The sequence below is a fragment of the Roseateles sp. FW301-B2 genome, from assembly GCF_058788955.1.
Genome location: NZ_JBYTBE010000029.1, coordinates 1 through 54,774, shown reverse-complemented (window position 1 = coordinate 54,774; position 54,774 = coordinate 1). Strand labels below are relative to the sequence as shown.

At 68.3% G+C, this 54,774-nt stretch carries 57 protein-coding genes and 1 tRNA gene (1 of these 58 only partly in view); 32 read left to right on the top strand and 26 right to left on the bottom strand.

Annotated features, from left to right (window positions below):
• From AC3WQY_RS18545 to AC3WQY_RS18525, 5 genes are all read left to right on the top strand, one after another.
• Positions 1-168: the 3' portion of a hypothetical protein gene (locus AC3WQY_RS18545; RefSeq protein WP_492709968.1), read on the top strand. Its footprint begins 198 nt before the window's first position; only the last 168 of its 366 coding nucleotides appear in the window; its start codon lies off the left edge, out of view; it ends in the stop codon at positions 166-168.
• Positions 169-211: 43 nt separating this feature from the next.
• Positions 212-1,183 carry a homoserine kinase gene (locus AC3WQY_RS18540; RefSeq protein ID WP_285231301.1) on the top strand — a complete coding sequence of 324 codons (972 nt, stop codon included), beginning with the start codon at positions 212-214 and terminating at the stop codon, positions 1,181-1,183.
• A 5-nt stretch (positions 1,184-1,188) separates the two neighbouring features.
• Positions 1,189-2,031: a BPSS1780 family membrane protein gene (locus tag AC3WQY_RS18535; protein ID WP_285231300.1), complete on the top strand. Its 843-nt coding sequence runs from the start codon at positions 1,189-1,191 to the stop codon at positions 2,029-2,031.
• A 175-nt stretch (positions 2,032-2,206) separates the two neighbouring features.
• On the top strand, positions 2,207-4,177 hold the full coding sequence (locus tag AC3WQY_RS18530) for a PhoX family protein (protein ID WP_492709966.1): 1,971 nt from the start codon (positions 2,207-2,209) through the stop codon (positions 4,175-4,177).
• Between the two features lie 66 nt (positions 4,178-4,243).
• Positions 4,244-4,453, top strand: coding sequence for a hypothetical protein (locus AC3WQY_RS18525; RefSeq protein WP_285231298.1), 210 nt, complete (start codon positions 4,244-4,246; stop codon positions 4,451-4,453).
• Positions 4,454-4,464: 11 nt separating this feature from the next.
• Here the strand turns inward: AC3WQY_RS18525 and AC3WQY_RS18520 are convergent, their stop codons facing one another.
• Positions 4,465-6,879, bottom strand: a complete 2,415-nt coding sequence (locus tag AC3WQY_RS18520) for a UvrD-helicase domain-containing protein (protein WP_492709964.1) — start codon at positions 6,877-6,879, stop codon at positions 4,465-4,467.
• Positions 6,880-6,911: 32 nt separating this feature from the next.
• Here AC3WQY_RS18520 and AC3WQY_RS18515 point away from each other — a divergent pair, with 32 nt between their 5' ends.
• The gene (locus AC3WQY_RS18515; RefSeq protein WP_492709963.1) at positions 6,912-7,310 is read left to right on the top strand and encodes a YchJ family protein; all 399 of its coding nucleotides are present in this window, start codon (positions 6,912-6,914) and stop codon (positions 7,308-7,310) included.
• Here AC3WQY_RS18515 and AC3WQY_RS18510 read toward each other — a convergent pair.
• Entirely contained in the window at positions 7,307-7,699 is a 393-nt protein-coding gene (locus tag AC3WQY_RS18510; protein ID WP_285231295.1) for a hypothetical protein, read from the bottom strand. The genes AC3WQY_RS18515 and AC3WQY_RS18510 overlap by 4 nt on opposite strands.
• Before the next feature lie 159 nt (positions 7,700-7,858).
• Between AC3WQY_RS18510 and AC3WQY_RS18505 the strand changes: the two genes are divergently transcribed.
• On the top strand, positions 7,859-8,569 hold the full coding sequence (locus AC3WQY_RS18505) for a pseudouridine synthase (protein WP_492709961.1): 711 nt from the start codon (positions 7,859-7,861) through the stop codon (positions 8,567-8,569).
• On the opposite strand, the gene AC3WQY_RS18500 is transcribed toward AC3WQY_RS18505, so the two are convergent.
• Entirely contained in the window at positions 8,548-9,642 is a 1,095-nt protein-coding gene (locus AC3WQY_RS18500) for a WD40/YVTN/BNR-like repeat-containing protein (RefSeq protein ID WP_492709959.1), read from the bottom strand. The genes AC3WQY_RS18505 and AC3WQY_RS18500 overlap by 22 nt on opposite strands.
• Before the next feature lie 4 nt (positions 9,643-9,646).
• Positions 9,647-9,919 (bottom strand): MoaD/ThiS family protein, encoded by a 273-nt coding sequence (locus AC3WQY_RS18495; RefSeq protein WP_492709957.1) that lies wholly within the window; start codon positions 9,917-9,919, stop codon positions 9,647-9,649.
• A 102-nt stretch (positions 9,920-10,021) separates the two neighbouring features.
• Between AC3WQY_RS18495 and rarD the strand changes: the two genes are divergently transcribed.
• Positions 10,022-10,903, top strand: coding sequence for an EamA family transporter RarD (gene rarD, locus AC3WQY_RS18490; protein ID WP_285231291.1), 882 nt, complete (start codon positions 10,022-10,024; stop codon positions 10,901-10,903).
• 10 nt (positions 10,904-10,913) lie between these two features.
• Here rarD and ahpF read toward each other — a convergent pair whose 3' ends face one another.
• The 3 genes from ahpF to lysA all read right to left on the bottom strand — a co-directional run bounded on the left by ahpF (position 10,914) and on the right by lysA (position 14,512).
• Positions 10,914-12,467 (bottom strand): alkyl hydroperoxide reductase subunit F, encoded by a 1,554-nt coding sequence (gene ahpF, locus AC3WQY_RS18485; RefSeq protein WP_492709955.1) that lies wholly within the window; start codon positions 12,465-12,467, stop codon positions 10,914-10,916.
• Positions 12,468-12,610: 143 nt separating this feature from the next.
• Positions 12,611-13,174, bottom strand: a complete 564-nt coding sequence (gene ahpC / locus AC3WQY_RS18480; protein WP_285231289.1) for an alkyl hydroperoxide reductase subunit C — start codon at positions 13,172-13,174, stop codon at positions 12,611-12,613.
• A 102-nt stretch (positions 13,175-13,276) separates the two neighbouring features.
• Positions 13,277-14,512: a diaminopimelate decarboxylase gene (gene lysA, locus AC3WQY_RS18475; protein WP_492709996.1), complete on the bottom strand. Its 1,236-nt coding sequence runs from the start codon at positions 14,510-14,512 to the stop codon at positions 13,277-13,279.
• Between the two features lie 80 nt (positions 14,513-14,592).
• Here lysA and AC3WQY_RS18470 point away from each other — a divergent pair, with 80 nt between their 5' ends.
• Positions 14,593-15,501: a LysR family transcriptional regulator gene (locus tag AC3WQY_RS18470; RefSeq protein ID WP_492709953.1), complete on the top strand. Its 909-nt coding sequence runs from the start codon at positions 14,593-14,595 to the stop codon at positions 15,499-15,501.
• Here the strand turns inward: AC3WQY_RS18470 and folE2 are convergent, their stop codons facing one another.
• Genes folE2 through AC3WQY_RS18450 form a run of 4 tightly spaced genes read right to left on the bottom strand, consistent with a single transcriptional unit; the run spans position 15,502 to position 19,408 of the window.
• Positions 15,502-16,296 (bottom strand): GTP cyclohydrolase FolE2, encoded by a 795-nt coding sequence (folE2, locus tag AC3WQY_RS18465; RefSeq protein ID WP_492709951.1) that lies wholly within the window; start codon positions 16,294-16,296, stop codon positions 15,502-15,504.
• A 45-nt stretch (positions 16,297-16,341) separates the two neighbouring features.
• Positions 16,342-18,258, bottom strand: coding sequence for a 1-deoxy-D-xylulose-5-phosphate synthase (gene dxs / locus AC3WQY_RS18460; protein ID WP_492709950.1), 1,917 nt, complete (start codon positions 18,256-18,258; stop codon positions 16,342-16,344).
• Positions 18,259-18,278: 20 nt separating this feature from the next.
• Positions 18,279-19,139 (bottom strand): polyprenyl synthetase family protein, encoded by an 861-nt coding sequence (locus AC3WQY_RS18455; RefSeq protein WP_492709948.1) that lies wholly within the window; start codon positions 19,137-19,139, stop codon positions 18,279-18,281.
• A 29-nt stretch (positions 19,140-19,168) separates the two neighbouring features.
• A complete protein-coding gene (locus AC3WQY_RS18450; RefSeq protein WP_425334609.1) occupies positions 19,169-19,408 on the bottom strand; it encodes an exodeoxyribonuclease VII small subunit in 240 nt (79 codons plus the stop codon).
• A gap of 354 nt (positions 19,409-19,762) precedes the next feature.
• Here AC3WQY_RS18450 and AC3WQY_RS18445 point away from each other — a divergent pair, with 354 nt between their 5' ends.
• From AC3WQY_RS18445 to AC3WQY_RS18430, 4 genes are all read left to right on the top strand, one after another.
• The gene (locus tag AC3WQY_RS18445) at positions 19,763-20,869 is read left to right on the top strand and encodes an aromatic ring-hydroxylating oxygenase subunit alpha (protein ID WP_492709947.1); all 1,107 of its coding nucleotides are present in this window, start codon (positions 19,763-19,765) and stop codon (positions 20,867-20,869) included.
• An 82-nt stretch (positions 20,870-20,951) separates the two neighbouring features.
• Positions 20,952-21,860, top strand: coding sequence for a DMT family transporter (locus AC3WQY_RS18440; RefSeq protein ID WP_492709946.1), 909 nt, complete (start codon positions 20,952-20,954; stop codon positions 21,858-21,860).
• Positions 21,861-21,862: 2 nt separating this feature from the next.
• Positions 21,863-22,711 carry a sulfurtransferase gene (locus tag AC3WQY_RS18435; protein ID WP_492709944.1) on the top strand — a complete coding sequence of 283 codons (849 nt, stop codon included), beginning with the start codon at positions 21,863-21,865 and terminating at the stop codon, positions 22,709-22,711.
• Between the two features lie 83 nt (positions 22,712-22,794).
• A complete protein-coding gene (locus AC3WQY_RS18430; protein ID WP_285231281.1) occupies positions 22,795-23,229 on the top strand; it encodes a universal stress protein in 435 nt (144 codons plus the stop codon).
• 58 nt (positions 23,230-23,287) lie between these two features.
• Here the strand turns inward: AC3WQY_RS18430 and AC3WQY_RS18425 are convergent, their stop codons facing one another.
• Positions 23,288-24,058, bottom strand: a complete 771-nt coding sequence (locus AC3WQY_RS18425; protein ID WP_285231280.1) for a ZIP family metal transporter — start codon at positions 24,056-24,058, stop codon at positions 23,288-23,290.
• Between the two features lie 142 nt (positions 24,059-24,200).
• On the opposite strand from AC3WQY_RS18425, the gene AC3WQY_RS18420 reads away from it, so the two are divergent.
• The gene (locus tag AC3WQY_RS18420) at positions 24,201-25,715 is read left to right on the top strand and encodes a Ppx/GppA phosphatase family protein (protein ID WP_285231279.1); all 1,515 of its coding nucleotides are present in this window, start codon (positions 24,201-24,203) and stop codon (positions 25,713-25,715) included.
• 27 nt (positions 25,716-25,742) lie between these two features.
• Here the strand turns inward: AC3WQY_RS18420 and ppk1 are convergent, their stop codons facing one another.
• Together ppk1 and AC3WQY_RS18410 are read right to left on the bottom strand one after the other, a co-directional pair.
• Entirely contained in the window at positions 25,743-27,803 is a 2,061-nt protein-coding gene (ppk1, locus tag AC3WQY_RS18415) for a polyphosphate kinase 1 (protein WP_492709942.1), read from the bottom strand.
• The gene (locus AC3WQY_RS18410; protein WP_492709941.1) at positions 27,800-28,657 is read right to left on the bottom strand and encodes a UDP-2,3-diacylglucosamine diphosphatase; all 858 of its coding nucleotides are present in this window, start codon (positions 28,655-28,657) and stop codon (positions 27,800-27,802) included. Before AC3WQY_RS18410 ends, ppk1 begins: the two co-directional genes overlap by 4 nt.
• 58 nt (positions 28,658-28,715) lie before the next feature.
• Here AC3WQY_RS18410 and AC3WQY_RS18405 point away from each other — a divergent pair, with 58 nt between their 5' ends.
• The 7 genes from AC3WQY_RS18405 (at position 28,716) to AC3WQY_RS18375 (ending at position 35,914) form a co-directional block, all read left to right on the top strand.
• Entirely contained in the window at positions 28,716-29,642 is a 927-nt protein-coding gene (locus AC3WQY_RS18405) for a hypothetical protein (RefSeq protein ID WP_492709939.1), read from the top strand.
• Positions 29,639-31,360 carry a single-stranded-DNA-specific exonuclease RecJ gene (gene recJ / locus AC3WQY_RS18400; RefSeq protein WP_492709938.1) on the top strand — a complete coding sequence of 574 codons (1,722 nt, stop codon included), beginning with the start codon at positions 29,639-29,641 and terminating at the stop codon, positions 31,358-31,360. Before AC3WQY_RS18405 ends, recJ begins: the two co-directional genes overlap by 4 nt.
• A 23-nt stretch (positions 31,361-31,383) precedes the next feature.
• Positions 31,384-32,259 carry a 3',5'-nucleoside bisphosphate phosphatase gene (locus AC3WQY_RS18395; RefSeq protein ID WP_285231275.1) on the top strand — a complete coding sequence of 292 codons (876 nt, stop codon included), beginning with the start codon at positions 31,384-31,386 and terminating at the stop codon, positions 32,257-32,259.
• Entirely contained in the window at positions 32,256-33,188 is a 933-nt protein-coding gene (locus AC3WQY_RS18390) for a DMT family transporter (protein WP_285231274.1), read from the top strand. The genes AC3WQY_RS18395 and AC3WQY_RS18390 overlap by 4 nt, the downstream gene beginning before the upstream one ends.
• A gap of 34 nt (positions 33,189-33,222) precedes the next feature.
• Positions 33,223-33,855, top strand: a complete 633-nt coding sequence (locus tag AC3WQY_RS18385; RefSeq protein ID WP_285231273.1) for an L-threonylcarbamoyladenylate synthase — start codon at positions 33,223-33,225, stop codon at positions 33,853-33,855.
• 126 nt (positions 33,856-33,981) lie between these two features.
• Positions 33,982-35,529 (top strand): methyl-accepting chemotaxis protein, encoded by a 1,548-nt coding sequence (locus AC3WQY_RS18380; protein WP_285231272.1) that lies wholly within the window; start codon positions 33,982-33,984, stop codon positions 35,527-35,529.
• Between the two features lie 52 nt (positions 35,530-35,581).
• A complete protein-coding gene (locus AC3WQY_RS18375; protein ID WP_492709937.1) occupies positions 35,582-35,914 on the top strand; it encodes an energy transducer TonB in 333 nt (110 codons plus the stop codon).
• 42 nt (positions 35,915-35,956) lie between these two features.
• On the opposite strand, the gene AC3WQY_RS18370 is transcribed toward AC3WQY_RS18375, so the two are convergent.
• From AC3WQY_RS18370 to AC3WQY_RS18345, 6 genes are all read right to left on the bottom strand, one after another.
• Positions 35,957-36,322 (bottom strand): glutaredoxin family protein, encoded by a 366-nt coding sequence (locus AC3WQY_RS18370; protein WP_492709935.1) that lies wholly within the window; start codon positions 36,320-36,322, stop codon positions 35,957-35,959.
• A gap of 9 nt (positions 36,323-36,331) precedes the next feature.
• Positions 36,332-37,126: an oxygen-binding di-iron domain-containing protein gene (locus AC3WQY_RS18365; protein WP_492709933.1), complete on the bottom strand. Its 795-nt coding sequence runs from the start codon at positions 37,124-37,126 to the stop codon at positions 36,332-36,334.
• Positions 37,127-37,212: 86 nt separating this feature from the next.
• Entirely contained in the window at positions 37,213-37,557 is a 345-nt protein-coding gene (locus AC3WQY_RS18360) for a RidA family protein (RefSeq protein WP_492709932.1), read from the bottom strand.
• The gene (plsY, locus tag AC3WQY_RS18355; protein ID WP_285231268.1) at positions 37,554-38,297 is read right to left on the bottom strand and encodes a glycerol-3-phosphate 1-O-acyltransferase PlsY; all 744 of its coding nucleotides are present in this window, start codon (positions 38,295-38,297) and stop codon (positions 37,554-37,556) included. The genes AC3WQY_RS18360 and plsY overlap by 4 nt, the downstream gene beginning before the upstream one ends.
• Positions 38,298-38,303: 6 nt before the next feature.
• Entirely contained in the window at positions 38,304-38,819 is a 516-nt protein-coding gene (locus AC3WQY_RS18350; RefSeq protein WP_492709931.1) for an aminoacyl-tRNA deacylase, read from the bottom strand.
• 31 nt (positions 38,820-38,850) lie between these two features.
• Positions 38,851-39,912, bottom strand: a complete 1,062-nt coding sequence (locus tag AC3WQY_RS18345) for an aldo/keto reductase (RefSeq protein WP_492709994.1) — start codon at positions 39,910-39,912, stop codon at positions 38,851-38,853.
• A gap of 162 nt (positions 39,913-40,074) precedes the next feature.
• On the opposite strand from AC3WQY_RS18345, the gene AC3WQY_RS18340 reads away from it, so the two are divergent.
• From AC3WQY_RS18340 to AC3WQY_RS18325, 4 genes are all read left to right on the top strand, one after another.
• Positions 40,075-40,632: a DUF2975 domain-containing protein gene (locus AC3WQY_RS18340; protein ID WP_285231266.1), complete on the top strand. Its 558-nt coding sequence runs from the start codon at positions 40,075-40,077 to the stop codon at positions 40,630-40,632.
• Positions 40,632-40,868, top strand: a complete 237-nt coding sequence (locus AC3WQY_RS18335; protein WP_492709930.1) for a helix-turn-helix domain-containing protein — start codon at positions 40,632-40,634, stop codon at positions 40,866-40,868. Before AC3WQY_RS18340 ends, AC3WQY_RS18335 begins: the two co-directional genes overlap by 1 nt.
• A 12-nt stretch (positions 40,869-40,880) precedes the next feature.
• Positions 40,881-41,648 (top strand): hypothetical protein, encoded by a 768-nt coding sequence (locus AC3WQY_RS18330; protein ID WP_492709929.1) that lies wholly within the window; start codon positions 40,881-40,883, stop codon positions 41,646-41,648.
• Between the two features lie 280 nt (positions 41,649-41,928).
• Entirely contained in the window at positions 41,929-42,258 is a 330-nt protein-coding gene (locus AC3WQY_RS18325) for a hypothetical protein (RefSeq protein ID WP_492709928.1), read from the top strand.
• On the opposite strand, the gene AC3WQY_RS18320 is transcribed toward AC3WQY_RS18325, so the two are convergent.
• On the bottom strand, positions 42,259-43,989 hold the full coding sequence (locus AC3WQY_RS18320) for an acetate--CoA ligase (protein WP_492709927.1): 1,731 nt from the start codon (positions 43,987-43,989) through the stop codon (positions 42,259-42,261). It lies immediately after the preceding gene.
• A gap of 132 nt (positions 43,990-44,121) precedes the next feature.
• Here AC3WQY_RS18320 and arsC point away from each other — a divergent pair, with 132 nt between their 5' ends.
• Positions 44,122-44,463, top strand: coding sequence for an arsenate reductase (glutaredoxin) (arsC, locus tag AC3WQY_RS18315; RefSeq protein ID WP_492709992.1), 342 nt, complete (start codon positions 44,122-44,124; stop codon positions 44,461-44,463).
• On the opposite strand, the gene AC3WQY_RS18310 is transcribed toward arsC, so the two are convergent.
• The gene (locus AC3WQY_RS18310; RefSeq protein WP_285231261.1) at positions 44,460-44,942 is read right to left on the bottom strand and encodes a GNAT family N-acetyltransferase; all 483 of its coding nucleotides are present in this window, start codon (positions 44,940-44,942) and stop codon (positions 44,460-44,462) included. The two genes, arsC and AC3WQY_RS18310, sit on opposite strands and share 4 nt — an antisense overlap.
• Before the next feature lie 74 nt (positions 44,943-45,016).
• On the opposite strand from AC3WQY_RS18310, the gene AC3WQY_RS18305 reads away from it, so the two are divergent.
• Positions 45,017-45,916, top strand: coding sequence for an alpha/beta fold hydrolase (locus AC3WQY_RS18305; RefSeq protein WP_492709926.1), 900 nt, complete (start codon positions 45,017-45,019; stop codon positions 45,914-45,916).
• Between the two features lie 96 nt (positions 45,917-46,012).
• On the opposite strand, the gene AC3WQY_RS18300 is transcribed toward AC3WQY_RS18305, so the two are convergent.
• Positions 46,013-46,294, bottom strand: coding sequence for a DUF4212 domain-containing protein (locus tag AC3WQY_RS18300; RefSeq protein ID WP_285231259.1), 282 nt, complete (start codon positions 46,292-46,294; stop codon positions 46,013-46,015).
• A gap of 105 nt (positions 46,295-46,399) precedes the next feature.
• Between AC3WQY_RS18300 and prfB the strand changes: the two genes are divergently transcribed.
• The 4 genes from prfB (at position 46,400) to AC3WQY_RS18280 (ending at position 51,369) form a co-directional block, all read left to right on the top strand.
• A protein-coding gene (gene prfB, locus AC3WQY_RS18295) for a peptide chain release factor 2 (protein ID WP_285231258.1) occupies positions 46,400-47,504 on the top strand; the annotation gives its coding sequence in 2 pieces (ribosomal slippage) (positions 46,400-46,480 and positions 46,482-47,504; 1,104 coding nt in all).
• 60 nt (positions 47,505-47,564) lie between these two features.
• Entirely contained in the window at positions 47,565-50,258 is a 2,694-nt protein-coding gene (pepN, locus tag AC3WQY_RS18290; protein ID WP_492709925.1) for an aminopeptidase N, read from the top strand.
• Positions 50,255-51,268 carry a class 1 fructose-bisphosphatase gene (locus AC3WQY_RS18285; RefSeq protein WP_492709924.1) on the top strand — a complete coding sequence of 338 codons (1,014 nt, stop codon included), beginning with the start codon at positions 50,255-50,257 and terminating at the stop codon, positions 51,266-51,268. Before pepN ends, AC3WQY_RS18285 begins: the two co-directional genes overlap by 4 nt.
• A gap of 25 nt (positions 51,269-51,293) precedes the next feature.
• Positions 51,294-51,369 (top strand) — tRNA-Thr (locus AC3WQY_RS18280).
• A 55-nt stretch (positions 51,370-51,424) separates the two neighbouring features.
• Here AC3WQY_RS18280 and AC3WQY_RS18275 read toward each other — a convergent pair.
• Positions 51,425-52,204: a transporter gene (locus tag AC3WQY_RS18275; RefSeq protein WP_492709923.1), complete on the bottom strand. Its 780-nt coding sequence runs from the start codon at positions 52,202-52,204 to the stop codon at positions 51,425-51,427.
• Between AC3WQY_RS18275 and AC3WQY_RS18270 the strand changes: the two genes are divergently transcribed.
• Positions 52,203-52,658: a VanZ family protein gene (locus tag AC3WQY_RS18270; protein WP_492709922.1), complete on the top strand. Its 456-nt coding sequence runs from the start codon at positions 52,203-52,205 to the stop codon at positions 52,656-52,658. The two genes, AC3WQY_RS18275 and AC3WQY_RS18270, sit on opposite strands and share 2 nt — an antisense overlap.
• Here the strand turns inward: AC3WQY_RS18270 and AC3WQY_RS18265 are convergent.
• Together AC3WQY_RS18265 and AC3WQY_RS18260 are read right to left on the bottom strand one after the other, a co-directional pair.
• Positions 52,648-53,406, bottom strand: a complete 759-nt coding sequence (locus AC3WQY_RS18265; RefSeq protein ID WP_492709921.1) for a LuxR C-terminal-related transcriptional regulator — start codon at positions 53,404-53,406, stop codon at positions 52,648-52,650. The genes AC3WQY_RS18270 and AC3WQY_RS18265 overlap by 11 nt on opposite strands.
• 65 nt (positions 53,407-53,471) lie before the next feature.
• Positions 53,472-54,774 (bottom strand): TRAP transporter large permease (locus tag AC3WQY_RS18260; protein ID WP_492709920.1); only part of this gene is annotated, 1,303 nt, incomplete at its 5' end.

The window sequence follows — 54,774 nt, the reverse complement described above, 5'->3', positions numbered from 1 at the left end:
GAGCTGCGCGAGCGCGGCCAGACCCGCCAGGTAACGGTGCACAACAAGGGCAGCAAGGCCCCCGCCTACGAGATCCTGATGGGCGATGGCAGCCGCGATCTGTCGCAAGGCCCGGGCTCGACGCGCGGCGCCGCCGGGCAGCGCGTCTGGCGCCTGCTGGATTTCTGAGCCCCCGCGCGCCGCGCGGCTCACACCTATTTCTTTCTCCTTCATGGCTGTATTCACCGAAGTCACGCAGGCCGAGGCGCAAGCCCTGCTGAGCCGTCTGGACCTGGGCACCCTCAGCTCGCTGCGCGGCATCACCGCCGGCATCGAGAACACCAATTACTTCGTCAGCAGCGAGCGCGGCGACTATGTGCTGACGGTGTTCGAGCGCCTGTCCTTCGAGCAACTGCCCTTCTATCTGCGCCTGATGCAGCATCTGGCGCGCAAGGGCGTGGCCGTGCCCGACCCGCAGGCCGACGCCACGGGCGAGATCCTGCACAGCATCCAGGGCAAGCCGGCCGCGGTGGTGAACCGCCTGCGCGGCGGCCACCAGCTGGCGCCCGACCTGTTCCATTGCGAGCAGGTGGGCGCGGGTCTGGCGCGCATGCATCTGGCGGGTCAGGACTTCCCGCTGCAACAGGCCAATCTGCGCGGCCTGGCCTGGTGGCGCGAGACCGTGCCGGTGGTACTGCCCTATCTGGACGCGCCCCAAGCCGAGCTGATAGGCGCCGAGCTGAGCTTCCAGAACGCGCTGGCCGCCTCCGCCGAAGTTGCCGAGCTGCCGCGCGGCCCCATCCATGCCGACCTGTTCCGCGACAACGTCATGTTCGACGGCCTGCCCGGCCGCGAGCGCCTGAGCGGCTTCTTCGATTTCTACTTCGCCGGCGTCGACAGCTTCCTGTTCGACCTCTCGGTCTGCATCAACGACTGGTGCATCGATCTGGCCAGCGGCCGCCTCGACGAGCAGCGCGCCCAGGCCTTCGTGAACGCCTACGAGAGCGTGCGGCCGCTGAGCGGCGCCGAGCACCGCCTGTTGCCGGGCATGCTGCGTGCCGCGGCGCTGCGCTTCTGGATCTCGCGCCTGTGGGACTTTCACCTGCCGCGCGACGCCGCCCTGCTCAAGCCCCATGACCCGACGCATTTCGAGCGGGTACTGCGCGCGCGCATTGCCGAGCCCTGGCACGCCTTGAAGGATTGATAACCTTGAGTGCTTCTTCGTCTTCGATGATCCTGCATCTGCAAACCGTGCCGGCGCGCAACGGCGCGCTGTGGGTGCGGCATGGCCTGAAGGTGTTCCAGCGCAAGCCGCTGGCGCTCACCGGCCTGTTCGGCATCTTCATGTTCCTGGGCTTTGCGCTGATGCTGGTCCCGGCGCTGGGCCCGCTGCTGCTGCTGGCCACGCTGCCGCTGGTGTCGCTGGGCTTCATGCTGGCCACCCACCAGGTGCTGCAGGCGCAGACCCCCACCGTGGCGGTGTTCGTCGCGCCGCTGCAGCTGACGCCGGAACGCCGCCGCACCCAGCTCACGCTGGGCGCCGCCTATGCGCTGGCCACCGTGGCCATCATGTTCTTCAGCGACTGGGTCGACGGCGGCAGCTTTGCCGCCCTGCAGGAGCTGCTGGGCAAGGGCGGCGATGTGGACGAGGCCGCGCTGGAGGCCGCGCTGGCCGAGCCGCGCCTGCTGTGGGGCGCGGTGACGCGCCTGGGCCTGGCCACCCTGCTCTCGATTCCCTTCTGGCACGCGCCGGCCCTGGTGCACTGGGGCGGCCAGGGCGCGCTGCAGGCGCTGTTCTCCAGCACCCTGGGCGTGTGGCGCAACAAGACCGCCTTCGCGCTCAGCGCGGCATGCTGGGGCGGCCTGGCGCTGGGTTTCAGCTCGCTGCTGACCCTGGTGCTGTCGCTGCTGGGCCTGGGCAAGCTGCTGCCGATGCTGATGCTGCCGGCCGGCCTGATGCTCTCGACCATGTTCTACAGCTCGCTGTACTTCACCTTCGTCGACTGCTTCATGTTCGGCGCACCGCGCGATCTGCTCAGCGAGAAGCGCTGAGCCTCCCCCTGCGCCTCGCGCTGCTTCCCACTTCCGACGGCCCCGGCAACCCCGGGGCCGTTTTTCTTGGCGGGCGCATTCATCGTCCTGACATACCGAGTTCCTACAGTCGCGCCGCGGCCGGGGCCCTGTGCTCCGGCATTCAGTTGACGACCTTAGAACCGGAAGCCAGACCATGTCCAAGCCTACCCATCCCACCCGCCGCCAGGCCCTGAAGTTCCTGGGCACTCCGCTGATGCTGCCCCTGGGCGGCCTTGCTGCCGCCAGCCTGAGCGCCTGCGGTGGTGGCGATGACGACGCGCCGGTGCCCACGCCCGCGCCGGTGATCTTCAGCTCGGCCAGCTTCGCCGCCATGGCCGCCCCCAGCCTGGCGGTCCCGGCCGACATGGCCAAGACCCTGGTGGCCTCCAGCCTGGACGTGACCCTCAGCGACGGCAGCAAGCAGAGCTTCAAGCTGGCCTACCAGGCCTTCTTCCTGACCGGCGACCTGGTGCCGGACGGCAAGGGCGGTACCGTGCAGGCCGGCGCCTACTTCGACATCAACAACAAGCCCATCATCGACACCACGGTGGCCGGCAAGGAACGCCAGTTCTTCTCCGACTCGCCCGACGGCACCTCGCTCTTGAGCCTGCCTAACGCCTCGGTGACGGGCATCAAGGGCAAGCCGGTGTTCGCCGTGGTGCAGTTCGAATACACCACCTGGGCGCAGGACGGCAAGACCGATATGTATGGCAAGCTGCCCTCGCCCATCGCCGTGCTGACGCTGGACCAGGACCAGGCCACCGGCAAGCTGAGCCTGGTGAAGTACCACAACGTCGACACCTCCTCGGCCCATGGCCTGTGGATCACCTGCGGCTCCAGCCTCTCGCCCTGGGGCACCCATCTCTCCAGCGAAGAGTACGAGCCCGACGCCTTCACGATCGCCGCCAACACCATGTTCAAGGCCTTCAGCAAGAACACCTTCGGCGACGAGAGCAAGGCCAACCCCTACCACTACGGCCACCTGCCCGAGGTCAGCGTCAATCCCGACGGCACCGGCACGATCAAGAAGCACTACTGCCTGGGCCGCATCTCGCACGAGTTGATCCAGGTGATGCCCGACAACCGCACGGCCATCATGGGCGACGACGCCACCAACGGCGGCTTCTTCATGTTCGTGGCCGACAAGGAGAAGGACCTCGCCGCTGGCAGCCTCTACGTGGCCAAGTTCGGCGCCGGCTTCTCCCTCGACCCGGCCGCCGCCGGTGCGCCGCTGAACTGGATCAAGCTCGGTGCCGCCACCAGCGCCGAGATCGAAAAGCTGGCCGACACGCTCAAGCCCACCGACATCATGGAGGTCTCGACCACCGACCCCAAGGATGCCTCCTTCACCAAGATCTATCTGGGCGGCAAGCAGCAATGGGTCAAGCTCAAGCCCGGCATGGAAAAGGCCGCCGCCTTCCTTGAGACGCACCGCTACGCGGCCCTGATGGGCGGCACCATGGCCTTCACCAAGATGGAAGGCACGACGGTCAACATCAAGGACAAGATCGCCTACTCGGCGCTGCAGAACATGCAGAGCTCCATGGTCAAGGGCAACGCCGCCTGGAACGAGGCCTATGGCATCACGCTGGACAAGGCGCTCAACGCCGGCGGCGTGCTGGCCCACACCCTGAGCGCGGGCCAGAAGGATACGGCCGGCGCCGCCATCGCGAGCGACTGGGTGCCCTCGCTGACCAAGACCCTGCTGGTGGGCGAGGACATCGCTGCCGACGCACTGGGCAATCTGGCCAACCCCGACAAGATCGGCGCGCCCGACAACCTCAAGTTCTCGGAAAAACTGCGCACCCTCTTCATCGGCGAGGACAGTAGCTACCACGTCAACAACTTCGTGTGGGCCTACAACGTCGACACCAAGACGCTGAGCCGCCTGGCCTCCATGCCCTCGGGCGCCGAGGCCACCGGCCTGGGCGTGGTGGACGATCTGAATGGCTGGACCTATATCACCAGCAACTTCCAGCATCCCGGCGACTGGAGCGCCACCCTGCACGCCAAGGTGCAGGCCACGCTGGACCCGCTGGTGCGCGCCAACTACAAGGACCGCTTCGGCGCCGCCGTCGGCTACCTGACGGCGGAAGCCACCAGCGTGAAGCTCAACAAGCTGTAAAGCTGCACCCGCGACATGCGACGGGCGCCCATAATGGGCGCCCGTTTGTCATTCGCTGCACCGACCATGAAAGCCCCGCTCGCCATTGCCGCCACAGGCCTCGCCGCATGCCTGGCATTGAGCGGCTGCGCCGTCGTCAGCGTGGCCGGCACGGTGGTGAGCACCACGGTCTCGGTGGCCTCCACCGTGGTCACCACCGGGGTCAAGGTCACCGGCAAGGTGGTTGAAAAGACCGTGGACGTGGTGACAGGCGGCGAGCCGGCGCCCGCCAAGTAGCGATCGATCGATCAATCGATCGGTGTCAGCTTGGCCACCGCCAGCGCCAGCCACTTCATGCCGTGGCGGCCGAAGTTGACTTGCGCGCGCGCATCCTGGCCGCTGCCTTCCAGCGTCACCAGCACGCCCTCGCCGAACTTGTTGTGGAACACGCCCTTGCCGACGCGCAGGCCGCCGTACTCGTTGCCGACCTTCTGCGCCGCCGCCTGCTTCATGGTCTGCGGCACCGGCGGCACATAGGGCGCCCTGGCTGCTGTTGATGTCTCGACACGGCCCGCGCCCACCATGGACTTGAGGCCGGAGCCGCGCTCCCAGGCGCTCTGGTACTCGCGTGCAAAGCCCGAGCCGAAGCCCTGGTTGCGCGGCGTCAGCCATTTCAGCGCGGCCTCGGGCAGTTCCTCGAGGAAGCGGCTCTTCACGTTGTAGCGCGTCTGCCCGTGCAGCATACGGGTCTGGCTGAAGCTCAGGTAGAGGCGCTGGCGCGCGCGCGTGATCGCCACATACATCAGGCGCCGCTCTTCCTCCAGGCCGTCGCCGTCGGCGAGCGAGTTCTCGTGCGGGAACAGGCCCTCTTCCAGGCCGGTGATGAAGACGGCGTCGAACTCCAGGCCCTTGGCCGAATGCACCGTCATCAACTGGATCGCGTCCTGGCCCGCCTGGGCCTGGTTGTCGCCGGCCTCCAGCGAGGCATGCGTCAGGAAGGCCGCCAGCGGCGACATGATCTCGCCGGTCTCGGCATCCGGCGTCACCGCCGCGGCGGCCACCGCATTGGGCAGGCCCTCGGCGATGGCGCCCGGCGCGAGTTCGTCGACGGGCAAAGCCACGGCGTCCTTGCCGAAGCCCTCCTGGGTGACGAAGGCCTCGGCGGCGTTGATCAACTCGTCCAGGTTCTCCAGGCGCTCGGCGCCGTCCTTGTCGTTGCGGTAGAACTCGGCCAGGCCCGAGCTCTCGAGCATCTGCGAGATGATCTCGCGCAGGGTCAGGCCTTGCGTGAGGTTGCGCATGGACTCGACCAGGTTCACGAAGCCGGCCAGATTGCTGCCGCCCTTGCCGGCCACCGCGCCCACGCTCTGGTAGAGGCTGCGGCCGCTGACGCGCGCGGCGTCCTGCAGCAACTCGATGGTGCGCGCGCCGATGCCGCGCGCCGGGAAGTTCACCACGCGCAGAAAGCTGGTGTCGTCGTTGGCGTTCTCGATCAGACGCAGATAGGCCAGCGCATGCTTGACCTCGGCACGCTCGAAGAAGCGCAGGCCGCCATAGACGCGATACGGGATGCCGGCATTGAAGAGCGCCGACTCCAGCACGCGCGACTGTGCATTGCTGCGGTAGAGGATGGCGATCTCCTGGCGCGGCATGCCCTGGCGATGCAGGGCCTGGGCCTCCTCCAGCAGCCATTGCGCCTCGGCGAAATCGCTGGCCGATTCGTTCACCCGCACCGGCTCGCCGGGGCCCATCTCGGTGCGCAGGTTCTTGCCCAGGCGGTGGCTATTGCGGCTGATGAGCTCGTTGGCGGCGTCCAGGATGTTGCCGAAGCTGCGGTAGTTCTGCTCCAGCTTGACCACCTTTCTGACGCGGTACTCGCGCTCGAAATCGGCCATATTGCCGACACGCGCGCCGCGGAAGGCGTAGATGCTCTGGTCGTCGTCGCCCACCGCGAACACGCCCTGGCCCGCGCCCGGCGGCGCGAACATCTTCAGCCAGGCGTATTGCAGCTTGTTGGTGTCCTGGAACTCGTCCACCAGGATGTACTTGAAGCGCTGCTGGTAATGCGCGCGCAGCTCGGCGTGGTCGCGCAGCAGCTCGTAGGTGCGCAGCATCAGCTCGGCGAAGTCCACCACGCCCTCGCGCTCGCATTGGTCCTGGTAGGCCTGGTAGATCGCCACCATGGTGCGCGACTGCTCATCGCGCTGCTCGATGTCCTTGGCGCGCAGGCCGTCTTCCTTCGCACCGGCAATGAACCAGCTGACCTGCTTGGGCACGAAGCGCTCTTCGTCCAGCTTCATGGCCTTGATGACGCGCTTGACGGCCGAGACCGAATCGCTCGCGTCCAGGATCTGGAAGCCCTGCGGCAGGCCAGCCAGCTTCCAATGCGCGCGCAGGAAGCGGTTGCACAGGCCGTGGAAGGTGCCTATCCACATGCCCCGTACATTCACCGGCAGCATCGCGGTGAGGCGGGTCACCATCTCCTTGGCCGCCTTGTTGGTGAAGGTCACGGCCATCACCCCGCCCGGCGCCACCAGGCCCTGGCTCATCAGCCAGGCGATGCGCGTGGTCAGCACCCGGGTCTTGCCCGAGCCGGCGCCGGCCAGGATCAGCGCAGGCTCCTGGCCCAGGGTGACGGCGGCGTATTGCTCGGGGTTGAGGTTCTTCAGCAAACCCGTGGTGGGGGGCGTGAACAGATCGTCTTCGAAGGGGGGCTGACTCATCTGCGCATTTTAGGGACTGGCATCATGTCGCCATGAAGAACGACCTTTCTTGCCCCTGCGGCAGCGGCAAGCCCTACGACGCCTGCTGCGGCGCCATCCACCAGCGTTTTGCGGCAAGCGGCGAGCTCAGCGCGCCCACGGCCGAGGCCCTGATGCGCTCGCGCTACAGCGCCTATGTACGGGAGCTGCGCGACTACCTGCTGGCCAGCTGGCACCCCAGCCAGCGGCCGGCGTCATTGGAGGGCAACGAGCCCGGCCTGAAGTGGCTGGGGCTGGACGTGAAGCGCCACCAGCAGCAGGACGCCGACCATGCCACCGTGGAGTTCGTGGCGCGCAGCAAGCTCGGCGGCCGCGCCCAGCGCCTGCACGAGACCAGCCGCTTCGTACGCGAGCGGGGTGCCTGGTACTACCTTGATGGAGAGATCGCCTAGGCGAATTCCTGGCACACCATGCGCGAGTTCAGGCGTGCCAGCAGCCACACCAGTGCGGCACAGAGGGCCAAGGCCAGCAGACCCAGCAGCAGGCTCGCGCGCGGCCAGTCGGCAGCCCATGTGCCCAGCGACATGCCCAGCAGCATGGCCGGCATCAGGCTGGTCAGCAGCAGGGCGCTGAGGCGGCGGCCCCATTCCAGGCGCCGCAGCAGGGCCTGGCCTCCCAGTGCCGCGGCCGCGGACCAGAGCAGCAGCGCCAAGGCCAGCCAATGCCCCAGCCACAGACCCCAGCCCGCGCTGGCCATGCCGAACAGGCCCGCCAGCATCAAGCCCCAGGCCAGGGCCGAGACCAAGGGGGAACGGTATCCAACGTGAAAGACCTGGGGCATGAGGAAGACTCCTGATGTGCGTGATGATGGCCACAACGCATGACAGGATTGTTGAGAACCCAGGGACAACCCTGAAGCCCCCCAAAGTGGGGAAAGCCCCATGGAATGGGGCATCCACGCCACAGCGCCCCGCGAACAAGGGGGCCGGCAGCACCGCCCATGAACCGCTTGTTACCCATTCTTCATGCCGACGAGCAGCTCGTCGCCATCGCCAAACCCGCCGGCCTGCTGGTGCATCGCAGCGCCCTGGATGCGCGCGAGGAGGTCTTCGCGCTGCAATTGCTGCGCGACCAGCTCGGCCGCCATGTCTGGCCGGTGCACCGCCTGGACAAGGGCACCTCGGGCGTGCTGCTGTTCGCGCTCGATGCGGACAGCGCCAGCCTGGCGGCCCAGGCCTTCGAGCAGGGCCTGGTGCACAAGCGCTACCGGGCCCTGGTGCGCGGCTGGCCCGGCGCCGACGCCGGCAGCATCACCCACGCGCTGGCCAAGGATCCCGAGCTGCCTTCGCAGGGCCAGGTCTTGCTGGAGGCGCGCACCGACTGGACCTGCCTGCGCCGCCTGGAATGGCCGCTGCAGACCGACCCGCGCCACGCCAGCAGCCGCTTTGCGCTGCTGGAGGCAAGCCCGCAGAGCGGCCGCCGCCACCAGATCCGCCGCCATTTCAAGCACATCGCCCACCCCATCATCGGCGACGCCACCCACGGCAAGGGGCCCTTGAACCGCGCGGTGGCGGCCCACCTGGGCCTGCAGCGCCTGTGGCTGCATGCGCTGACGCTGGAGCTGAGCCACCCAATCACGGGCCGGCCGCTCCGCATCGAGGCGCCGCTGGGGCCCGAGTGGGGACGGCTTCAGCCGAACTGCACGGCGTAGATCGGCGGCAGATTGAGCGAGACGGTGGCCCAGCTGTCGCCGCCATCGTCGCTGGCCCAAAGCCCGCCGGTGGTGCTGCCCATCAGCAGATGCTTTCCGTTCTCGTCCACCGCCAGGCCATGGCGGTAGACCAGGTCGTAGCAATGCTGCTGCGGCAGGCCCATGCGCAGGGTCTGCCAGGTCTGGCCACCGTCGCGGGTGCGGTTCACCACCAGGGCGCCATCCACCGGGATGCGGCGCTCGTCCTTCACCGCCGGGACGAACCAGGCGGTGAGCGGGTCCAGCGGATGCGCGGCCACCGCAAAGCCGAAGCTGGACAGCGGCGCCTTCAGCTCCTGCCAGCTCAGGCCGTTGTCGCTGCTGCGCCAGATGCCGTTGTGATGCTGGCACCAGAGCACCTCGGGGGCGGCCTCGCAGCGCACGATGCGGTGCGGGTCCTGGATGTTTTCCAGCTGCTGCTGATCGGGCGGCATGAAGTCGGCGCGCATGCCCTTGGCGCGCAGCGCCCAGCTGGCACCCTCGTCGGCGCTGTGCCAGGCACCGCCGCAGCTGATGCCCAGCAGCAGTTCGCCCGGCTGGCTGGGATGCGGGCAGATCGAATGGATGCCCGGCGCGTCGTAGCCGCCACCGAACCAGCCCAGGCGCTCGGGGCGCTGCCAGAGGCTCTCCACCAAGGCCCAGCTCTCGCCACCGTCCACGCTCTTGAACAGCCCGCCCGGCAGGGTGCCGGCCCACAGCGCCGCGGGGCTGCGCGCCAGCGACCAGATCTGCTGCAGCTTCCAGGCCGGCCCCTGAGCTGCATCCCCGCCCTCGGGCTGGGGCGGATAGACCGGCGCCGGCAGCTCGCGCCAGGTCTTGCCCTCGTCGTCCGAGGCCTGCAGCTTGACGCCGAAGTGGCCCAGGTTCAGCGCGGCGAACATGCGGCCGTCGAACTGCCCATGGTCGGAGCCGGGCAGCACCATGCTGACCGGATCGCCCACGAAGCTGTGGCCGACGATCTGCCAGCCGGCGCTGCCGCGATGCGCGATCTCGAACAGACCCTTGCGGGTCGCGACCCAGGCATTCAGGCTCATGAGTTCATCCTCCGGACAGGGCTTGCAGGACATGGACGACGCTGTCGGGCCGCAGCGCATCGCTCAAGCGCACGCGATCGTGCAGGCGACGACCATCCACAAAGATCGCCACATTGGCGCGCACATGCCCCTGATCGTCAAGCACATAACTGCGCAAGCGCGGCTGCGCGGCAAAGGCCTGCGCCAGCGCCTCGCGCAGCACCAGGGCGCCGGCGTCGAAGTCAGGCACGTCGCCAAGCAGGCGGCGCAGCTGCGGGGTGAACACAATGCGGGGCATGGCACTCATTTAAGCACCGGCGGGGGCGCACGCCGCACACAGGATTTCCCGGCCATGACCCTTGGCCGGCAGGCCCGGCCCGGCATGGGGACAATGCGGGCAATGAATCGCGATTCCTCTAAAGGCGTCATCTACGCCGCCCTCGCCTACGCGGCCTGGGGCCTGTTCCCGCTCTATTTCAAGCAACTGGCCGGCGTGCCCTCCCTGGAGGTGGTGGCGCATCGCACGGTCTGGTGCATGGTCTTCATGCTGATCGTGCTGGCGGTCCTGAAACGCTGGGCCTGGCTGGGCCCGCTGCTGCGCCAGCCCAAGGTGCTGGGCGCGTTTGCGCTCTCGGCCCTGCTGCTCTCGGCCAACTGGCTGACTTATGTGTGGGCGGTGCAGCACGACCATGTGCTGGACGCCAGCCTGGGCTACTTCATCAACCCGCTGGTGAATGTGGCGCTGGGCTATGTGTTCCTGCACGAGCGGCCGCGCCGCCTGCAATGGCTGGCCGTGGGTCTGGCGGCGGCCGGCGTGCTGTGGCTGACCCTGCAGACCGGCCGCCTGCCCTGGGTGGCCCTGGTGCTGGCGGCCAGCTTCGGCATCTACGGGCTGCTGCGCAAGGTGGCCAGCCTGGGTGCGCTGGAAGGCCTGGCCCTCGAGACCATGCTGCTGACGCCCGTGGCCGCGGCGGCGTTGGGTTGGTGGACCAGCCAGGGCGACAGCGCGCTGGCGCAGGGCGACGCCGGCATGATCACTTGGCTGCTGTTCGCCGGCCCGCTCACCGCCCTGCCCCTGCTGCTGTTCGCCGCCGGCGCGCGCCGCATCCCGATGACGACGCTGGGCCTCTTGCAATACATCTCGCCCAGCATCCAGTTCATGCTGGGCGTGTGGCTGTACCACGAGCCCTTTGCCGCGGCCCGGGTGGTAGGCTTCGGCCTGATCTGGGCGGCGCTGCTGGTCTACAGCCTGGAGGGCTGGCTGAACAGCCGCCGCGCCTGAGCAGCAGGCATCAGTTGCGCATCAGGTAATCAAAGGCGCCCAGCGCCGCCTTCGCGCCATCGCCGGCGGCGATGATGATCTGCTTGAAGGGCACGGTGGTGGCGTCGCCGGCGGCGAACACGCCGGGCACCGAGGTCTGGCCCCTGGCGTCGACGACGATCTCGCCGTGCTTGGAGAGCTCCACCACGCCACGCAGCCACTCGGTATTGGGCACCAGGCCGATCTGCACGAACACGCCTTCCAGCTCGATGTGGCGCGACTCGCCGCTGGCACGGTCGGTGTAGCTCAGGCCGTTCAGCTTGTGGCCATCGCCGGTCAGCTCGGTGGTCTGGGCCTGCGTATGGATGGTGACGTTGGGCAGGCTCTTGAGCTTGCTGACCAGCACCGCATCGGCACGCAAGGCCTCGCCGAATTCGATCAGGGTCACATGGCTCACCAGGCCGGCCAGGTCGATGGCAGCTTCCACGCCGGAGTTGCCGCCGCCGATCACCGCCACGCGCTTGCCCTTGAAGAGCGGGCCGTCGCAATGCGGGCAGTAGGCCACGCCCTTGTTCTTGTATTCCTGCTCGCCGGGCACGTTCACATTCCTCCAGCGCGCGCCGGTGGAGAGGATCACGGTCTTGCTCTTGAGCGTGCCGCCGTTGGCGAGTTGCACCTCGACCAGGCCGCCGGGCGTGGCGGCCGGGATCAGCTTGTCGCCGCGCTGCAGGTTCATCACGTCGACGCCATAGGCCTTGACGTGGGCCTCCAGGCTCATCGCGAACTTGGGGCCGTCGGTCTCCAGCACCGAGATGTAGTTCTCGATCGCCAGCGTGTCGTTGACCTGGCCGCCGAAGCGCTCGGCCGCTATTGCCGTGCGGATGCCCTTGCGGGCGGCGTACACCGCCGCGGCAGCGCCGGCGGGGCCGCCGCCCACCACCAGCACATCGAAGGGGTCTTTGGCCGAGAGCTTGGCGGCGTCCTTGTCCGCCGCGCCGGTGTCGAGCTTGGCGACGATCTCTTCCACCGTCATGCGACCCGAGCCAAAGGGCTGGCCATTCAGGTAGACGCTGGGCACGGCCATGACCTCGCGGGCATTGACCTCGTCCTGGAACAGCGCCCCGTCGATGACGACCGTCTTGACCCTGGGGTTGAGCACGGACATCAGGCTCAGCGCCTGCACCACGTCCGGGCAGTTGTGGCAGCTGAGGCTCATATAGACCTCGAAGCTGTATTCGCCATCCAGGCCCTTGATCTGGTCGATCACGTCCTGCTCGACCTTGGGCGGATGGCCGCCGGTCCACAGCAGGGCCAGCACCAGGGAGGTGAACTCATGGCCCAGCGGGATCGCCGCAAAGCGCAGGCTCATCTCTGAGTCCAGGCGTTTCAGGCTGAAAGAAGGACGGCGCTGGTCCTGGCCATCGGCCCTGAGGCTGATCTTGTCGGACATCGCGGCGATGTCCTGCAGCAGCGCCAGCAGTTCCCTGGCGCTGTCGCTGTCGTCCAGCGAGGCTTCGATCTCGAAGGGGACGGTGACGCGCTCGAGATAAGCCTTGAGCTGGGATTTGAGGGTGTCGTCCAACATGGTGGTAGGGCTCCTTGTTCAGGCGTGGCGGGATCAGCCACTCTGGGAACACCCCCTTGGACGAGGCGCTCTCAGAGTCGCTTGCGTGGCTCTTGGGGGATTGCCGCAAGCCCTCCCGGGCTCGCAGCAAGGGCGATCATGGTTTAGATCTTGCCGACCAGATCGAGGGAGGGAGCGATGGTCTTGGCGCCTTCGTTCCACTTGGCCGGGCAGACCTGGCCAGGGTTCTTGGCGGTGTACTGGGCCGCCTTGAGCTTGCGCAGGGTTTCCTTGACGTCGCGGGCGATCTCGTTCGAGTGCACTTCGGCCGTCTTGATCACGCCTTCAGGGTTGATCACGAAGGTGCCGCGCAGGGCCAGGCCTTCTTCCGGGATGTGCACGCCGAAGGCATTGGTCAGTTGGTGCGTCGGGTCGCCAACCAGGGGGAACTTGGCCTTGCTGACGGCCGGCGAGGTTTCGTGCCAGACCTTGTGGGCGAAATGCGTGTCGGTCGTGACGATGTAGACCTCGGTCTCGGCCTTCTGGAATTCGGCGTAATGGTCGGCAGCGTCTTCCACTTCGGTCGGGCAGTTGAAGGTGAAGGCAGCCGGCATGAAGATCAGCACGGACCACTTGCCCTTCAGCGACTCTTCGGTGACGGTGATGAACTTGCCGTTGTGAAAAGCCTCGGTCTTGAAGGGCTGGACTTGGGTGTTGATCAGGGACATCGGGGGTTCCTTGCTAGGGTGGTTGATGGAATGACTGAACTATATCGACACTAGCGTGCCGTTAGTTTTGGTTAATCAAATCACCCTTATTGGAATTCCCTATCAGGCCTCCAGCGCCAGCAGCTCCTCGACCGTCTGGCGGCGGCGGATCAGGCGCGCCTCGGTCGCACCATCGACCAGCACCTCGGCAATCAGGGGCCGGCTGTTGTAGTTGCTGGACATCGAGGCACCATAGGCCCCGGTGTCGTGGATCACCAGCAGGTCGCCGACCTCGGCCGCCATCAGCTCGCGCGGCACGACCACGCCGCCGTCTTCCTGCGTGAACACGTCGCCCGATTCGCACAGCGGCCCGGCCACCACGGCGGGGCGGCTGGGGCGCTGGCTGTCATCGCTCGGCAAGAGGCTCATGGCATGGAAGGCGCCGTACATGGCCGGACGCATCAGCTCGTTGAAGCCGGCGTCGACCAGCACGAAATGGTTGTTGCCGGCATTCTTGGTGGCGCGCACCTCGGCCAGCAGCAGACCGGACTCGGCCACCAGGAAGCGGCCCGGCTCGATTTCCAGATGCAGCTTGTGACCCAAGAGGGCCTCGGCCTCCTGGCGGGCGGCATCCCAGAGGCCGAAATAATGGGCCGTGTCGATGCCGGCATCGCCCTCGCGGTAGGGAATCGACAGGCCACCGCCGGCCGAGATCGCCTGCAGGTCATGGCCCGCTGCCTGGGTCTGGCGCACCAGGCCCACCATGGCGCCGCAGACCTGGCTCAGATGCCCGTAGTCCACGCCCGAACCAATGTGCATGTGCAGGCCCACCAGCCGCAGGCCCTCGTCCTTGATGACGGCCAGCGCCTCGGCGAGCTCGCTGTGCCAGATGCCATGCTTGCTGTGCTCGCCGCCGGTATTGGTCTTGTTGCTGTGGCCATGGCCGAAGCCGGGGTTGATGCGCAGCCAGACCTTGTGGCCCTTGGACACGGCGCCGAGCTGGCGCAGCATGTCGATCGAACCGGCGTTCACCGGCACGCGGTGTTCGACCACGGTGGCCAGCGTCTCGCGGTCCAGCAGGTCGGCGGTGAAGACGATCTCGTCGCCACCCGCCCGGTAGCCGGCCGCCAGCGCGCGCAGGATCTCGCCACGCGAGACCGCATCGACCTTGACACCCTGCTCGCGCATCAGCTTCAGGATATGAGTGTTGGAGCAGGCCTTCTGGGCAAAACGCACCGTGTCGAAGGCCTTCAGCGCGGCGATGCGCTCGCGTATCACCGCGGCGTCGTACACCCACAGCGGGGTGCCGAAGCGCTGGGCCAGCGAGCGCAGCAGGGGGGGGTTCAGGTCTTGAGGCATGGCGGCATCGTGCCATCCCTCTTGCATTCATTCAAATGCTTTGGTTTCGCAAGACAATCCACTTCTGATATGGTTTAAGCATGATCAGCCACCGCCATATCGAGGTGTTCCGTGCCGTCATGCATGCCGGCAGCGTCACGGCGGCGGCGGCGGCGCTGCACAGCTCGCAGCCGACCATCAGCCGGGAGCTGGCGCGCCTGGAGCAGTTGCTGGGCTATGCCCTGTTCGAGCGCCAGCGCGGGCGGCTCAAGGCCACGGCCCGGGCCCTGCAGCTGTTTGACGAGGTGCAGCGCTCCTTCCAGGGTCTGGAGCGCGTCATCAGCCGCGCCAATGAACTGGGGCGCGCCGAACAGGAGCGGCTCAACATCCTCTGTCTGCCGGCCCTGGGCCATGCCCTGCTGCCGGCGGTGAGCGCGGCCTTCCTGGCGCGCCATCCCGCGGCCCAGCTGAGCATCACGCCGCAGGAATCCCCGCTGCTGGAAGAGTGGATGAGCGCCCAGCGCTTCGACCTGGGCCTGAGCGAGCAGCGCCAGACGGTGGCCGGCACGCGCCTGGAGCGGCTCACCAGTCTGGACGAGCTGTGCGTGCTGCCGGCCGGTCACGCCCTGCTGGCCAAGCCGGTGCTGAGCCCGGCCGACTTCGAGGGCGAGCGCTTCATCAGCCTGGCGGCCGAGGACCCCTACCGCATCGAGCTGGATCGCATTTTTGCCGCTGCGGGCGTGCAGCGTCGCATGCAGCTGCAAACGCACAGCGCGGTGGCGGTGTGCGCCATGGTCGAAGCGGGGCTGGGCCTGGCCATCGTGAACCCGCTCACCGCACTCGCATGCGCCAACGAGCGCCTGCAATGGCGGCGCTTTGCGGTATCCCTGCCCTTCGAGCTGAACGCCTTGCTGCCGGAACACCGGCCGGCACAGGCGCTGACGGCCGACTACCTGAACCTTGTGAAGCAGGCACTCAAGCGCATTTCCGAGCGCTTGTCAGCGGGCTGATCAGAGGCGCTCGATGCGGGCGTAGGCCGAGTGGTTGTGTATGGACTCGAAATTCTCGACGTCCACTGCATAGGCACCGATGCGCGCCTCGGCATTCAGGCGCAGCGCCACGTCGCGCACCAGGTCCTCGACAAACTTGGGGTTCTCGTAGGCGTGCTCGGTGATCCACTTCTCGTCGGTGCGCTTGAGCAGGGGCCAGATCTCGCTGGACGCGCTCTCTTCCGCAAAGCGCACCAGCTCCTGCCAGCTCAGGCTGTCGTCCTTCAGCTCGGCGCTGATGGTGACCAGCGAGCGCTGGTTGTGGGCGCCGTAGTCCGAGATTTCCTTGGAGCAGGGGCACAGGCTTTTCACCGGCACCGCCACCTCGGCACGCACCGTCGTCTTGCCGGCCCGCGTTTCGGAGATCAGCGCGCCCTGGTAGTCCAGCATGCTCTCGATGCCCGAGACCGGCGCGCGCTTGCGCAGGAAGAAGGCAAAGCGCACCTCGATGCGCCCCTCCGCCGCCTCCAGCTTGGCTAGCATCTGGGCATGCAACGCGCGCAGGCCGGCCGCGTCCAGCGGCTCGTGCAAGGCATCCAGCCAGGCCACGAAGCGCGACATATGCGTGCCCTTCTTCTCCGCCGGCAGGGCCACGTCCAAGGTCCACTGGCCCACCGTGGGCTGCGCCTTGCCAGCGATGCGCAGCTGCAGGGGATAGCGCACATCCTTGACGCCGACACGCTGGATCACCAGATGGCGCTCGTCGCGCTCGCTTTGGGTGTCGGGAATGTGCAGGGCGCTCGTCAATTGATTCATAGGGGGAGCATCGCACCAACCGAGGAACCTTGCCTCGGTCGGGGCTTACTGGTTTGCGGCTGCGCGCAGCAGCGTCGGACGGCCGCCAAAGCGCTTGAAGATGGATTGCTCGATGCCCGCGGCGTCCAGGCCGCATTGCGACATCAGCTTGGCAGGGTCGCCATGTTCGACGAACACATCGGGCAGGCCCAGTTGCAGCACCGGCAGGCTCAGGCCGGCGGCCTGCAGAGACTCCAGCACCGCGCTGCCGGCACCGCCCATCACGCAGCCGTCTTCCACCGTCACCAGGGCGTCGTGCGTGCGTGCCAACTCGGCCACCAGGGCGTCGTCCAGCGGCTTCACGAAGCGCATATTCGCCACCGTGGCGTCGAGCTGCTCGGCCGCCTGCAGGCAGGGGTAGAGCAAGGTGCCAAAGGCCAGGATGGCGATGCGCGGCCCCTGGCCCTGCAGGCGGCCGCTCTCGCGGCGCACTTCGCCCTTGCCCCATGGCAGGGCCGTCATCTGCTTCTGCACAGGCACACCCACGCCGGCGCCGCGCGGATAGCGCACCGTGGCCGGGCCATCGTGCTGGAAGCCGGTGTAGAGCGCCTGGCGGCATTCGTTCTCGTCCGCCGGCGTCAGCAGCGCCATGTTCGGAATGCAGCGCGTGTAGGCAATGTCGTAGTTGCCGGCATGGGTGGCGCCATCGGCACCCACCAGGCCGGCACGATCGAGCGCGAACAGCACCGGCAGGTTCTGGATCGCCACATCGTGGATCATCTGGTCGTAGGCGCGCTGCAGGAAGGTGGAGTAGATCGCCACCACCGGCTTCAGCCCCTCGCAGGCCAGGCCCGCACCGAAGGTCACCGCATGCTGCTCGGCAATGCCGACGTCGTGATAGCGGGTCGGGAAGCGCTTGTGGAAGTCCACCATGCCCGAACCCTCGCGCATCGCGGGGGTGATGCCCACCAGGCGCGCGTCGGCCTCGGCCATGTCGCACAGCCAGTCACCGAAGATCTGGGTGAAGGTGGGCTTGGGCGGCGTGGCCGGCTTGACGAAACCCACCGCCGGATCGAACTTGCCCGAGGCGGCGTGGTACTTGACCGGATCGGCCTCGGCCAGCTTGTAGCCCTGGCCCTTCTTGGTCACCACATGCAGGAACTGCGGGCCCGAGCGGCTGCGCAGGTTCTCCAGCGTGGGGATCAGCGCGTCAAGGTCATGACCGTCGATCGGGCCCACATAGTTGAAGCCGAACTCCTCGAAGATGGTGCCGGGCACGACCATGCCCTTGGTGTGCTCCTCGAAGCGGCGCGCAAACTCGTACAGCGGCGTGTTCTTCAGCACGCTCTTGGCGCCCTCGCGCGCGGCGCCGTAGAACTTGCCGCTCATCAGGCGCGCCAGATACTTGTTGAGCGCGCCCACCGGCGGGCTGATCGACATGTCGTTGTCGTTCAGTATCACCAGCACGTCGCCCATCAGGCCGCCATGCGAGACGCCGGCATTGTTGAGTGCCTCGAAGGCCATGCCCGCCGTCATCGAGCCGTCGCCGATGATGGCCACGGCCTTGCGATGCTCGCCCTTGAGCTTGGCGGCCATGGCCATGCCATGGGCGGCCGAGATCGAGGTGGAGGAATGGCCGGTGCCGAAGGTGTCGTACTCGCTCTCGTCGCGGCGCGGAAAGCCGCTGATGCCGCCCAGCTGGCGCAGGCCCGCCATGGCCTCGCGGCGGCCCGTCAGCACCTTGTGCGGATAGGTCTGGTGGCCCACATCCCAGACCAGCCGGTCGTGCGGGGTGTTGAACACATAGTGCAGCGCCACCGTCAGCTCCACCGCGCCCAGGTTGGAGCCCAGGTGGCCACCGGTCTTGGAGACGCTCTCCAGCACATAGGCGCGCAGCTCGTCGGCCAGCTTGGCCAGATCGGTGCGCGGCAGCCGGCGCAGATCGGCCGGGCTGTTGATGGTGCGCAGGAGCGAGAAATTCATGTGCGATGCATCCCGAGCTGTCAGTTGTCCCGGTCCACCACGCGGTCGGCCAGCAGGCTGAGCCAGGCGGTGTTGGTGAGCCCCGAGCGCGCCAGCGCCGCATGGGCTTGCGCGCGCAGTTCATCGGCGTAGCGGCGCGCGCCGTCCAGGCCCATCAGGCTCACATAGGTGGGCTTGTTGGCCTCCTGGTCCTTGCCGGCGGTCTTGCCCAGCACGGCGGAGTCCTGGGTCACGTCCAGGATGTCGTCCACCACCTGGAAAGCCAGGCCGATGGCGGCGCCATAGTCGGTCAGCGCGGCCCAGGTCGCGGGCGTGGTCTCGCCACAGGCGGCGCCCATCAGCACGCTGCCCTGCAGCAGCACGCCGGTCTTGCGGCGGTGCATGTCGCGCAGCGTGGCCTCGTCCAGGTCCTTGCCAACGCTGGCCAGATCGATGGCCTGGCCGCCGGCCATGCCGGCATGGCCCGAGGCGCGCGCCAGCAGCGCGCACAGGCGCGCCTGCAGGGCCGGCGCGATGCCGGCCTCCGGCGTCAGGACCTCGAAGGCCAGGGCCTGCATGGCGTCGCCCGCCAGCATGGCCTGGGCCTCGCCGAATTGCACATGCACGGTGGGCTTGCCACGGCGCAGCACGTCGTTGTCCATGCAGGGCATATCGTCATGGATCAGGGAGTAGGCATGGATCAGCTCCACCGCCGTGCCTGCACGCAGGGCGGCCGGGGCGTCGCCGTCCACCGCCTCGCAGGCGGCCAGCACCAGCAGCGGCCGCAGGCGCTTGCCGGCACCCAGCACGCCGTAGCGCATCGCCTCGCCCAGTCCGGCGGGCGCATCCGCAGGCACCCAGTCGTCCAGCGCCCGCTCGTAAGCCAGCAGAGCGCGCTGCATCCATTGTTCAAATACGCCTGCATCCACGCTCAGGACTCCTCCCAGGTTTTCATCTCGCCACCCTCCAGCACCTTGACCTGTTGCTCCACGGCCTGCAGGCGGGCGCGGCAAAAGCCCAGCAGCTCCGCGCCACGGCGATAGCTGTCCAGCAATTGATCCAGCGGCAATGCCCCGGCCTCCATGGATGCGACCAGGCGCTCCAGCTCGTCGAGCGCGAGCTCGTAACTGGCTGGAACTGCCGCTGGTGCAGCGGCTTTGCTGGTGGGCATGGGAGGCTTGCTCATGTCGAAATGCGAAAGCGGGATTGTAGTCACCGGCGCAAGGCCGGTCTTAGAGCACCCACACCTTGTCACACACCCACCACACCCCCCGCAGGGAGGATGGCGATGGCGGCCATTGCCGAGACCCTGCCCGGAATGCCGCAGCATGGGTACAATCCCGCCCTCGCTGCCCACCGCCCTTGCGACGGTGGCGCGGCGTATGGGAGCCCGGCCTGGAAGCAACCTTCTGGCCGGGCTTTTTGACACAAACCCGGCTCCGCGCCCAGGCGTCAAGCTTCATTGGCGCCCGACCGCGACGGACTCGGGGGGTTGACATTGGTTTCTTGGAGACCCTCTTGGATCATGTCCGACCTGAGCATCCCTCTCTCGGCGCTTGAACGCAGCAAGACGCAGCTGCCTGTCACTTCCTATTTCGATGAGGGCCTGTTCCGCAAGGAACAGGAACTGATCTTCCAGCCTGGGCCTCGCTACCTGGGGCATGCGCTCGCCGTGCCCGAGGTAGGCGACTTCTATGCACTGCCCCAGGAGGGCGAGGGCCGCGCCATCGTGCGCACGCCCGAGGGCCTGGAGCTGATCTCCAACGTCTGCCGGCACCGCCAGGCGGTGATGCTGCGCGGCCGCGGCAATACCAAGAGCAATGTGGTCTGCCCGCTGCACCGATGGACCTACGATTTGAAGGGCCAATTGGTCGGCGCGCCGCATTTCGAGCAGGACCCCTGCCTGAACCTGAACCGCTACAAGCTCAGGGATTGGAACGGCCTGCTGTTCGAGGACAACGGTCGCGACATCGCGGCCGAACTGGCGGCCGTGGGTCCGCGCGCCGAGCTGGACTTCAGCGGCTATGTGCTCGACAAGATCCATGTGCACGAGTGCGACTACAACTGGAAGACCTTCATCGAGGTCTATCTGGAGGACTACCACGTCGGCCCCTTCCACCCCGGACTGGGCAAGTTCGTCACCTGCGACGATCTGGCCTGGGAATTCGGCAAGCACCACTCGGTGCAGACGGTGGGCATCCACAAGGCGCTCGAGAAGCCCGGCTCCGAGGTCTACAGCAAGTGGCATCAGCAGGTGCTGCAGTTCCGCGGCGGCGAGCCGCCCAAGCAGGGCGCGATCTGGCTGACCTACTACCCGCACATCATGGTGGAGTGGTATCCGCATGTGCTGGTGGTGTCGACGCTGTTCCCCAAGGGCCCGCAGAAGACCACCAATGTGGTGGAGTTCTACTACCCTGAGGAGATCGCCGCCTTCGAACGCGAGTTCGTCGAAGCCAACCAGGCCGCCTATATGGAGACCTGCATCGAGGACGACGAGATCGCCCTGCGCATGGACTGGGGCCGCAAGGCCTTGATGGAGCGCGGCGACAACGAGGTCGGGCCCTACCAGAGCCCGATGGAGGACGGCATGCAGCATTTCCACGAGTGGTACCGCCGCGAAATGCAGCTCTGAGGCCTTTGCAAGCCATCCACACACCGCCCCACCGAAAAATCGGTCGGGCGGTTTTTTCATGCCCGCGTGGAGAATGCCGGCCATGCCCGCTTCCCTGATGATGGTGCTTGCCACCTTTTTGTTCGCCTCCATGGGCGTGTGCGTCAAGCTGGCCTCGGGCCAGTACGACGCGGGCGAGATCGTCATGTACCGCGGCCTGGTCGGCACCCTGGTGATGGCGGGCCTGGCCTGGCAGCAGGGCATCAGCCTGCGCACCCAGGTGCCGGCGATGCATTTCTGGCGCAGCCTCTCGGGCGTGATCGCGCTGTCGCTGTGGTTCTACTCGATCGGCAAGCTGCCGCTCGCCACCGCGATGACGCTCAACTACATGTCCTCGGTATGGATGGCGCTGTTCCTGATCGGCGGCGCGGTGATGCTGGGCAGCGCCCGCATCGATGGCCGCCTGGTTGCCGCGGTGCTGCTGGGCTTTGCCGGCGTGGCCCTGGTGCTGCGCCCCACCATTGATCAGCAGCAGGCCTGGCATGGCATCGCCGGCCTGCTCTCGGGCATGCTCTCGGCGATGGCCTATCTGCAGGTCACCGCGCTGGGCCGGGCCGGCGAGCCCGAGGTGCGCATCGTCTTCTACTTCTCGCTGGGCGGGGCGCTGGCGGGCTGCATCAGCACGCTGGCGCTGAAACTGGGCGGCCAGGGCGACTGGCATGGCCACGATCAGCAAGGCCTGACCCTGCTGCTCGCCGTGGGCCTGCTGGCCACCACGGCACAATGGCTGATGACGCGTGCCTACGGGCGCGGCAAGACCCTGGTGAACGCCAGCCTGCAATACCTGGGCATCGTGTTCTCGGCCCTTTACGGCGTGCTGCTGTTCAAGGATGCGCTGGGGGCCAGCGCCCTGCTGGGCATCGCCCTCATCATTGCCGCCGGCCTGGCCGCCACCCTGCTGCGCACCCGCAGCACACCGATCGACAGCCAACATTCCGTGAGCGAATCATGAACATGCCCTACCGCACACTCATCAGCGCCAGCGAGCTGCGCGCCCTGCAAGCACAGGGTCAGGTCTTGCTGATCGTGGACGCCAGCTTCGACCTCGCCGACACCGGCGCCGGCGAGCGCAGCCATGCCGAGGGCCATCTGCCCGGCGCCCACTATCTGCACCTGGATCGCGAGCTGAGCGGCGCCAAGACGGGAAGCAATGGCCGCCACCCCCTGCCCGAGCGCGGCGCCTTTGCCGCGCGCATGGCCGCGCTGGGCCTGACGCCCCAGACCCAGGTGGTGGCCTACGACGCCCAGGGCGGCATGTACGCCGCCCGGCTCTGGTGGATGTTGCGCTGGCTGGGCCATGAGGCCGTGGCGGTGCTGGACGGCGGCAAGGCGGCCTGGCTGGCCAGCGGCGGCGCGCTCAGCACCGAGGCGCCCGTCGTGCCGGCGTCGGCCGGCCACTTCGTGGCGGGCGATTCCTTGGCTCCCGCGCTGGACGCCGCGGCCCTGCAGGCCCAGCTTGGCCGGGTGCGCCTGATCGACGCGCGCGCCGGCGAGCGCTTCCGCGGCGAGGTCGAGCCGCTGGATGCGCGAGCCGGCCATATCCCCGGCGCCAGCAACCGCTTCTTCAAGGACAACCTGCAGGCCGACGGCTGTTTCAAGAGCGCCGACACCCTGCGCGCCGAGTTCGCCCCCCTGCTCGCGCCCTATGCGGCCGAGGCCGTGGTGCACCAGTGCGGCTCGGGCGTCACCGCCTGTCACAACCTGCTGGCAATGGAAGTAGCCGGGCTGGCGGGCTCGCAGCTCTACCCGGGCTCGTGGAGCGAATGGTCGTCCGACCCCTCGCGGCCGGTGGCGCAAGGCTAGCCTTGACATAGCGCAAGGCGGGCGGAAGATCAGGGCGCCACACTGGACGCATCAAAACCCCACCCTGAGACAGGAGGACCGCCATGTTCAAACGCATCATCGTCCCGACCGACGGCTCGGACATCACCAGCAACGCCATCAGCACCGCCGTGGCGCTGGCCAAGGTGCATGGCGCCAAGCTCTATGCCGTGAGCGTCAAGGAACCCTTCCCCTACAGCGCAGTCTCCGAGATGCAGCCGACCCCGCCGCAGGAGTTCTTCGACGCCCAGGAGCGCATTGCCCAGAGCCGCCTGAAGAGCGTGCTGGCCGCGGCCGAAGCCGGCGGCGTGCCCTGCGAGGCCCATAGCATCGAAGCCCTGCACGCCTGGGAAGCCATCATCGAGCATGCCAAGCGTGTCGACGGCGACCTGGTGGTGATGGCCTCGCATGGCCGTCGCGGTGTGCAGGCCCTGCTGCTGGGCAGCGAGACCCAGAAGGTGCTGACCCACAGCACCATCCCGGTGCTGGTGGTGCGCTGACGCCTCAGCGCCCGCGAGCGCCAACGCCCCGTGCCTCGCGGCCGGGGCGTTTTTTCATTCAGTGCTGGCCGCCCACCGCCAGCACCACGATGCCCATGCCCACTGCCAGCCACAGCAGCTGCAGCGCGGTTTCGCGCCAGGGCAGGCGGCGCTGCAACTGCGGGATCAGGTCGGCCACCGCCACATAGACAAAGCTGCTCGAGGCCGCCACCAGCAGATAGGGGAACAGCTGCTCCCAGGGCCCCACCAGGAAGTAGCCCAGCACCCCGCCGGCCACCGCCGCCAGGCCCGAGATGGCATTGAACAGCAGCGCCTTGGCGCGCGAGAAACCGGCGTTCAGCAACACGATGTAGTCGCCCACCTCCTGCGGGATCTCGTGCGCGATGATGGCCAGCGCGGTGATCCAGCCCAGGTGCTGGTCGGCCAGAAAGGCCGCGGCGATGATGATGCCATCGCAGAAATTGTGGATGCTGTCGCCCACCAGCACCGCCAGGCCGCCGCGCCCGGCCTGTTCCTCATCGAAGTGATGGTGGTGGTGGTGGCCGTCGCCCTCGTGGTGGTGGGTATGGCGGTAGAGCTCGGCCTTCTCCAGCAGGAAGAAGAACATCAGGCCGCCCAGCAGCGTCAGGAACAGGCTGTGCGGGCTGGCCTGGCTCTCGAAGGCCTCGGGCAGCACATGCAGCAGCGCGGTGGCCAGCAGCACGCCGGTCGACAGGCTCACCAGATGCTTGACCACGCGGCTCAGCAGCGCCACCGTCAGGCTGGCCGCGATGAGCACCGACAGCAGGCCGCCGGCCAGGGTCGCGAGCACGATATAGAGCAGGGTCATGGATGGCAAACAAAAGGCGCACCCGATGGTGCGCCGGCAGCGAAGACTTGTTGGCTTTGATTCTCGCAGACCTGTCAAGACCTCGTGGCAGGACGCCCATGGCGGCGTGATTTGACGCAATCAGCGGCGACAATCGCCGCCCATGACCGTGCCCCGTACCGCCCCCCCTGCCCTTGCCGCCATCGACATGGGCTCCAACAGCTTCAGGCTCGAGATTGCCCAGCTCAACCGCAGCAACTACCGCCGCCAGGAATACCTGAAGGAGACGGTGCGCCTGGGGGCAGGTCTTGACGCCAACGGCGAGCTCACCGAGGCGGCCATGCAGCGCGGCCTGGATTGCCTGGCCCGCTTTGCCCAGCGCCTGCAGGGCTTCGAGCCCGGCCGGGTGCGTGCGGTGGCCACGCAGACGCTGCGCGAGGCGCGCAACCGCAACAGCTTTCTGGCGCGTGCCCAGGCGGTACTGGGCCATCCGATCGAGGTGATCTCGGGCCGCGAGGAAGCGCGCCTGATCTTTGCGGGGGTGGCGCGGCTGCAGCCTTCGCAGACGCCGCGCCTGGTGATCGACATCGGCGGCCGCTCCACCGAAATGATCCTGGGCCATGGCCGCGTGCCGCTGAAGGCCGAGTCCTTCCAGGTCGGCAGCGTCAGCCTGTCGATGCGCTTCTTTCCCGAGGGCCGCTTCAGCGCCGAGGCCTTCCGTGCCGCCCAGGTGGCCGCCGGCGCCGAGCTGGAAGAGGCACTGAGCCAGTTCTCGCGCCCGCTCGCCCAGCCCGCCTGGGTGGAGGCGCTGGGCTCCTCCGGCACGGTCGGCGCGGTGGCGCAGATCCTCGCCGCCACCGGCGTCACCGATGGCAGCATCACCCCCGAGGCGCTGCGCTGGTGCATCGAGCAATGCATCGCGGTGGGCCATATGGACAAGCTCAAGCTGCCAGGGCTGAAAGAAGACCGCCGCGCCGTGGTGGGTGGCGGCCTGTGCATCCTCTACACCCTGCTGACGCAGTTCGGCATCGAGCGCCTGCAGCCCGCCAAGGGCGCGCTGCGCCAGGGCGTGATCTTCGATCTGGCGGAACGCCTGGAGGCCGCCCAGCTGGCCCAGGGCCGCGACATGCGCGACCAGTCGGTGGCCGAGCTGCAGCGGCGCTTCGGCGTGGACCGCGAGCAGGCCGGCCGCGTGCAAGACCTGGCCCTGGCGCTCTACAAGCAGCTGCAGCCGCGCGCGCCGCGCGAGCTGCAGCGCGAGCTGGGCTGGGCCGCCGCCCTGCATGAGCTGGGCATGATGGTCTCGCACCACGACCACCACCGCCACACCGCCTACCTGCTCGCCCATGTGGATGCCAGCGGCTTCTCGCAGAACCAGCTCAAGCGCCTGGGCGATCTGGCCCTGGGCCAGCGCGGCGGCCTGCGCAAGCTGGAACCGCAGCTCGGCGACGAGACCCTGCTGTGGCAGGTGCTGGCGCTGCGCCTGGCCGTCATCCATGCCCATGCGCGCGGCGCCATCGCCGAGGGCTCCATGCGCCTGCAGCGCCAGGGCCGGCGCGTGCGGGTGCAGCTGGACCGGGACTGGGCCGCGGCACAGCCGCGCGCCTTCTACCTGATGCAGGAAGAGCTGCAGGCCTGGTCCAAGCTCGAGCTGGTCGAGCTGACGCTGCAGGCCTGAGCGGTCGGCTGCCGATCAGCCGGCCGCTCAACCAGCGATATAGCGGCGCATCAGCGCCTGCTGCGCGCTCACGCCCGTCTCGGCGACGCGCTGGCTGTGCCCGTCCGGGCCGAGCTGCCAGGCATCCAGGCTGTCGTGCAGATAGGGCATCAGCGCCTCGTCGATGACGCGCTGACGCAGCGCCGGGTCGAGCACCGGCCAGGCCACCTCGATGCGGCGGAACATATTGCGGCTCATCCAATCCGCACTGGACAAATACAAAACTTCGTCGGCTTCGCTGACGCCCCAGCGGAAGTAGCAGATGCGCGTGTGCTCGAGGAAGCGCCCCACCACCGAGCGCACCAGGATGTTGTCGGTCTGGCCGGGCAGGCCCGGCGGCAGCATGCAGGCGCCGCGCACGATCAGGTCGATCCTGGCGCCGGCCTGGCCGGCCGCGATCAGGCCCGCGATCAGCTCGGCATCGGTGAGCGCATTGATCTTCACCACCACGCGCGCCGGCTGCCCCGCGCGCGCCGCCCGCGCCACCTGTGCCAGGTGCTCGAGCATGCGGCTGTGCATATTGAAGGGCGCCAGCAGCAGGCGCTTGGGCGCCTTGAACTTGGAGAGCGCGGCCAGCTCGCGGAACACCAGATCGGCGTCGGCGGTGAGCTCGGGGTCGGCGGTCAGGTGGCCCAGATCGGTATAGAGGCGCGCGGTCTTGGGGTTGTAGTTGCCGGTGGAGAGATGGGCATAGCGGCGCAGCACCGGCTTGCCCAGCTTGCCGACCTCGCGGCGCGTCACCAGCAAGAGCTTGGCATGGGTCTTCATGCCGACGATGCCGTACACCACCTGAGCGCCCACCGCCTCCAGGCGCTCGGCCCAGTTGATATTGGCCTCTTCGTCGAAGCGCGCCTTCAGCTCCACCACCACCATCACTTCCTTGCCGCGCCGCGCCGCCTCGATCAGCAGGTCCATCAGTTCGGACTTGCTGCCGGTGCGGTAGACCGTCTGCTTGATGGCCAGCACGTCGGGGTCCTCGACCGCCTCGCGCAGGAACTGCACCACCGGCTCGAAGCTCTCGAAGGGATGGTGCAGCAGCACATCGCCCTTGCGCAAGCGGTGGAATATGGACTTCTGGCGCGGCAGCCGGCCCTGCGGCCAGACCGGTTCGTGCGGCAGGAAGCGCAGCTCGGGCGCATCGCACTGGTCGATCAGCTCATTCAGGCGCACCAGGTTCACCGGGCCGTTGACGTGGTAGAGCGCCGCCGCCGGCATGTCGAACTGCTCGAGCAGGAAGTTGGAGAGCTCGGCCGGGCAGGTGTTCACCACCTCCAGCCGCACTGCGCGGCCGAAGTGGCGCGTCGTCAGGCCCGAGCGCAGCGCATGGCGCAGGTTCGCCACCTCCTCCTCGTCGACCTCCAGGTCGGAGTCGCGCGTGACGCGGAACTGCGAGAAGGCCTCCACATGGCGGCCCGGGAACAGCTCCTCCAGATGCGCGCGTATCACGCTGGTCAGCAGCACAAAGGCCTGCTGGCCCTCGCTGACGGTGGCCGGCAGCTTGATGACGCGCGGCAGCACGCGCGGCACCTTGACGATGGCGATGCGGTTGTCGCGCCCGAAGGCGTCCTTGCCCGACAGCCGCGCAATGAAGTGCAGCGACTTGTTGGCTACCTGCGGAAAGGGATGGGCGGGGTCCAGGCCCACTGGCACCAGTAGCGGGCGCACCTCGCGCTCGAAGAACTTGGCCACCCAGTGGCGCTGGGTCTCGTTGCGATCGGCATGGTTGAGGATGACGATGCGCTCCTCGCGCAGCGCCGGCATCACCTGCTCGTTGAAGATCGCGTACTGCTCGTCGATCAGGTCATGGGCGGCACGCGCCACCCGCTCCACGTCGCGCGAGCTCACCGCATTCACCGGATCGCGCGCGGCGTCCAGCATGTCGGCGAAGCGCACCTCGAAGAACTCGTCGAGATTGGACGAGACGATGCAGATATAGCGCAGCCGCTCCAGCAGCGGTACATCGCTGCGTTCAGCCTGGGCCAGCACACGTTTGTTGAATTCGAGGATGGCCTGCTCGCGATTGAGCGAGGCGACGTCTGGCAGGGTCATACGCCGATTCTATGAACGCCTCGTGACGAATTCGTGACGGCCGCCCAGTCCAGGATCTCCAGCTCGCCATCGGCATGCTCGACCAGGGCGGTCAGGCTTTCCACCCAGTCGCCGTCGTTGCAGTAGAGGATGCCGTCGATCATGCGCAGCTCGGCATGGTGGATATGGCCGCACACCACGCCCTGCACGCCGCGCTTGCGCGCCTCGCGCGCCACCGCCACCTCGAAGTCGGAGACATAGCTGACCGCGCGCTTGACCTTGAGCTTGAGGTATTTGGACAGGCTCCAGTAGGGCAGGCCCAGGCGCGCGCGCAGCGAGTTCAGGTGCCGGTTCAGCTTGAGGGTGAATTCGTAAGCGCTGTCGCCCAGATGCGCGAGCCAGCGCGCGCACTGGATCACGCCGTCGAACAGGTCGCCGTGGGTGATCCAGAGCTTGCGGCCATCCGCCGTCTCGTGGATCCAGTCCTCGGCCACCTCGATGCCACCGAAGCTGTGCTGCAGGTATTTGCGCGCGAACTCGTCGTGGTTGCCCGGGATGAAGATCACCCGACAGCCCTTGCGCGCCTTGCGCAGCAGCTTCTGCACCACGTCGTTGTGCGTCTGCGGCCAGTACCAGCTGCGGCGCAGCTGCCAGCCGTCGATGATGTCGCCCACCAGAAAGAGCTGCTCGCATTCCACCGTGCGCAGAAATTCCAGCAGGGCGCGGGCCTGGCAGCCGGGCGTGCCCAGGTGCAGATCGGAAATCCAGACGCTGCGGTAGCGCAAGCGCCCCTCTTCCGCGTCGGCGGGCGCGGCCGGCTCGGCGATGAAGGCGCTGGGGCTGGCGACGCGCGCCATCACGTAATCGGGCTGCATGGACCGCAAGCTTGCCAAGCCGGCATGACGCGCCGGTGACGGCCCGGATAATGCCCCCATGCATTTGATGATTCCCTACGCCAGCGCCGTGAGCGAGGAAGCGCGGCATTGCCTGCGTGAACTGACCCTGCCCAATCTCTCTGCCCTGCTGGGGCGCCTGGTCGCCGAGCCCGAACTGCTGGGCGAGGATGAGTACAGCCTGCACACCGCCCAGGAGCTGGCGCTGGCCCGCTTGCGCGGTTTGCCAGCCGCCACCGCACTGCCGACCGCCGCCTGGCTGCGCGAACAGACGAGGCCGCGCGACGGCCAGGCCTGGGCGCTGCTGACGCCCCTGCACCTCTCGGTGGGTACCGACCAGGTCACCGCCCTGGGCCCGCGCCATCTGGCCCTGGACGAGGCCGAGGCGCGCGCCTTTTTCGCGGCCCTGGCACCGCTGTTCCCCGCCGACGAGGGCTGGGCCTGCGAATTCCTGGCGCCCGACCAATGGCTGGTCGCCCATCCCAGCCTCGACGCCCTGCCCAGCGCCAGCCTGGAGCGCGTGCTGGACCGCAGCGTCAGCAGCTGGATGCCGGAGGCGCGCGCGCTGCGCCTCTTGCAGAACGAGATCCAGCTGATGCTGCACGGCCTGCCGCTCAACGCCGCGCGCGAGGCGCGCGGCGCCCTGGCGCTGAACTCGGTCTGGATCAGCGGCTGCGGCATCGGCCGGGGCCAGGTCTTGCCGGCCGAGCTGCAGCAGGAATTCGGCCTGCGCGAGCCGCTGCTGAGCGGCGACTGGCCAGCCTGGATGGAGGCCTGGCGCGCGCTCGACGCCGGCCCGCTGGCGGCGCTGCTGCGCGCCTCGGCCACGCAGCCGGTGCGCCTCACCCTGTGTGGCGAGCGCCATGCACGCAGCTGGGCCGGCACGCCCGCCCAGGGCTGGCGCAAGCTCAGGCAGGCGCTGCTGCCGCCCAGCGCAGACGCGGCTCTCACACTGGAGGCCTTATGAATCAGCCGCGCCTCGTCACCCGCGATGTGCCGCCCCGCGAGGCCTGGGCGCTGGAGCAGGCCGGCATCTCGCCCTTGCTGGCGCGCCTGTTCGCCGCGCGCGGCGTGCGCTCGGCCGAGGAGCTGGACGACGGGCTTGCCAAGCTGCTGCCGCCCGAGGGCCTGAAGGGCATCGCCGAGGCCGCCGGCCTGCTGGCCGACAGCCTGCTCGCCGGCGAGCACATCTGCATCGTGGCCGACTACGACTGCGACGGCGCCACCGCCTGCGCCGTGGCGCTGCGCGGCCTGGCCCTGCTGGGGGCAAGACCCGACACCCTGCACTATGTGGTGCCGGACCGCGCCGTGCATGGCTATGGCCTCACGCCCACCATCGTCGAGCTGGCGCTGCCGCTGCGGCCGCAACTTCTGATGACGGTGGACAACGGCATCGCCAGCCATGCCGGCGTGGCGCATGCGCGCGCGCTCGGGCTGAAAGTGCTGGTGACCGACCACCATCTGCCGGCCCTGGTGGACGGCACGGTGCTGCTGCCCGAGGCGCACGCGATGCTCAACCCCAACCAGCCGGGCTGCGAGTTCGCGAGCAAGAACCTGGCGGGCGTGGGCGTGGCTTTTTACCTGCTGCTGGCGCTGCGCGGTGAGTTGCGCAAGCGCGGTCGATTTGATTCCAGCACGCAACCCAAGTTGGATGGCCTGCTCGACCTGGTGGCGCTGGGCACGGTGGCCGATGTGGTGAAGCTCGATGCCAACAACCGGCGCCTGGTGGCACAGGGCCTGCGCCGCATGCGCGCCGGCCGCATGCAGCCGGGCATCGCCGCGCTCTTCACCGCGGCGGGCCGTGATGCCAGCCGCGCCAATGCCTTCGACCTCGGCTTTGCGCTGGGCCCGCGCATCAATGCCGCCGGCCGCCTGTCCGACATGACGGTGGGCATCGAATGCCTGCTCTGCGATGACAGCACGCGCGCGCTCGAACTCGCCAAGCTGCTGGACGCCATCAACCGCGAGCGCCGCGAGATCGAGGCCGGCATGCGCGAGCAGGCCGAGGCCCAGCTGGAGGCCCTCATGCCGGCCGGCGATGCCCCGGCCGCGCTGGCCATCTTCGACCCCGCCTTCCACGAGGGCGTGGTGGGCATCGTCGCCTCGCGCCTGAAGGACCGCGTGCACCGCCCCGCCTTCGTGTTCGCGCGCGGCGCCGACGGCCAGCTGAAGGGCTCGGGGCGTTCGATCCCCGGCTTCCATCTGCGCGACGCGCTGGACCTGATCACCAAGCGCCATCCCGATCTGCTGAAGAAGTTCGGCGGCCATGCGATGGCGGCCGGCTGCACCCTGGCCGACGACGGTTTCGAGCGCTTCAACAGTGCCTTCCAGCAGGTCGCGGCCGAGTGGCTGGATGAGCAGGCCCTCACGCGCACCCTGCGCACCGACGGCCCGCTGGCGCCCGAGCTCTTCAACGCCGCCACGGTGCGCGAGCTCGATGCCCAGGTCTGGGGCCAGGCCTTCGAGGCACCGCTGTTCTGCGACCAGGTGCAGATCGTCTCGCAGCGCCTGGTGGGCGAGCGGCACCTGAAGCTGCGCCTGCGCCAGGGCGGCTTGCTGCGCGATGCGATCTGGTTCGGCCGCAGCGAGCCGGTGCCCGACGAGGCACGCCTGGCCTACCGCCTGAGCCTGGACGAATACCAGGGTCAGGAGCGCATCCAAATGGTGGTCGAGGCGCTCGTCTGAGGCCCGCCACCTAGAATCGGGGCGTGACTACCCTGCATGCCTGTACCAACGCCGATCTGCACTGCCACTCGGTCGTCTCCGACGGCACCCTGAGCCCCGAACTGCTGGCCGCGCGCGCCAAGGCCAATGGCGTGGAGTTGTGGGCGCTGACCGATCACGACGAGGTGGGCGGCCAGGCGCGCGCCCGCGATGCCGCGCTGGCGCTGGGCCTGCCCTATCTGACCGGCACCGAGATCTCGGTGAGCTTTGCCGGGCGCGTGGTGCACATCGTCGGCCTGGGTTTCGACCCTCAGAACGCCGCCCTGGTGGCCGGCCTGCATGCCACCCGCGGCGGCCGCGAGGCGCGTGCCCGCGAGATGGCGGCCGGCCTGGCCCAGGTGGGCATCAAGGGCGCCTTCGAGGGCGCCAGCCACTATGTGGGCAACCCCGAGCTGATCTCGCGCACCCATTTCGCGCGCTTCCTGGTCGACAGCGGTGTCTGCAGCGATGTCTCCGAGGTGTTCCGCCGCTTCCTCACCGAGGGCAAGCCCGGCTATGTGCCGCACCGCTGGGCCGCGCTGGGCGATGCGGTGCGCTGGATCAACGAGGCCGAGGGCTTGGCGGTGATCGCCCACCCGGGCCGCTACGACTTCACGCCCACCGAGGAATACGCCCTCATCACCGAATTCATCGCCCATGGCGGGCGCGGCATCGAGGTGGTGACCGGCAGCCACACCGCCGCCGAGGCCCAGAAGTACACCGAGACGGCGCTGGAGTTCGGCCTGCTGGCCTCGCGCGGCTCGGACTTCCACAGCCCCACCGAGAGCCACACCGATCTGGGCCGCCTGCCCGATCTCTCCGGCCGCCTCACGCCGGTCTGGCAGGCGCTGCAACACCGCGTGCAGCGCCCCGCCCCGTGAACGCACAGCGCCCGGGCCTGGGCATTGCGCTGATCATCCTGATGGCGAGCTGCTTCGCCAGCATGGACAGCACGATCCGCTATCTCGGCGCCTTCCTGCCGGTGCTGCTGATCCTGTGGGCGCGCTACAGCGTGCAGGCCCTGGTGATGGCGGCCTGGCTGGGCTGGCGCGCCGCCCGGCAGGGCTCGCTGGCGGGGCTGCGCGCCGCCCATCCGCGCTTCCAGCTGGTGCGCGGCCTGCTGCTGCTGGCCACCAGCGCGATGAGCTTCTACGGCGTGCAGGCGATGCCGGTGGCCGAGTTCAGCGCCATCAATATGCTCACCCCGGTGATCGTCACCCTGCTGGCCGCCACCCTGCTGCACGAGCATGTCTCGCCGCTGCGCTGGGCCCTGGTGGTGGGCGGCTTCGCCGGCGCGCTGATCGTGATCCGACCGGGCAGCGGCACCTTCGGCTGGGCGGTGCTGTTCCCGCTTGCCGGCGCCTGCTTCTACGCCAGCTTCCAGGTGCTGACGGCCAAGCTGGCCTCGCTGGAAGACCCCTACACCACGCATTTCTACACCGGCCTCACCGGCGCCCTGCTGCTGAGCCTGCTGCTGGCGCTGGGGCCTGTCGAGGTGATGGCGCCGCTGCGCGCCGCGCCGCCCTGGCAATGGGGCTTGCTGCTGGGTATCGGCGCGCTCGGCACGGTGGGCCACCTGCTGCTGATCCTGGCCCTGGGCCTGGCACCCACCGGCGTGCTGATGCCTTTTGTCTATGTGCAGATCGCGGTGGCGGCGGCGATCGGCTGGCTGGCCTTCGACCATGTGCCCGATGGCTATGCCTGGCTGGGCATGGCGGTGGTGTCGGCCAGCGGCGCCAGCTCGGCCTGGCTGAACGTGCGTCAGCGTACCCGGCCCGCCACAGTCACCGCCGACACCATCGCCGACTGATGCGCCGGGCCCTCGGCTTGGTCAACAATAAGCCATGGCGCAATTCTTCGAAGTCCACCCCGAGAACCCGCAACAGCGCTTCCTCAAGCAGGCCGCGCAAATCCTCCAGTCCGGCGGCGTCGGTGCGATCCCGACCGACTCCAGCTACGCGCTGGTGTGCCGGCTGGACGACAAGGCCGCCGTCGACCAGCTGCGCCGCGTGCGCGGCGTGGACGACAAGCATCACCTCACGCTCTTGTGCCGCGATCTCAGCGAGCTGGCCAATTTCGCCCGCGTCGACAACCGCCAGTACCGCCTGCTCAAGCTGGCAACACCTGGCCCCTTCACCTTCATCCTGGAAGCCACCAAGGAAGTGCCGCGGCGCGTCTCGCACCCTTCGCGCCGCACCATCGGCCTGCGCGTGCCGGATCACAAGGTCACCCAGGATCTGCTGGCCCTGATGGGCGAGCCGCTGCTGGCCACCACCCTGATCCCGCCCGGCGAGAGCGAGGCGCTGAATGACGCCGGCGAGATCAGCGAGCGCTTCGACCGCGTGCTGCAGGTGATCGTCGACGCCGGCGCCTGCCCCCTGCAGCCCACCACGGTGGTGGACCTCACCGCCGACGAGGCCCAGCTGATACGCCGCGGCCGCGGCGACCCCGCCACGCTGGGCTTGCAGGAAGCGTGACTTTTGTCCTCAAGCCGCGGCAGACCGTGCCGATAGCCATCAGATCAGGGGTGAGCTGACACGGCACCCCTGCGCTGCACAAAGAATGGTCGTCGGGAAACGAAGAAGCCTCCGAAAGGGCAGAGCATGAGTCTGTTGACCCAGCTGCGCATCAGCCAGCGCCTCGCATTGAGCTACGGTCTGTTGATCGTCCTGCTCGTCATCATCGGAAGCTACGGCGCCTACAGCGCCAACCGCCTCTCCAAAGACCTGGATCGCACCGCCAACCAGAGCCTGGTGAAGATCGCCGCGGCGAACTCGCTGGAGGGCAACGTCAATGTGGTGGCGCGTGCCGCGCGCGACCTGCTGCTGCTCGACGAGGCGCGCCAGATCAAGAAGCAGCAGGCCGCCATCGACGGCGCGCTGCAGGACAGCGAGAAGCAGCTCGGCAGCCTGCAGGGCAGCATCGAGGGGGCCAAGGAAAGCGATCTGCTGGCCCAGGTGAAGGAACGCCAGGGCAAGTTCTTCGCCGCGGTGGAGAAGTTCCGCAAGGTGCAGAAGGACGGCAGCCCCGACGAGGCACGCGAAAGCCTGATCACCGATGTGCGCCCGGCCCAGCAGGCCTACCAGGACGGCCTCAAGGGCTTGGTGGACCTGCAGTTCGAGAGCGCCCATGACCTGGCCGTCGCCGGTGGCGAGCTGGCGCGCAACTCGGTGCTGGTGACGCTGATCCTGGTGGTGGCCGCGGTGGTGATCGGCGGCGTGGGTGGCCTCGCCATTGCACGCTCCATCGTGGCGCCGGTAAACAAGGCGCGCTCGGCCGCCGAGGCGATCCGCGACGGCGACCTCACCCACGAGATCAGCACCGAGGGCAGTGACGAATTGAGCCAGATGCTCACCGCGATGCGCGACATGCAGCAGGCGCTCTCGGGCGTGGTCAGCAGCGTCAGCAGCGCGGCCAGCGACGTGGCGCACAGCTCCAGCGCGATCGCCGGTGGCAACAACGACCTGTCGGACCGCACCGCACGCTCGGCCTCCAGCCTGCAGACCACCGCCGCCTCGGTGGAAGAGATCGCGGCCAACCTCAGCGGCGCCAGCGAGCTCACGCGCAAGGCCGCCGGCATCGCCACCAAGGCGCGCCAGTCGGCCTCGGCCGGCGGCCAGGTGGTGGCCCAGGTGGTGCACACCATGCAGGAGATCAGCGCCAGCTCGCGCAAGATCGGCGACATCATCGGTGTGATCGACGGCATCGCATTCCAGACCAACATCCTGGCGCTGAATGCCGCGGTGGAGGCAGCGCGCGCCGGCGAGCATGGCCGCGGCTTCGCGGTGGTGGCCTCCGAGGTGCGGGCCCTGGCCTCGCGCTCGGCCGCTGCGGCCAAGGAGATCAAGGTGCTGATCCAGGAGTCCTCGGTCAAGGTCGAGAACGGCACGACCCTGGTCAACAACGCCGGCAACACCATCAACAGCGTGGTGGACGAGGTCAACAACATGGGTCAGCTGATCGAGGAGATCTCGCACTCGGCCCAGGAGCAGGCCAGCGGTGTGGGCGTGGTGAACCAGGCCATGAACGAGCTGGACCGCAGCACCCAGCAGAACGCCAGCCTGGTCAGCGAGCTGACACGCTCCACCGAAGAGCTGACCGGCAGCTCATCGCGCCTGCTGGAGGCCGTTGGCTTCTTCCGTACCCGTTAATCCCGCGACCTATCCCGCACCCCATTCCGCAAGCTGCAAGGAGAACTACACCATGTCGAAGATTTCGAGCGCGGCGCGCTTGGCCCTGGGTCTGCTGGGCGCCCTGCTGATCGCCACGGCCGCGCAGGCGGCGCCCAAGGTGATCAAGAAGGTGCCCCCCGAGTTCCCGGCCGAGGCCTCGCGCAAGGGCGTCAACAAGGGCACGGTGAAGGCCAAGCTCACCATCGAGGCCGACGGCAAGGTCAGCGAGGTGAGCATCGTCGAGGCGGAGCCCAAGAAGGTCTTCGACAAGGCCGTGATCAACGCGCTGATGGACTGGAAGTTCGAAGGCACCGGCGAGAAGCAGAGCCACGAGGTGAAGCTGGTCTTCAGCAACGAAGACTGATTGAGGCCCCTGCGCTTGCAAGCGCAGAGGCTGATGAGGCGTTCACTCCAGCGCCTTCAGCAGCGTAGCCCGGTCCCAGCCCACCACCCGGACACCCCGCACCAGAAAGGTCGGCGTGCCGGGCGCCTGCAGCGCGACATAGTCGCGCGCGCATGCGGCATCCTGTTCGATCAGGCACATGCGGTAGGGCACGCGTTCGGCCTCCAGCCAGCGCTGCGCACGCTGGCAGTAGACACAGCTGCTGCTGGCCAGCATCAGGATGTCGCCCGGCCGGGCCCGCTCGCGCAGCTGCTGCGCCTGCCCGGCCTCGTTCCAGCTGCGCGCGGCCTGGCTCAGGCCCAGCACCGCCAGCACCAGCACCACCAGACCGGTGGGGCCGCTCAATGCGGCCGAGATACGTTCGCCCATGGCGCCATGCTACGCCGGCAGGGCCTCCTGCGGCACGCGGTAGTCCTGCGGCCCGACCAGGTCGATGCCGCAGGCCAGGTTCTCGGCCCAGCGGATGAACGCCGGCACCGCCTCGCCCGCCAGCGGCGCGCCATGCTGCGGCACGATCATGCGGATATCGAGCTCGCGCACCATCGCCGCCCACAGGCGCAGCACCTTGTTGCTGACCATGTAGCGGCGGTGGAAGGCCTCCATGCGCGGCACATGCTCGGCCAGGCTGGTGACGATCTGCTCCGGGTTCAGATCCGGCCCCAGCGAGGCGCCCAGGTCACCCGAGAACAGGATCTTGCTGAGCGGGTCGTAGAACTGGAAATTGCCCTCGGAATGCAGGAAATGCGCGGGCAGGGCCAGCAGCTCGAAGGCCGCGTCGCCCTCGCCCAGGCGCAGGCGCGCGCCGGCGTCGGGAATGCCGATCACCCGGCCCAGCGTCTTGCCGGGCTTGCAGAAATGCGGCGCAAAGCGCTCCCAGATGCGCGAGATATAGACCGGCGCGCTGCTGGCCGTCATCCAGCGGTCCAGCGAGGCGATGATGTCGGGGTCGGCATGCGAGGCCAGGATGGCGGCCAGCTTGTGCGGCGGGAAATGCGCCGTCATGCCGAGGTAGAGCTCGTTGTAGGCGATGTTGCCGCCCGGGTCCAGGATGGCCCCGGTGCCGCGGTTCACCAGCAGGAACTGGTTGGATTGCACCGCCTCGCCGTCCTCCGTGCTGAGCTTGGAGAACATCAGGCAGACATGCTGATCGCGGCGGAAGAGTTCAACGGGCACAGGCACCCCCAGGGTTGGCGAGCGCCAACTCTAGGCGAGCGTGCCCCGGCGCGGCTTGAGTCGGATCAAGCCGCGCGAAGACAGGTTCAGACCGCGGCGGTGATGACGATCTCGACCTTCCACTCCGGCTTGGCCAGCTTGGCCTCGACGGTGGCGCGCGGCGGCGTGTGGCCGGCCACGACCCAGGCATCCCAGGCCTTGTTCATGCCGGCGAACTCGGCCACATCGGCGATATAGATCTGGGCACGCAGGATCTTGGTCTTGTCGCTGCCGGCGAGCTTGAGCAGGCGGTCGATCTGGGCCAGCACATCCGCGGTCTGGCCGGTGATGTCCAGGCTCGCGTCGGAGGCCACCTGGCCCGCCAGGTAGACCACGCCGTTGTGCACGGCCATCTCGGACATGCGCGCGCCGACTTCAAAACGTTCGATCATGACTTCTTGCCCTTCTTGGCAGCTTTGTGGGAATGCGATGGGCCGTGATGGTGAGAGTGGCCATGGGCCTGGTAACCCTCGCCATGCGGGTGCTTCTTGCTGGTGCCCTCGGCCGGCTTGGCGCCGGCCGCCTTCTGGCCCAGCTTGCTCTCGGTGCCCTTGAGCAGCTTCTTGATATTGGCCTCATGGCGCCACACCAGCAGCAGGCTCATCAGCGCGATGCTCAGCACCGCCGGGCTCGAGCCCCAGATCAGCATCTGGTAGAAGGGCGCGAACACCGCCGCCACGATGGAGGCCAGCGAGGAGTAGCGGAAGAAGTAGGCGATGATGAGCCAGGTCAGCAGGGTGGCGCCGCCCAGCCAGGGGTTGATTGCCAGCAGCACGCCGGCCGCGGTGGCCACGCCCTTGCCACCCACGAAGCGAAAGAACACCGGCCAGAGATGGCCCACGAAGGCCGCCAGGCCCACCAGCGCCACCGTCCCCTCGCCCAGGCCGTAACGCTCGCCCCACAGCGCCACCGCCAGCACCGGCAGATAGCCCTTCAAGGCATCGAACAGCAGGGTAAGGATGGCCGCGGCCTTGTTGCCCGAGCGCAGCACATTGGTGGCGCCGGGATTGCCCGAGCCATAGCTGCGCGGGTCCGACAGACCCATCAGGCGGCTGATGATGACGGCAAACGAGAGCGAGCCGATCAGATAGGCCAGCAGGGTGGCCAGCAGGGGGGGAAGCAGTTCTTGCATGGGGCGCTATTCTGCACTGCCCCGCGCCTCGCTCCGGATCGCGCACTCGACCGCCCGCGCCCCCAGCAGCGCTGGCAAGACCTTCGGGTCCAGCCCCACCAGATAGCCGCGCCGCCCGCCATTGATGCAGATCCTCGGCAAGGCCAGGATGCTGGCCTCGACGAACACCGGCATGGGCTTGCGCGTGCCGAAGGGCGAGGTGCCGCCCACCAGATAGCCGCTGTGGCGCTGTGCCACCTCGGGCTTGCAGGGCTCCACCTTCTTGCAGGGAATCTGGCGCGCCAGCTCCTTGAGGCTGACCTGGCAATCGCCATGCATCAGCACGATCAGGGCTTGGGCGCGCTCGTCCTGCATCACCAGGGTCTTCACCACCTCATGCTCGGGCACGCCCAGCTGGCGTGAGGACTCGGCGGTGCCGCCATGCTCCACGTAATCGTAGACATGCTCGGTGAAGGCGACCTGGCGCTCGCGCAGGAACTGCGTGGCGGGGGTTTCGCTGACATGGGCTTGCTTCTTGGCCATGACCGGATTGTCGCCGCCTACGCCTCTTCATTCACTGCGCCGGGTCGCGCAGCTCCCAGCGGATGCGGTTGATCTCGGCCACGAGCTCGGGCGCGAGGCTGGCGGCAAAGGCCTCGATGTTCTCGTCCAGCTGCTCGCGCGTGGTCACCCCGATGATGGTGCTGGCGGTCTGCCAGCGCGAGCCGCACCAGGCCAGCGCCAGCTGGGTGGGGGTCAGGTCATGCGCGCGCGCCAGGGCGTTGTAGCGCTTGGCCGCGGCGAGGGTCTCGGGGCGGGCCCAGCGCTGCTTCTTCATGCTCTCGAACAGGCTCAGGCGGCCGGGGCGGGCCGGGTCGTCCAGGCCCAGCGCGTCGTACTTGCCGGTGAGCACGCCAAAGCCCAGCGGCGAGTAGGCCAGCAGGCCGACCTGGTGGCGGTAGAGCGCCTCGTCCAGGCCGTTCTCGAGCACCCGGTTCACCAGCGAATAGGGGTTCTGCACCGAGACGATGCGGGCCAGTCCATGGCGCTCGGCCAGGTGCACGAATTCGCTCACGCCATAGGCGGTCTCGTTGGACAGGCCCACCTGGCGCACCTTGCCGGCGCGCACCAGGCGGTCGAGCGCCTCCAGCTGGGCCAGCATGGGCGTCACCACCGCCTGGTCCTTGGCGGGTTCGAAGTAGACGCCGCCGAACATCGGCACATGGCGGGCCGGCCAATGGATCTGGTAGAGATCGATGACGTCGGTCTGCAGGCGGCGCAGGCTGTCCTCGCAGGCCTGCACGATGTCGGCTGCGCTCAGATCGGGCGAGCCCTGGCGTATCCAGTCATAACCGCGCGAAGGGCCGGCCACCTTGGTGGCCAGCACCAGCCGGCTGCGCAGGCCCGGGCGAGCCGCCAGCCAGCGGCCGATGATGGCCTCGGTCTGCGCAAAGGTGGCGGCACGCGCCGGCACCGGATACATCTCGGCGGTGTCGATGAAATTGATGCCGCGCGCCACCGCATGGTCCAGCAGCGCCTGGCTGCCCGCCTCGTCCACCTGCTCCCCGAAGGTCATGGTGCCCAGGCAGATCTTGCTGACCCGCAGATCCGAACGGCCCAGCGTGGTGAATTCCATGTCCATCAACAACTCCTTGCAGCAGCAAAAAACGCGTGGCCGGCAGTGTGCCGCAGAAGCCGCCGCTGCGCTTGCGGCGCCCACCCATGCCGAAAGTTTTCTGCTTCACAAAAATATATTATTGTTTTACAGTAATTTCATTCCGTTCACGCTCTCTTCCCGATGCCCATCGCGACCTCGTCATTTGCCGGCCTGCCGCGCATCCGCCGCCTGGCCTTCTGGCTGCGCCTGATGTGCGTGCTGGGCGCGGCCGCGGTGTTGCTGACGCCGCTGCTGCTATGGACCAGCGACGTCTGGCTGCTGCAGGTGGCAAGGCATCAATGGGAGGCCGGCCAGCAGCCGCTGAACCTGAACCCGCTCACGCGCGGCCTCGGCCTGGCCATTGCCGCCCTGCCCGGCACGGCCGCGCTGCTGGCGCTGTGGCAGCTGTGGTCGCTGTTCGGCTGCTATGCGCGCGGCCGGATCTTCAGCGCCGAACCGGTGCAGCGGCTGCGCCGCATGGGCCTGGCCCTGGTGGTGCTGGCGCCCGCGCTGCCGCTCTCGCACACGCTGTCGGTGTTGGCGCTGACCTGGCAGAACCCACCGGGCCAGCGCGTGCTGGTGGTGGCGCTGGCCTTCCACCATTACCTGGCCCTGATGTTCGGTCTGGTGCTGCTGGCCATGGCCACGGTGATGGCCGAGGCCACGCGCGTGGCCGAGGAGAACGCGGAGTTCGTCTGATGAGCATCGTCGTGACCCTGGACCTGATGCTGGCCAAACGCAAGATGCGCTCCAAGGAGCTGGCCGAGCGCGTGGGCATCACCGAGGCCAATCTGTCCCTGCTGAAGAGCGGCAAGGTGCGCGGCGTGCGCTTCGACACGCTGGCGCGCATCTGCGAGGTGCTGCAATGCCAGCCAGCCGACCTGCTGGCCTACCAGGCGGGCGCCGACGCGCCGGCGGAACAACAAGAACATTGAGGGAGTGAGCAGATGAACAAGCGCATGAGCGCCGCCTGCGCGCTGGGCCTGGCCGCGGCCATGGCGGGCGCCCAGGATCTGGCGCGGGGGCCGGTGACGCAGCTGGAGCAGGTGGAGGTCAAGATCACCCGCGCCAGCCAGCTGATGGATTACGAGCCCATCAACCGCGTGCTGCACGAACTGCACCGGCATGGCGAAGGGCTGTTCCGCATCGACATGCGGCTGCTTGCGCGCGACACCCAGCAGCCCCTGCCCGCGGCCCGGCTGGCGATCGTGAGCGACGAGCAATACCTGCCCTTCCGCCCGGCCGACGACGGCAGCCTGCTGCTGCCCGTGCTGCCGCTGGAGCAGGCCAAGGGCAGCTCGCTGAGCTCCAACCTGCCCAAGGGCAGCGCGCTGCTGCGCGGCACGCTGGCACTGACGGTGCCCGCCGCCGAGCTGGACATGGCCATGGTGCGCCGCATCGTCGCGGTGGCGCGGCGCTTGCGCAGCGAGCTGCTGCCCTGGTATTTGCGCTGGGCGTTTCCGCAGATCGCCGGTGTGCGCGTCTGCAGCAGCAGCCCGCAATGGGAGCTGGAATGGCGCGAACAAGGCCAGCTGCTGGGCCTGCCGCTGGCCGCCGACCCTAGCGACCAGGACCCCGACGCCAAGCCCGGCCAGCCGTCGCGCAGCTGCACCACGCTGAGCGGCGAAGAGCGCTGGCCCGATGCGGCGCGCCTGCTGGCGCCCGCCGGCAGCAAGCTGAGCGTGCGCCTGCTGGGCAAGCTGTTCGGCGGCTGAGATGCCAAGCCTCGCTTCGCCCAGGCGCCCGCACTGGGTCTGGATGCTGGTGCTCATGCTGCATGCGGCGGGCCTGATATTGCTCGCCCAGAGGCAAGGCACGCATGGTGCGCCGCCGATGCGCGAGCGCCTGGTGGTCCGGCTGCTGCAGCCGGAGCCGAAGTTGCCGACGGCGACGCCCGTGCCTGCTCATGCCATGCCTCGGGCCGAGCGTCCCACGGCAGCCCCCCCGTTCAAGACGGTTTTGGAGCCAGCTCCCGCAACGCCGACCCGCGCCGCTGTGCCCGAGGAGCCGGCTGCCACGCCGCGCGGCAGCGTTGCGCCGCTGCAGCTGGCCCTGCCGGCCGGCCCGGGCGCGTCGCAAGCCTGGCGCAATCCCGCCCTGGCCGACGAGCGCAGCAACAGCCCCCGCGCGAGCGTGGAGCAGCGCATCGCGCGCGCCATTGGCGGCGAGGCCGACCAGCCCGACGAGATCCACGGCCCGACGCGGCGCCGCATCCGCTATCGCGGCGGCTGCTACGACGTGCAGCAGTCGCGCGACGCCCAGCTCGACCCCTTCAACGCCAGCGTCAAGCAGGCGCCGGCGCAGCTCAAGCCCTGCAGCTGGTGATTAGCAGGCCAGCGCCGCATCCCGGGCGCGCTGCTCCTCCTGCAGGCGCAGCACGCGGCGCTGCACCTTGCCGGTGGTGGTCATGGGCAATGCCTCGATGAACTCGATGTCCTTGGGATATTCATAGGGCGCGAGGCGCCCGCGCACATGGGCTTGCAAGGCCGCCACCAGCTCGGGGCTGCCCTGATGGCCGGGCGCCAGCACCACATAGGCCTTCACCAGCGCGCCGCGCTCGGCATCGGGCTTGGGCACCACCGCCGCGTTCGCGACCGCCGCGTGCTTGACCAGGCAGTTCTCGATCTCGCTGGGGCCGATGCGGTAGCCGGCGGCCTTGAAGACATCGTCGCTGCGGCCCTGGTACCAGAGATAGCCCTGCTCATCCATGATGGCGGTGTCGCCGGTGCGGCACCAGCTGTTGCTCGGCTCGCCGGTGAATTTGGCCGCGGTGGCCTCGGGCTTGTTCCAGTAGCCCAGGAAGAACACCGGGTCCGGATCGCCATACACATCGCGCCGGTGCACCGCCACGTCGCCGGGCTCGCCGGGGGGGCAGATCTTGCCCTCGTCGTCGACCACCGCCACGCGGTGCCCCGGGTAGGCGCGCCCCATGCTGCCGGGCCGCGCCGGCCACAGCAGGCTGCAGTTGCCCACCACGTAGTTGATCTCGGTCTGGCCGAACATCTCGTTGACGGTGATGCCCAGCTGCTGCTCGCACCAGCCGAACACCGCATCGCCCACCGCCTCGCCGGCACTCATGATGGCCTGCAGCTTCAGGGCATAACGCTGACGCGGCGCGGGCACGGCCTTCATCATCGCCTTCAGCGCGGTAGGGAAGAGAAAGCTGTGCGTCACGCCATGCTGCTGCATCAGCTCGAAGGCGCGCTCGGGTGCAAAGCGGCCCTGGTGGGCCACGATGGGGCGGCCGAAGTAGAGCGTGGGCAGCAGCGCGTCCATCAGACCACCGGTCCAGGCCCAGTCGGCCGGGCTCCAGAACACCGCCTCGGTGCCGCGCTCCGGCGCGGCCGGATCGAAGCCGAACCAGTTCTGGCTGGCCACGAAGCCGCTCAGATTGCCGATCAGCGCGCGCTGCGGAATCAGGGCACCCTTGGGCGGGCCGGTGGTGCCGCTGGTGTAGATCAGCACCGCGGCATCGTCGGCCTTGCGGCGCGCCGACACGAAACGGGCATCCTCGGCCTGCAGGGCCGCCATCCATTCCAGCTCGTCGGCCTGCGCACCCTCGCCCACCACCAGCAGCTGGCGCAGCGCCGGGCAGCGCGCGCGCACCTGGCGCATCGACGCCAGCGCCGCGCCCTCCACGATGGCGACCACCGCCGCACTGTCCTGCAGGCGGAATTCCAGGGCCTCGGGGCCGAACAGCATGGACAGCGGCATGGCCACCGCGCCCAGCTGATTCACCGCGATTTGCGCCACCGCGGTCTCGAAACGCTGCGGCAGCACGATGGCCACGCGGTCACCGGCCTGCACGCCCAGGCGCTGCAAGGCGTTGGCGAGGCGGTTGGCGGCGCGCTGCAGCTGGCCGTAGCTGTACTGCGCGCGGCAGCCGCTGTCGCTTTCGAACAGGATGGCCGGAGCATTGGGCGTCTCGCGCGCCCAGCGGCCGCAGCAAGCCTCGGCGAGGCTGAAGTCCTCCGGCACCTGCCAGCGGAAGGCCTGATGCAGGGCCGCATACCCATCGAATCGGGCATCACACGGCAACTCGGAACGCTTGGTCATGCACCCTCCATCCTCAGTCGCGGCAACGGAGGGCACATGCTAGCGACACTCGCCCTGCCACAAGTCATGGATTCCCCGAGTGTCCGCGGCCCCTACACTGAGCGCCCGTCCATCCCCAGAATCCATATGTCGCTGCAGATCTACCACAACCCGCGCTGCTCCAAGTCCCGCGAGGCGCTGGCCCTGCTGACCGAGCGCGGCCTGCGGCCCGAGGTGATCGAGTATCTGCAGACCCCGCCCGGCGTGGCCGATTTGCAGGCCCTGCAGCAGCGTCTGGGCGTGAGCGCGCGTGCGCTGCTGCGCAGTGGCGAGGACGAATATGTCCAGCTGGGCCTGGCCGACACCGAGCTCGGCGACGATGCGCTGCTGCAAGCCATTGCCAGCCATCCCAGGCTGCTGCAGCGCCCCATCGTGGTGAACGGCCGGCGCGCCGTGATCGCCCGGCCGCCCGAGCTGGCGCTCACCGTTCTCTAACGGTAGGCCTGCAGCGCCGCGCCGCTGAGCCGGCAGATGCGCCAGTCGGGCAGCAGGCTGGCGCCCATCTTCTCGTAGAAGCGGATCGCGCTCTCGTTCCAGTCCAGCACGCTCCACTCGAAGCGGCCATAGTCGCGCTCCACCGCGAGCTGCGCCAGCCGGCTCAGCATGCGCTTGCCCAGGCCGCTGCCGCGGTGCGCGGGGCGCACATACAAATCCTCCAGATACAGGCCCGGCTTGCCCAGGAAGGTGGAGAAGTTGGTGAAGAAGAGCGCGTAGCCCACCACCTCGCCAGCCAGTTCGCCGACCAGACCCTCCACCACCGGGCGCTCGCCAAACATATGGCGCTGCAAGTCCTGCGGGCGCAGTTCCAGCAGGTGGCTGAGTTGCTCGAACTCGGCGAGTTCGGCGATCAGGCCCACGATGGCGGCAATGTCGCGGGGCTCGGCGGGGCGCAATTGATAGTCAGGGGTGCTCATGGCCGCAATTCTGCCTGCCGGGTCTTGTCCCGCGGCCGACAGCGTGCCGCGCTTGTGCGCGCTACATTGCCGCCATGCAAGCCACGCCCTACCTCGCCCGCCGGCCCCATCAAAGCCAGTTCCTCACGTTGCGGGGGCTCAGGCACCATGTGCTGAGCTGGGGCCAGCCGCAGCCCGGCCGGCCCAGCCTGGTGATGCTGCATGGCTGGATGGACGTGGGAGCCTCCTTCCAGTTCGTGGTGGACGCGCTGCAGCAGGATCGCCATGTGGTGGCGATGGACTGGCGCGGCTTCGGCCTCACCGACTCGAGCGGCGCCGACAGCTACTGGTTCCCCGACTACCTGGGCGATCTGGACGCCCTGCTGGACGCCGTCAGCCCCGAGGCGCCGGTGGATCTGCTGGGCCACAGCATGGGCGGCAATGTGGTGATGAGCTACGCCGGCGTGCGGCCGGCACGCATCCGCCGCCTCGTCAACCTGGAGGGCTTCGGCCTGCCCGAGACCATCCCCGCCCAGGCGCCGGGCCGCCTGACGCAATGGCTGGACGAGCTGAAGCAGCAGCCCCAGCTCAAGACCTACGCCAGCCTGCAGGCGGTGGCCGAGCGCCTGATGAAGACCAACCCGCGCCTCTCGCCCGCCAAGGCCGCCTGGCTGGCGCCGCATTGGTCGCGCGAGATCGACGGCGCCTGGCACATCCTGGGCGATGCCGCCCACAAGCGCAGCAATCCGGTGCTCTACCGCAAGGCCGAGATCCTCGCCACCTGGGCGCGCATCCAGGCGCCCACGCTGTGGGTCGAGGGGGACAGCACCGACATGACGAAATGGTGGGGCGATCGCTACCCGCGCGCCGATTTCGAGGCTCGCCTGGCGGTGGTGCCCAGCGTGCGCAGCGTCACACTCAAGGACGCCGGCCATATGCTGCATCACGACCAGCCGGAGGAGCTGGCCGAGGCGTTGGCGGCCTTTCTGGGCTGACCGGTCAGCCCCGGCGCGGGGCCGCCCGGGCGCGGGCAGGCGCCCGGGCCTTCTTGGGCCGTCGGGCAAGCCGCAGGGCTCGCCCTCGGTGCGCACTCAGTCCAGTTCGCGCTGGGCCGCGTCCAGCCGCCGCATCGCCCAGGCGTAGTAGACGACGATGGCCAGATAGACCAGCAACGCGCCCTGCGAGGCCACCCAGAAGCTGAAGGGCCAGCCGAAGAAGGTGAAGCTCAGATCGCGCGCAAAGTAGATCAGGCCGAAGCTCACCCCAGCCCAGATCAGCAGCAGCCACAGCGTCAGGCGTCGCGTCCTGAGCCAGTAACTCTGCCGCTGCGCCTCGGCAAGACTGGGCCGGCTGGGGTCGGATTCAAGGTTCATGGGCACCGATTCCGTGGCTGAATGAGCAGGGCTCCCAGTGTGCCCCATGCCGGCTCATGTAAAAATGCGCGGTTGCTCGCACCCGAGCCTAGAACTGGAAACACCATGGATATCGAACGCATCAATGCCATCGGGTCCACCCTCGCCGATCTGACAGCGCGTACCGACGCGCTAAGGGGGTATCTTTGACTACGACCGCAAAGCACTGCGACTGAACGAGGTCAACGCCGCGCTGGAGAACCCCAACGTCTGGAACGAGCCCAAGCGGGCCCAGGAGCTGGGCAAGGAAAAGCGCACGCTGGAAAACGTGGTCGAGACCATCAACCACCTCACCAGCAACCTCTCGGACAACAGCGAGCTGTACGAGATGTCCAAGGCCGACGACGACTTCGCCGGCCTGGAAGCGATCGAGGCCGACGCGGCCAAACTGCGGGAGATCGTCGAGCAGTTCGAGTTCCGGCGCATGTTCAACAACCCGGCCGATCCGAGCAACTGCTTCATCGACATCCAGGCCGGCGCCGGTGGCACCGAGGCCTGCGACTGGGCTGGCATGCTGCTGCGTCAGTACCTGAAGTACTGCGAACGCAAGGGCTTCAAGGCGACGCTGGAAGACGAGACCCCTGGCGACGTGGCCGGCATCAAGAGCGCCACCATCAAGGTGGAGGGCGAATATGCCTTCGGCCTGCTGCGCACCGAGACCGGCGTGCACCGCCTGGTGCGCAAGAGCCCGTTCGACTCTTCGGGCGGCCGCCACACCAGCTTTGCCTCGCTGTTCGTCTACCCCGAGATCGATGACTCGATCGAGATCGACATCAACCCGGCCGATGTGCGCACCGACACCTTCCGCGCCTCGGGCGCCGGCGGTCAGCACATCAACAAGACCGACTCGGCGGTGCGCCTGACCCACATCCCGACCGGCATCGTGGTGCAATGCCAGGACGGCCGCAGCCAGCATAGCAACCGCGACGTGGCCTGGAAGCGCCTGCGCTCGCGCCTGTACGACCACGAGATGCGCAAGCGCCAGGAAGAGCAGCAAAAGCTCGAGGACACCAAGACCGATGTGGGCTGGGGTCATCAGATCCGCAGCTATGTGCTGGACCAGAGCCGTATCAAGGACCTGCGCACCAACTACGAGACCTCGGCCACCCAGAAGGTGCTGGACGGCGATCTCGACCCCTTCATTTCCGAGAGCCTGAAGCAAGGCGTTTAAACCCACCCTGCCCCGGCTGCGATCCAGCCGGGGCTTCGCTTTATTCCAAGGATGCCTACCATGCGTGAAGGCTCTGCCACTCTGATCCGCCGCGAAGACTACCTGGCCCCGGCCTTCTGGATTCGCACCGTAGACCTGACCTTCGACCTGGAGCCGGCCAAGACCCTGGTGACCAGCAAGATGCAGATCGAGCGCAACAGCGCCGTGCCGCATGGCCCGCTGCGCCTGCATGGCGAAGAGCTCAACCTGCTGCGCGTGCTGATCAATGGCGAGAGCGTGTCCTTCCGCCAGGAAGGGCATGAGCTGATCATCGAGGGCGCCCCCGATGCCGACTTCACGCTGGAGATCCGCAACAGCTGCGCGCCCGAGAAGAACACCTCCTTGAGCGGTCTCTACACCTCGGGCGGCAGCTTCTTCACGCAATGCGAGGCCGAGGGCTTCCGCCGCATCACCTACTTCCTGGACCGCCCGGACGTGATGGCGGTCTATTCGGTGCATCTGCGCGCCGACAAGGCCAAGTACCCGGTGCTGCTGTCGAACGGCAATCTGCTGGAAGCGGGCGAGCTCGACAATGGCCGCCACTTTGCCAAGTGGCACGACCCCTTCCCCAAGCCCAGCTATCTGTTCGCCCTGGTGGCGGGCGACCTGGTGGCACGCGAGCAGCGCATCCGCACCCGCGCCGGCAAGGACCATCTGCTGCAGGTGTTCGTGCGCCGCGGCGATCTGGAGAAGACCGAGCACGCGATGAACTCGCTGATCGCCTCCATCGTCTGGGACGAGGCGCGCTTCAAGCTGCCGCTGGATCTGGAACGCTTCATGGTCGTCGGCGTGTCCGACTTCAATATGGGCGCGATGGAGAACAAGGGCCTCAACATCTTCAACACCAGCGCCCTGCTGGCCTCGCCCGCCACCGCCACCGATGCCGACTTCCATCGCATCGAGAGCATCGTCGCGCATGAGTACTTCCACAACTGGACCGGCAACCGCGTCACCTGCCGCGACTGGTTCCAGCTCTCGCTGAAGGAAGGCCTGACGGTCTTCCGCGACCAGGAATTCAGCATGGACATGGCCGCCACGCCGAGCGCGCGCGCGGTCTGCCGCATCCAGGACGTGCGCCAGCTGCGCGCCATGCAGTTCCCCGAGGACTCGGGCGCGATGGCGCATCCGGTGCGCCCCGACTCCTATGTGGAGATCAACAACTTCTACACCGCCACGGTCTACGACAAGGGCTCCGAGGTGGTGCGCATGTACCAGACCCTGGTCGGCCGCGCCGGCTTCGAGGCCGGCATGAAGCTCTACTTCGAGCGCCACGACGGCCAGGCCGTGACCTGCGACGACTTCGCCCAGGCCATTGCCGACGCCAACCCCGGCTCCGCCCTGACGACGCGCCTGGACGCCTTCAAGCGCTGGTACTCGCAGGCCGGCACGCCGCATCTGCAGGCGCGCGGCAGCTACGACGCCGAGGCCCGGACCTACACGCTCACGCTCAAGCAATCCACCCCCGCCACGCCGGGCCAGGCCGACAAGCTGCCCCAGGTGATCCCGGTGGCGCTGGGTCTGCTGACCCACGAGGGTCAGGCCTTGCCGCTGCAGCTGCAGGGCGAGGCGGCCGCCACCGGCACGGAGCGCGTGCTGGTGCTGGACCAGGCCGAGCAGAGCTTTGTGTTCGTGGACGTGGCGAGCGCCCCCGTGCCCTCGCTGCTGCGCGGCTTCTCGGCCCCGGTGGTGCTGGACGACGGCCTCAGCGATGCCGAGTTGCTGACCCTGCTCAAGCACGACAGCGACGCCTTCAACCGTTGGGAAGCCAGCCAGCGCCTGGCGCTGAACCGCATCCTCGCGGCGGTGCGCAGCGGCACGCCGCTGGTGCTGGACGCGGCCTATATCGAGGCGATGCGCGCCGTGCTGCGCCACGCTGAGCTGGACGCCGCCTTCAAGGAGCTGGCCCTGACCCTGCCCGGCGAGGCCTATATCGCCGAGCAGCTGGACGTGGTCGACCCGCAGGCCATCCACGCCGCGGTGGAAGCGGCGCGCCTGCAACTGGCGCAGGCCCTGGCGACCGACTGGGCCGAGGCCTATGAGGCCCACCAGGTGAAGGCCGGCTATGCGCCCGATCCGGTGCAATCGGGCCGACGCGCGCTGGCCAATCTGGCGCTGGCGATGCTGGTGCTGAACGCCACGCAGAGCGGCGACAGCGTGTGGCCCGGCCGCGCCTACCAGCGCTTCAAGGACGCTGGCAATATGACCGACCGCCTGGGCGCCCTGTCGGCCCTGGTGGCCGCCCATGCCGAGCTGGCCGAGCCGGCGCTGGCACGCTTCCACGCCCTCTTCAAGGGCGACGAGCTGGTGATCGACAAGTGGTTCGCGCTGCAGGGCCGCACGCCCGAGCTGGACGGCAAGAGCTTCGCGCGCGTCAAGCAGCTGATGCAGCATCCGGACTTCACGCTCAAGAACCCGAACCGCGCGCGCAGCCTGATCTTCTCGCTGTGCATGTTCAACCCCGCCGCCTTCCATCGCAAGGACGCGGCCGGCTATGTGTTCTGGGCCGAGCAGGTGCTGGCGCTGGACGCCATCAATCCGCAGATCGCCAGCCGCCTGGCGCGCGTGATGGACCGCTGGACCGTGCTGGCTGAGCCCTACCGCAGCGCCGCCCGCGAGGCGATCGCCCGCGTCGCCGCCAAGGCCGATCTGTCCAACGATGTGCGCGAGATCGTCGAGCGCGCACTCGCCTCCGAGGCCAAGGGAGAGCAAGCATGACGCGCCGCATCAGCCTGACCCAGTACCTGATCGAGCAGCAGCGCCAGCACGGCCATATCCCGCAGGAGCTGCGCCTCTTGATCGAGGTGGTGGCACGCGCCTGCAAGCGCATCGCCATCAGCGTCAACAAGGGCGAGCTGGGCGATGTGCTGGGCACGGCCGGCAGCGAGAACGTGCAGGGCGAGGTGCAGAAGAAGCTCGACATCATCGCCAACGAGGTGCTGATCGAGGCCAACGAATGGGGCGGCCACCTGGCGGCGATGGCCTCGGAGGAGATGGAAGGCATCTACCTGGTGCCGAATCGCTTCCCGCAGGGCGAGTACCTGCTGATGTTCGACCCGCTGGACGGCTCGTCCAACATCGACGTGAACGTCTCCATCGGCACCATCTTCTCGGTGCTCAAGAAGGTGGAAGGCAGCAAGGGCGTCAGCGAAGACGACTTCCTGCAGCCCGGCTCGGCCCAGGCCGCGGCCGGCTACTGCGTCTACGGCCCGCAGACCACCCTGGTGCTGACGGTGGGCGACGGCGTCGCGATGTTCACGCTGGACCGCGAGCAGGGCTCCTTCGTGCTCACGCATGAGGACGTGAAGATCCCCGAGGACACCAAGGAATTCGCCATCAATATGTCGAACATGCGCCACTGGGATGCCCCGGTGAAGCGCTATATCGATGAATGCCTGGCCGGCGAAGAGGGCCCGCGCGGCAAGAACTTCAATATGCGCTGGATCGCCTCCATGGTGGCCGATGTGCACCGCATCCTCACGCGCGGCGGCGTCTTCATGTACCCCTGGGACAAGCGCGAGCCCAACAAGGCCGGCAAGCTGCGCCTGATGTACGAGGCCAATCCGATGGCCTTCCTGGTCGAACAGGCGGGCGGCGCGGCCACCAATGCGCGCGAGCGCATCATGGACCTGCAACCCGGCAAGCTGCACGAGCGCGTGGCCGTGGTGCTGGGCTCCAAGAACGAAGTTGAGCGCATCACGTCTTACCATCTTGATAGCGCCCAATAAACTCTGCTAGAATAGTAGGCTTGACGCCGGTGTAGCTCAGTCGGTAGAGCAGCTCATTCGTAATGAGAAGGTCGGGTGTTCGATTCATCTCTCCGGCACCAAAAAATGAAGATGGCCCTTCCGCAAGGAAGGGCCATTTCTCATTGTGGACGCGGATCAGTGCAGCTGGCCAAGCAGCACCGTCATGCCGGCGAACAGGGTCCACTTGGGCGTATTGCGGTTGAGGCCACCCGCCAGCCCGCCGTCCAGCACCAGGCGCGGGCTCAGTGCATAGCTCGCCGCGGCCAGCAGCTGGGCCGTGTCCGCTGTGCCGCGCTGATGCGTGCCCGAGAGGTCGGCGGCCAGCGTCCAGGCCGGGCCGACGCTATGCGACAAGGCCATCGCCCAGGCTGACTGCAAGCGCCCCTGCCCCGCATCGACCGCACCCAGCTGGGTAGCGAGCAAGTTGCCGTCCAGATGCCAGCCCTCGGCGATGTCCAGGCCGTAGATGCCCTTCAGGCCGTAGTCGCGCTCACCACTGCCCAGGCCGGTGCCCGCGGTGGGGAATTTGACGCTGGCCTCGACGCCGTAGCTCGTGCCCTCGGGTGCGGCGCTGCCGCGCCATTTGAGCGTCAGCGCGGTATCGCCCATGCCGCTCAGCGTGGGCGCGCCCGCGGGCCGGCTGCTGACACGGGCGTCGCCGCCCAGCAAGAGCGCCCACTGCTCGTTGAACGAGTACTTGAGCAGATAGGGCAGGCTGCTGCGCCGATCGGCGCCATGCCCGCCCAGGCGCTGGCCACCCAGTTCCAGCTCCAGCCAGCCGGGCAGGGAAATCGCCGCGCCGCTGGTGACGGTGGGGCGAAAGGGCGTGGCGGCGGGCTCGCTCTGCTGCGCATGCGCGCATGTGCAGGCCAGCCAGGCGAGCGGCAGAGAAAGAAGTTTGGCGGCCTGGTGCATGGCCCGCATTAAACCTCGGCGCATCGGCGCCATCAACGAGAATTCCGGCCTCGACAACATCACCAGGCTCTCGATGGATATCCTGTTCTCGCCGCGCGGCCGAGCTTGCTGGCGCGCCCTGCTCGCCTTGCTGCTGCTGGTGATCAGCTGGCTGGCCTTCAGCCCCAAGCCGCCCGAAGGCATCGATACCGGTTGGGACAAGGCCAACCACCTGCTGGCCTTTGCCACCCTGGCGGTGGTGAGCGCACTGAGCCTGACGGGCGCAAGGCGCGAGCGGAAGGTGGGCAAGGTGGTGCTGGGCCTGCTGGCCTACGGCATCTTCATCGAGCTGGTGCAGACCCAGGTACCCGGCCGCAGCGCCGAGGCGGCCGATGTGCTGGCCGATATGGCGGGCGTGGCCCTGGGCCTGCTGCTGCTGGCCGGGCTGGAGCGCCTGCTGCTCCTCAAACGCTGACCAGGCGCTGCGCCATGGCCATCGCTGCGGCCTGGGCGCGGTTGCTGGCGCGCAGCTTGCGCAGCAGCTTCTGCACATGGTTCTTCACCGTCAGCGCGCTCAGGTCCAGGCGCTGCGCGATCGCCTGGTTGCTCAGGCCCAGGCACAGCAGGGCAAGGATTTGCTGCTCGCGTGCGGTGAGGCCCGACGCCGCGTCGCCCGGCTCCGCCAGGCGCTGGCCGGCGGCCTGCACCTGACGCCAGGCCGCATGCAGATGGGGCATCAACCAGGCGGCGAGCTGGCCATGCGCCTGGGTATAGGCCGCGCCGCTGCGGGCCCAGAGAAACCAGGCCTCGGCGCGCTGGGCACGCCCGGGCGCGGCGGCCCCATGCAGCAGCAGCTGCGCATAGCCCGCCTGGCCCAGCGCCCCGGCCAGCTCATCCGGCAGCTCGGCCACCGCCATGCTCAGCGGCGCCTGCCGCCATTGCCGCTGCAGTGCCAGCCAGGCGGGCTGGCGCAGGTCCTGCAGGCGCGCACCCAAGGGCGCCGGCAGCGGCAGGCTGTTGAACACATCGGCCCGCCACTGCCCCTGCTGTTCCAGCGCGCACACCAGCAGCTGATGCGGCAGCAGGCCCTGCATCTGGGTCTGGGCCCAGACAAAGAAGGCGGCGCGCTGGCGCAGCCCTAGGCTGGCCGCCGCCACCGCCACCATGCGCTCGGGCAGGGCCGGGTCGGGCTCGGTCCAGTCATGGGCAGGATTTCCCGGCATAGGCGCTGCTCGGCATGGTCGCGTTGCGCGCCAGCCTAGCCCCCGGCCGTGACAGCCCGGTGACTTCAGAGCAAGCTGAGCGCCGCCAGCGTGACGGCCGGGAAGAACAGCAGCAGCACGATGCGCAGCAGGTCTGAGGCCAGGAAGGGCATCACGCCCTTGTAGGTCTCGTTCATCGGCACGTCGCGTGCCATGCCGTTCACCACATAGACGTTCAGGCCCACCGGCGGCGCCAGCATGCCTATGCCCACCGTCATCAGCACCAGCACGCCGAACCAGATCGCCTTGTGCTCGGGGCTGAGGCCCCAGAGGTCCAGGCCCATCACGGTCGGGAAGATCACCGGAATCGTCAGCAGCAGCATCGAGAGCTCGTCCATCACGCAGCCCAGCACGATGTAGAAGGCCAGGATGGATGCGACGATGACGAGCGGATGCACCTGCAGATGCCCGACCCATTCGGCCAGGCGCGCCGGCATCTGGGTCAGCGCCAGCGAGGAGTTCATCATGTCGGCGCCGAGAAAGATCATGAACACCATGGCGGTGGTCTCGGCCGTGCCCAGGAAGCTGCGCCGCAGGCCCTCGTTGTTCAGCTCGCCGCTGAAGCGCCCGGTCACGAAGGTGGCGATCGCGCCCACCGCCGCACCCTCGGTGGGCGAGAACAGGCCGCCGTAAATGCCACCGAACACGATCACGAAGATCAGCACCATGGGCCACACGCCCAGCAGCGCGCGCCAGCGCTGGCCCCAGGGCAGGCGCACCGAGGGCTGGGCCAGCTCGGGCCGCAGCCGGCAGTAGAGCGCGATCACGATCAGATAGCCGGCGGTGGCGATCAGCCCCGGCACAAAGGCCGCGGCGAACAGCTTGGCAATGTTCTGCTCGGTCAGGATGGCGTAGACCACCAGGGGCACCGAGGGCGGGATCAGGATGCCCAGCGTGCCGCCGGTGGCCAGCACCGCGGTGGAAAGGCGGCCGTGGTAGCCGCCGCGCTTCATTTCCTCGTAGGCCACCTGGGTGATGGTGGCGCAGGTGGCAACGGACGAGCCGCACACCGCGCCGAAGGCCGCCGAGGCCATGATGGCCGCCATCGCCAGGCCGCCGCGCTTGTGCCCCACGAAGGCCGCCGCCGCCTTGAAGAGCGCGCGGCTCAAGCCCCCCTGGGTGGCGAACTGGCCCATCAGCAGGAACAGCGGAATCACCGAGAGGTCGTAGACCGACAGCCGCGCCACCGCACTGCCCTTGAGCAGGTTCAGCAGCGCCATGTCGCTGGTCATCCAGGCATAGCCGAGGGCGCCGGGAATGAACATCGCCGCGGCGATGGGCACGCGCAGCGCCATCAGAAGCAGCATGGCGGCGAAGATCGCGAGGCCG

Coding starts and splice junctions, on each gene's coding strand:
- AC3WQY_RS18430 (WP_285231281.1), top strand. CDS start 22,795: ATGTTCAAACGCATCATCGTCCCGACCGACGGCTCGGACATCACCAGC.
- AC3WQY_RS18350 (WP_492709931.1), bottom strand. CDS start 38,819: ATGGCCAAGAAGCAAGCCCATGTCAGCGAAACCCCCGCCACGCAGTTC.
- lysA (WP_492709996.1), bottom strand. CDS start 14,512: ATGCCTCAAGACCTGAACCCCCCCCTGCTGCGCTCGCTGGCCCAGCGC.
- AC3WQY_RS18270 (WP_492709922.1), top strand. CDS start 52,203: ATGGCCCGCATTAAACCTCGGCGCATCGGCGCCATCAACGAGAATTCC.
- AC3WQY_RS18445 (WP_492709947.1), top strand. CDS start 19,763: ATGTCCGACCTGAGCATCCCTCTCTCGGCGCTTGAACGCAGCAAGACG.
- AC3WQY_RS18375 (WP_492709937.1), top strand. CDS start 35,582: ATGTCGAAGATTTCGAGCGCGGCGCGCTTGGCCCTGGGTCTGCTGGGC.
- AC3WQY_RS18385 (WP_285231273.1), top strand. CDS start 33,223: ATGGCGCAATTCTTCGAAGTCCACCCCGAGAACCCGCAACAGCGCTTC.
- AC3WQY_RS18300 (WP_285231259.1), bottom strand. CDS start 46,294: ATGAACCTTGAATCCGACCCCAGCCGGCCCAGTCTTGCCGAGGCGCAG.
- AC3WQY_RS18305 (WP_492709926.1), top strand. CDS start 45,017: ATGCAAGCCACGCCCTACCTCGCCCGCCGGCCCCATCAAAGCCAGTTC.
- AC3WQY_RS18370 (WP_492709935.1), bottom strand. CDS start 36,322: ATGGGCGAACGTATCTCGGCCGCATTGAGCGGCCCCACCGGTCTGGTG.
- AC3WQY_RS18540 (WP_285231301.1), top strand. CDS start 212: ATGGCTGTATTCACCGAAGTCACGCAGGCCGAGGCGCAAGCCCTGCTG.
- rarD (WP_285231291.1), top strand. CDS start 10,022: ATGAATCGCGATTCCTCTAAAGGCGTCATCTACGCCGCCCTCGCCTAC.
- ahpF (WP_492709955.1), bottom strand. CDS start 12,467: ATGTTGGACGACACCCTCAAATCCCAGCTCAAGGCTTATCTCGAGCGC.
- AC3WQY_RS18520 (WP_492709964.1), bottom strand. CDS start 6,879: ATGAGTCAGCCCCCCTTCGAAGACGATCTGTTCACGCCCCCCACCACG.
- AC3WQY_RS18505 (WP_492709961.1), top strand. CDS start 7,859: ATGAACCGCTTGTTACCCATTCTTCATGCCGACGAGCAGCTCGTCGCC.
- AC3WQY_RS18330 (WP_492709929.1), top strand. CDS start 40,881: ATGAACAAGCGCATGAGCGCCGCCTGCGCGCTGGGCCTGGCCGCGGCC.
- AC3WQY_RS18510 (WP_285231295.1), bottom strand. CDS start 7,699: ATGCCCCAGGTCTTTCACGTTGGATACCGTTCCCCCTTGGTCTCGGCC.
- dxs (WP_492709950.1), bottom strand. CDS start 18,258: ATGAATTTCTCGCTCCTGCGCACCATCAACAGCCCGGCCGATCTGCGC.
- AC3WQY_RS18525 (WP_285231298.1), top strand. CDS start 4,244: ATGAAAGCCCCGCTCGCCATTGCCGCCACAGGCCTCGCCGCATGCCTG.
- plsY (WP_285231268.1), bottom strand. CDS start 38,297: ATGCAAGAACTGCTTCCCCCCCTGCTGGCCACCCTGCTGGCCTATCTG.
- AC3WQY_RS18425 (WP_285231280.1), bottom strand. CDS start 24,058: ATGACCCTGCTCTATATCGTGCTCGCGACCCTGGCCGGCGGCCTGCTG.
- AC3WQY_RS18265 (WP_492709921.1), bottom strand. CDS start 53,406: ATGCCGGGAAATCCTGCCCATGACTGGACCGAGCCCGACCCGGCCCTG.
- ppk1 (WP_492709942.1), bottom strand. CDS start 27,803: ATGACCCTGCCAGACGTCGCCTCGCTCAATCGCGAGCAGGCCATCCTC.
- AC3WQY_RS18515 (WP_492709963.1), top strand. CDS start 6,912: ATGAAGAACGACCTTTCTTGCCCCTGCGGCAGCGGCAAGCCCTACGAC.
- AC3WQY_RS18340 (WP_285231266.1), top strand. CDS start 40,075: ATGCCCATCGCGACCTCGTCATTTGCCGGCCTGCCGCGCATCCGCCGC.
- AC3WQY_RS18420 (WP_285231279.1), top strand. CDS start 24,201: ATGACCGTGCCCCGTACCGCCCCCCCTGCCCTTGCCGCCATCGACATG.
- recJ (WP_492709938.1), top strand. CDS start 29,639: ATGAATCAGCCGCGCCTCGTCACCCGCGATGTGCCGCCCCGCGAGGCC.
- ahpC (WP_285231289.1), bottom strand. CDS start 13,174: ATGTCCCTGATCAACACCCAAGTCCAGCCCTTCAAGACCGAGGCTTTT.
- AC3WQY_RS18500 (WP_492709959.1), bottom strand. CDS start 9,642: ATGAGCCTGAATGCCTGGGTCGCGACCCGCAAGGGTCTGTTCGAGATC.
- AC3WQY_RS18410 (WP_492709941.1), bottom strand. CDS start 28,657: ATGCAGCCCGATTACGTGATGGCGCGCGTCGCCAGCCCCAGCGCCTTC.
- AC3WQY_RS18360 (WP_492709932.1), bottom strand. CDS start 37,557: ATGATCGAACGTTTTGAAGTCGGCGCGCGCATGTCCGAGATGGCCGTG.
- AC3WQY_RS18335 (WP_492709930.1), top strand. CDS start 40,632: ATGAGCATCGTCGTGACCCTGGACCTGATGCTGGCCAAACGCAAGATG.
- AC3WQY_RS18405 (WP_492709939.1), top strand. CDS start 28,716: ATGCATTTGATGATTCCCTACGCCAGCGCCGTGAGCGAGGAAGCGCGG.
- AC3WQY_RS18435 (WP_492709944.1), top strand. CDS start 21,863: ATGCCCTACCGCACACTCATCAGCGCCAGCGAGCTGCGCGCCCTGCAA.
- AC3WQY_RS18380 (WP_285231272.1), top strand. CDS start 33,982: ATGAGTCTGTTGACCCAGCTGCGCATCAGCCAGCGCCTCGCATTGAGC.
- AC3WQY_RS18450 (WP_425334609.1), bottom strand. CDS start 19,408: ATGCCCACCAGCAAAGCCGCTGCACCAGCGGCAGTTCCAGCCAGTTAC.
- pepN (WP_492709925.1), top strand. CDS start 47,565: ATGCGTGAAGGCTCTGCCACTCTGATCCGCCGCGAAGACTACCTGGCC.
- AC3WQY_RS18530 (WP_492709966.1), top strand. CDS start 2,207: ATGTCCAAGCCTACCCATCCCACCCGCCGCCAGGCCCTGAAGTTCCTG.
- AC3WQY_RS18310 (WP_285231261.1), bottom strand. CDS start 44,942: ATGAGCACCCCTGACTATCAATTGCGCCCCGCCGAGCCCCGCGACATT.
- AC3WQY_RS18495 (WP_492709957.1), bottom strand. CDS start 9,919: ATGCCCCGCATTGTGTTCACCCCGCAGCTGCGCCGCCTGCTTGGCGAC.
- AC3WQY_RS18320 (WP_492709927.1), bottom strand. CDS start 43,989: ATGACCAAGCGTTCCGAGTTGCCGTGTGATGCCCGATTCGATGGGTAT.
- AC3WQY_RS18345 (WP_492709994.1), bottom strand. CDS start 39,912: ATGGAATTCACCACGCTGGGCCGTTCGGATCTGCGGGTCAGCAAGATC.
- AC3WQY_RS18455 (WP_492709948.1), bottom strand. CDS start 19,139: ATGCAGCGCGCTCTGCTGGCTTACGAGCGGGCGCTGGACGACTGGGTG.
- AC3WQY_RS18275 (WP_492709923.1), bottom strand. CDS start 52,204: ATGCACCAGGCCGCCAAACTTCTTTCTCTGCCGCTCGCCTGGCTGGCC.
- AC3WQY_RS18470 (WP_492709953.1), top strand. CDS start 14,593: ATGATCAGCCACCGCCATATCGAGGTGTTCCGTGCCGTCATGCATGCC.
- folE2 (WP_492709951.1), bottom strand. CDS start 16,296: ATGAATCAATTGACGAGCGCCCTGCACATTCCCGACACCCAAAGCGAG.
- AC3WQY_RS18440 (WP_492709946.1), top strand. CDS start 20,952: ATGCCCGCTTCCCTGATGATGGTGCTTGCCACCTTTTTGTTCGCCTCC.
- AC3WQY_RS18285 (WP_492709924.1), top strand. CDS start 50,255: ATGACGCGCCGCATCAGCCTGACCCAGTACCTGATCGAGCAGCAGCGC.